The 54,247-nt window shown below is 67.1% G+C and carries 65 protein-coding genes and 2 tRNA genes (1 of these 67 cut by a window edge); 36 read left to right on the top strand and 31 right to left on the bottom strand.

What is annotated here, in order from left to right:
• On the bottom strand, nt 1-66 hold the 5' portion of the coding sequence (locus ACPW96_RS20340; RefSeq protein ID WP_425885302.1) for a helix-turn-helix domain-containing protein. Its footprint begins 252 nt before the window's first position; 66 of the gene's 318 nt are visible here — the first part of the coding sequence; the start codon lies at nt 64-66; the stop codon falls past the left edge of the window.
• Nucleotides 67-545: 479 nt separating this feature from the next.
• Here ACPW96_RS20340 and ACPW96_RS20335 point away from each other — a divergent pair, with 479 nt between their 5' ends.
• The 11 genes from ACPW96_RS20335 to ACPW96_RS20285 all read left to right on the top strand — a co-directional run bounded on the left by ACPW96_RS20335 (nt 546) and on the right by ACPW96_RS20285 (nt 10,962).
• Nucleotides 546-1,010, top strand: coding sequence for a hypothetical protein (locus ACPW96_RS20335; protein ID WP_425885301.1), 465 nt, complete (start codon nt 546-548; stop codon nt 1,008-1,010).
• 1 nt (nt 1,011) lies between these two features.
• Nucleotides 1,012-1,623 (top strand): M23 family metallopeptidase, encoded by a 612-nt coding sequence (locus tag ACPW96_RS20330; protein WP_425885299.1) that lies wholly within the window; start codon nt 1,012-1,014, stop codon nt 1,621-1,623.
• Between the two features lie 27 nt (nt 1,624-1,650).
• Complete coding sequence (locus ACPW96_RS20325) at nt 1,651-1,947, top strand: hypothetical protein (RefSeq protein ID WP_425885298.1); 297 nt, start codon at nt 1,651-1,653, stop codon at nt 1,945-1,947.
• Between the two features lie 176 nt (nt 1,948-2,123).
• Entirely contained in the window at nt 2,124-3,407 is a 1,284-nt protein-coding gene (locus ACPW96_RS20320; protein ID WP_425885297.1) for a hypothetical protein, read from the top strand.
• Nucleotides 3,404-4,894 carry an SCO6880 family protein gene (locus ACPW96_RS20315; RefSeq protein WP_425885295.1) on the top strand — a complete coding sequence of 497 codons (1,491 nt, stop codon included), beginning with the start codon at nt 3,404-3,406 and terminating at the stop codon, nt 4,892-4,894. The genes ACPW96_RS20320 and ACPW96_RS20315 overlap by 4 nt, the downstream gene beginning before the upstream one ends.
• On the top strand, nt 4,894-6,495 hold the full coding sequence (locus ACPW96_RS20310; protein ID WP_425885294.1) for a hypothetical protein: 1,602 nt from the start codon (nt 4,894-4,896) through the stop codon (nt 6,493-6,495). The genes ACPW96_RS20315 and ACPW96_RS20310 overlap by 1 nt, the downstream gene beginning before the upstream one ends.
• A complete protein-coding gene (locus ACPW96_RS20305) occupies nt 6,495-7,772 on the top strand; it encodes a ParA family protein (RefSeq protein ID WP_425885292.1) in 1,278 nt (425 codons plus the stop codon). The genes ACPW96_RS20310 and ACPW96_RS20305 overlap by 1 nt, the downstream gene beginning before the upstream one ends.
• A 10-nt stretch (nt 7,773-7,782) precedes the next feature.
• Nucleotides 7,783-9,615: a type IV secretory system conjugative DNA transfer family protein gene (locus tag ACPW96_RS20300; RefSeq protein WP_425885290.1), complete on the top strand. Its 1,833-nt coding sequence runs from the start codon at nt 7,783-7,785 to the stop codon at nt 9,613-9,615.
• Nucleotides 9,612-10,004: a hypothetical protein gene (locus ACPW96_RS20295; RefSeq protein ID WP_425885288.1), complete on the top strand. Its 393-nt coding sequence runs from the start codon at nt 9,612-9,614 to the stop codon at nt 10,002-10,004. The genes ACPW96_RS20300 and ACPW96_RS20295 overlap by 4 nt, the downstream gene beginning before the upstream one ends.
• The gene (locus tag ACPW96_RS20290; protein WP_425885287.1) at nt 10,001-10,477 is read left to right on the top strand and encodes a hypothetical protein; all 477 of its coding nucleotides are present in this window, start codon (nt 10,001-10,003) and stop codon (nt 10,475-10,477) included. Before ACPW96_RS20295 ends, ACPW96_RS20290 begins: the two co-directional genes overlap by 4 nt.
• A gap of 38 nt (nt 10,478-10,515) precedes the next feature.
• The gene (locus ACPW96_RS20285) at nt 10,516-10,962 is read left to right on the top strand and encodes a single-stranded DNA-binding protein (RefSeq protein WP_425885285.1); all 447 of its coding nucleotides are present in this window, start codon (nt 10,516-10,518) and stop codon (nt 10,960-10,962) included.
• A 66-nt stretch (nt 10,963-11,028) separates the two neighbouring features.
• Here ACPW96_RS20285 and ACPW96_RS20280 read toward each other — a convergent pair whose 3' ends face one another.
• The gene (locus tag ACPW96_RS20280) at nt 11,029-11,247 is read right to left on the bottom strand and encodes a hypothetical protein (protein WP_425885284.1); all 219 of its coding nucleotides are present in this window, start codon (nt 11,245-11,247) and stop codon (nt 11,029-11,031) included.
• A gap of 160 nt (nt 11,248-11,407) precedes the next feature.
• Here ACPW96_RS20280 and ACPW96_RS20275 point away from each other — a divergent pair, with 160 nt between their 5' ends.
• Complete coding sequence (locus ACPW96_RS20275) at nt 11,408-11,677, top strand: hypothetical protein (protein ID WP_425885282.1); 270 nt, start codon at nt 11,408-11,410, stop codon at nt 11,675-11,677.
• A gap of 101 nt (nt 11,678-11,778) precedes the next feature.
• Here the strand turns inward: ACPW96_RS20275 and ACPW96_RS20270 are convergent, their stop codons facing one another.
• Entirely contained in the window at nt 11,779-14,946 is a 3,168-nt protein-coding gene (locus ACPW96_RS20270) for an AAA family ATPase (RefSeq protein WP_425885280.1), read from the bottom strand.
• A gap of 854 nt (nt 14,947-15,800) precedes the next feature.
• Here ACPW96_RS20270 and ACPW96_RS20265 point away from each other — a divergent pair.
• Nucleotides 15,801-15,965 (top strand): hypothetical protein, encoded by a 165-nt coding sequence (locus ACPW96_RS20265; protein WP_425885278.1) that lies wholly within the window; start codon nt 15,801-15,803, stop codon nt 15,963-15,965.
• 50 nt (nt 15,966-16,015) lie between these two features.
• Here the strand turns inward: ACPW96_RS20265 and ACPW96_RS20260 are convergent, their stop codons facing one another.
• Nucleotides 16,016-16,162: a hypothetical protein gene (locus tag ACPW96_RS20260; RefSeq protein WP_425885277.1), complete on the bottom strand. Its 147-nt coding sequence runs from the start codon at nt 16,160-16,162 to the stop codon at nt 16,016-16,018.
• Between the two features lie 132 nt (nt 16,163-16,294).
• Nucleotides 16,295-16,810: a hypothetical protein gene (locus ACPW96_RS20255; RefSeq protein WP_425885275.1), complete on the bottom strand. Its 516-nt coding sequence runs from the start codon at nt 16,808-16,810 to the stop codon at nt 16,295-16,297.
• A 106-nt stretch (nt 16,811-16,916) separates the two neighbouring features.
• On the opposite strand from ACPW96_RS20255, the gene ACPW96_RS20250 reads away from it, so the two are divergent.
• From ACPW96_RS20250 to ACPW96_RS20210, 9 genes are all read left to right on the top strand, one after another.
• Nucleotides 16,917-17,249 carry a hypothetical protein gene (locus ACPW96_RS20250; RefSeq protein WP_425885274.1) on the top strand — a complete coding sequence of 111 codons (333 nt, stop codon included), beginning with the start codon at nt 16,917-16,919 and terminating at the stop codon, nt 17,247-17,249.
• Between the two features lie 126 nt (nt 17,250-17,375).
• Nucleotides 17,376-17,561, top strand: a complete 186-nt coding sequence (locus ACPW96_RS20245) for a hypothetical protein (RefSeq protein ID WP_425885273.1) — start codon at nt 17,376-17,378, stop codon at nt 17,559-17,561.
• The gene (locus ACPW96_RS20240) at nt 17,561-17,965 is read left to right on the top strand and encodes a hypothetical protein (RefSeq protein WP_425885271.1); all 405 of its coding nucleotides are present in this window, start codon (nt 17,561-17,563) and stop codon (nt 17,963-17,965) included. The genes ACPW96_RS20245 and ACPW96_RS20240 overlap by 1 nt, the downstream gene beginning before the upstream one ends.
• A 10-nt stretch (nt 17,966-17,975) precedes the next feature.
• Nucleotides 17,976-18,212, top strand: coding sequence for a hypothetical protein (locus tag ACPW96_RS20235; RefSeq protein ID WP_425885269.1), 237 nt, complete (start codon nt 17,976-17,978; stop codon nt 18,210-18,212).
• A gap of 377 nt (nt 18,213-18,589) precedes the next feature.
• Nucleotides 18,590-18,901, top strand: coding sequence for a hypothetical protein (locus ACPW96_RS20230; protein WP_425885267.1), 312 nt, complete (start codon nt 18,590-18,592; stop codon nt 18,899-18,901).
• 262 nt (nt 18,902-19,163) lie between these two features.
• Nucleotides 19,164-19,346: a hypothetical protein gene (locus ACPW96_RS20225; RefSeq protein WP_425885265.1), complete on the top strand. Its 183-nt coding sequence runs from the start codon at nt 19,164-19,166 to the stop codon at nt 19,344-19,346.
• Between the two features lie 405 nt (nt 19,347-19,751).
• The gene (locus ACPW96_RS20220) at nt 19,752-19,922 is read left to right on the top strand and encodes a hypothetical protein (RefSeq protein ID WP_425885263.1); all 171 of its coding nucleotides are present in this window, start codon (nt 19,752-19,754) and stop codon (nt 19,920-19,922) included.
• A 497-nt stretch (nt 19,923-20,419) separates the two neighbouring features.
• On the top strand, nt 20,420-20,608 hold the full coding sequence (locus tag ACPW96_RS20215; protein WP_425885262.1) for a hypothetical protein: 189 nt from the start codon (nt 20,420-20,422) through the stop codon (nt 20,606-20,608).
• Nucleotides 20,605-20,745, top strand: coding sequence for a hypothetical protein (locus ACPW96_RS20210; protein WP_425885260.1), 141 nt, complete (start codon nt 20,605-20,607; stop codon nt 20,743-20,745). Before ACPW96_RS20215 ends, ACPW96_RS20210 begins: the two co-directional genes overlap by 4 nt.
• Nucleotides 20,746-20,769: 24 nt before the next feature.
• Here the strand turns inward: ACPW96_RS20210 and ACPW96_RS20205 are convergent, their stop codons facing one another.
• Nucleotides 20,770-20,943 carry a hypothetical protein gene (locus ACPW96_RS20205; protein WP_425885259.1) on the bottom strand — a complete coding sequence of 58 codons (174 nt, stop codon included), beginning with the start codon at nt 20,941-20,943 and terminating at the stop codon, nt 20,770-20,772.
• 9 nt (nt 20,944-20,952) lie between these two features.
• On the bottom strand, nt 20,953-21,750 hold the full coding sequence (locus ACPW96_RS20200) for a hypothetical protein (RefSeq protein WP_425885257.1): 798 nt from the start codon (nt 21,748-21,750) through the stop codon (nt 20,953-20,955).
• A 121-nt stretch (nt 21,751-21,871) separates the two neighbouring features.
• Here ACPW96_RS20200 and ACPW96_RS20195 point away from each other — a divergent pair, with 121 nt between their 5' ends.
• The 9 genes from ACPW96_RS20195 (at nt 21,872) to ACPW96_RS20155 (ending at nt 30,575) form a co-directional block, all read left to right on the top strand.
• Entirely contained in the window at nt 21,872-22,150 is a 279-nt protein-coding gene (locus tag ACPW96_RS20195) for a hypothetical protein (RefSeq protein WP_425885255.1), read from the top strand.
• Between the two features lie 10 nt (nt 22,151-22,160).
• Entirely contained in the window at nt 22,161-22,328 is a 168-nt protein-coding gene (locus ACPW96_RS20190; RefSeq protein WP_425885253.1) for a hypothetical protein, read from the top strand.
• Between the two features lie 1,006 nt (nt 22,329-23,334).
• Nucleotides 23,335-24,222 (top strand): LysR family transcriptional regulator, encoded by an 888-nt coding sequence (locus tag ACPW96_RS20185; protein ID WP_425885251.1) that lies wholly within the window; start codon nt 23,335-23,337, stop codon nt 24,220-24,222.
• 399 nt (nt 24,223-24,621) lie between these two features.
• Entirely contained in the window at nt 24,622-25,656 is a 1,035-nt protein-coding gene (locus ACPW96_RS20180) for an ABC transporter substrate-binding protein (protein WP_425885249.1), read from the top strand.
• 2 nt (nt 25,657-25,658) lie between these two features.
• Nucleotides 25,659-26,570, top strand: a complete 912-nt coding sequence (locus tag ACPW96_RS20175; protein WP_425885247.1) for an ABC transporter permease — start codon at nt 25,659-25,661, stop codon at nt 26,568-26,570.
• Nucleotides 26,546-27,301 carry an ABC transporter ATP-binding protein gene (locus ACPW96_RS20170; RefSeq protein WP_425885246.1) on the top strand — a complete coding sequence of 252 codons (756 nt, stop codon included), beginning with the start codon at nt 26,546-26,548 and terminating at the stop codon, nt 27,299-27,301. The genes ACPW96_RS20175 and ACPW96_RS20170 overlap by 25 nt, the downstream gene beginning before the upstream one ends.
• Nucleotides 27,301-28,632, top strand: coding sequence for an LLM class flavin-dependent oxidoreductase (locus ACPW96_RS20165; protein WP_425885244.1), 1,332 nt, complete (start codon nt 27,301-27,303; stop codon nt 28,630-28,632). The genes ACPW96_RS20170 and ACPW96_RS20165 overlap by 1 nt, the downstream gene beginning before the upstream one ends.
• Nucleotides 28,633-29,307: 675 nt before the next feature.
• Entirely contained in the window at nt 29,308-29,562 is a 255-nt protein-coding gene (locus tag ACPW96_RS20160; protein WP_425885242.1) for a hypothetical protein, read from the top strand.
• An 11-nt stretch (nt 29,563-29,573) separates the two neighbouring features.
• On the top strand, nt 29,574-30,575 hold the full coding sequence (locus tag ACPW96_RS20155; RefSeq protein ID WP_425885241.1) for a zeta toxin family protein: 1,002 nt from the start codon (nt 29,574-29,576) through the stop codon (nt 30,573-30,575).
• Between the two features lie 13 nt (nt 30,576-30,588).
• On the opposite strand, the gene ACPW96_RS20150 is transcribed toward ACPW96_RS20155, so the two are convergent.
• The 6 genes from ACPW96_RS20150 to ACPW96_RS20125 form a co-directional block, all read right to left on the bottom strand.
• Nucleotides 30,589-30,807: a hypothetical protein gene (locus ACPW96_RS20150; RefSeq protein ID WP_425885239.1), complete on the bottom strand. Its 219-nt coding sequence runs from the start codon at nt 30,805-30,807 to the stop codon at nt 30,589-30,591.
• Nucleotides 30,808-30,895: 88 nt separating this feature from the next.
• On the bottom strand, nt 30,896-31,162 hold the full coding sequence (locus tag ACPW96_RS20145; protein ID WP_425885238.1) for a hypothetical protein: 267 nt from the start codon (nt 31,160-31,162) through the stop codon (nt 30,896-30,898).
• 214 nt (nt 31,163-31,376) lie between these two features.
• Nucleotides 31,377-31,661, bottom strand: a complete 285-nt coding sequence (locus ACPW96_RS20140) for a hypothetical protein (RefSeq protein WP_425885236.1) — start codon at nt 31,659-31,661, stop codon at nt 31,377-31,379.
• On the bottom strand, nt 31,658-32,545 hold the full coding sequence (locus ACPW96_RS20135; protein ID WP_425885234.1) for a hypothetical protein: 888 nt from the start codon (nt 32,543-32,545) through the stop codon (nt 31,658-31,660). The genes ACPW96_RS20140 and ACPW96_RS20135 overlap by 4 nt, the downstream gene beginning before the upstream one ends.
• An 11-nt stretch (nt 32,546-32,556) precedes the next feature.
• Nucleotides 32,557-33,027: a hypothetical protein gene (locus tag ACPW96_RS20130; RefSeq protein ID WP_425885232.1), complete on the bottom strand. Its 471-nt coding sequence runs from the start codon at nt 33,025-33,027 to the stop codon at nt 32,557-32,559.
• Nucleotides 33,024-33,278: a glutaredoxin domain-containing protein gene (locus ACPW96_RS20125; RefSeq protein WP_425885231.1), complete on the bottom strand. Its 255-nt coding sequence runs from the start codon at nt 33,276-33,278 to the stop codon at nt 33,024-33,026. The genes ACPW96_RS20130 and ACPW96_RS20125 overlap by 4 nt, the downstream gene beginning before the upstream one ends.
• A 109-nt stretch (nt 33,279-33,387) precedes the next feature.
• Here ACPW96_RS20125 and ACPW96_RS20120 point away from each other — a divergent pair, with 109 nt between their 5' ends.
• From ACPW96_RS20120 to ACPW96_RS20110, 3 genes are read left to right on the top strand one after another with little or no spacing between them, the layout of a single operon-like run.
• The gene (locus ACPW96_RS20120; protein ID WP_425885230.1) at nt 33,388-33,990 is read left to right on the top strand and encodes a hypothetical protein; all 603 of its coding nucleotides are present in this window, start codon (nt 33,388-33,390) and stop codon (nt 33,988-33,990) included.
• A gap of 12 nt (nt 33,991-34,002) precedes the next feature.
• Nucleotides 34,003-34,260, top strand: a complete 258-nt coding sequence (locus ACPW96_RS20115) for a hypothetical protein (protein WP_425885229.1) — start codon at nt 34,003-34,005, stop codon at nt 34,258-34,260.
• Nucleotides 34,257-35,411, top strand: coding sequence for a tyrosine-type recombinase/integrase (locus ACPW96_RS20110; protein WP_425885228.1), 1,155 nt, complete (start codon nt 34,257-34,259; stop codon nt 35,409-35,411). Before ACPW96_RS20115 ends, ACPW96_RS20110 begins: the two co-directional genes overlap by 4 nt.
• A 13-nt stretch (nt 35,412-35,424) precedes the next feature.
• On the opposite strand, the gene ACPW96_RS20105 is transcribed toward ACPW96_RS20110, so the two are convergent.
• The 5 genes from ACPW96_RS20105 to serS form a co-directional block, all read right to left on the bottom strand.
• A tRNA-Ser gene (locus ACPW96_RS20105) sits at nt 35,425-35,516 on the bottom strand.
• 104 nt (nt 35,517-35,620) lie between these two features.
• The gene (locus tag ACPW96_RS20100; RefSeq protein WP_425885227.1) at nt 35,621-36,898 is read right to left on the bottom strand and encodes an LCP family protein; all 1,278 of its coding nucleotides are present in this window, start codon (nt 36,896-36,898) and stop codon (nt 35,621-35,623) included.
• A 24-nt stretch (nt 36,899-36,922) separates the two neighbouring features.
• Nucleotides 36,923-37,007, bottom strand: a tRNA-Ser gene (locus ACPW96_RS20095).
• Nucleotides 37,008-37,105: 98 nt separating this feature from the next.
• Entirely contained in the window at nt 37,106-37,999 is an 894-nt protein-coding gene (locus ACPW96_RS20090) for an HAD family hydrolase (RefSeq protein WP_425821794.1), read from the bottom strand.
• On the bottom strand, nt 37,996-39,276 hold the full coding sequence (serS, locus tag ACPW96_RS20085) for a serine--tRNA ligase (RefSeq protein WP_425885226.1): 1,281 nt from the start codon (nt 39,274-39,276) through the stop codon (nt 37,996-37,998). The genes ACPW96_RS20090 and serS overlap by 4 nt, the downstream gene beginning before the upstream one ends.
• A gap of 53 nt (nt 39,277-39,329) precedes the next feature.
• Here serS and ACPW96_RS20080 point away from each other — a divergent pair, with 53 nt between their 5' ends.
• Nucleotides 39,330-40,499, top strand: coding sequence for a diacylglycerol kinase family protein (locus ACPW96_RS20080; protein ID WP_425885225.1), 1,170 nt, complete (start codon nt 39,330-39,332; stop codon nt 40,497-40,499).
• A gap of 42 nt (nt 40,500-40,541) precedes the next feature.
• On the opposite strand, the gene cls is transcribed toward ACPW96_RS20080, so the two are convergent.
• Both cls and ACPW96_RS20070 read right to left on the bottom strand, forming a co-directional pair.
• Nucleotides 40,542-42,008, bottom strand: coding sequence for a cardiolipin synthase (gene cls, locus ACPW96_RS20075; protein ID WP_425821800.1), 1,467 nt, complete (start codon nt 42,006-42,008; stop codon nt 40,542-40,544).
• Nucleotides 42,009-42,080: 72 nt separating this feature from the next.
• On the bottom strand, nt 42,081-42,269 hold the full coding sequence (locus ACPW96_RS20070; protein WP_425821802.1) for a hypothetical protein: 189 nt from the start codon (nt 42,267-42,269) through the stop codon (nt 42,081-42,083).
• 180 nt (nt 42,270-42,449) lie between these two features.
• Here ACPW96_RS20070 and ACPW96_RS20065 point away from each other — a divergent pair, with 180 nt between their 5' ends.
• On the top strand, nt 42,450-43,580 hold the full coding sequence (locus ACPW96_RS20065) for a DUF4192 family protein (protein WP_425885224.1): 1,131 nt from the start codon (nt 42,450-42,452) through the stop codon (nt 43,578-43,580).
• On the opposite strand, the gene lysS is transcribed toward ACPW96_RS20065, so the two are convergent.
• The 11 genes from lysS to ftsH all read right to left on the bottom strand — a co-directional run bounded on the left by lysS (nt 43,581) and on the right by ftsH (nt 54,024).
• A complete protein-coding gene (lysS, locus tag ACPW96_RS20060) occupies nt 43,581-45,143 on the bottom strand; it encodes a lysine--tRNA ligase (protein WP_425885223.1) in 1,563 nt (520 codons plus the stop codon). It abuts the gene before it with no gap.
• A gap of 93 nt (nt 45,144-45,236) precedes the next feature.
• Entirely contained in the window at nt 45,237-46,235 is a 999-nt protein-coding gene (gene panC, locus ACPW96_RS20055; protein ID WP_425885222.1) for a pantoate--beta-alanine ligase, read from the bottom strand.
• Nucleotides 46,232-46,954: a DUF2520 domain-containing protein gene (locus ACPW96_RS20050; protein ID WP_425885221.1), complete on the bottom strand. Its 723-nt coding sequence runs from the start codon at nt 46,952-46,954 to the stop codon at nt 46,232-46,234. The genes panC and ACPW96_RS20050 overlap by 4 nt, the downstream gene beginning before the upstream one ends.
• On the bottom strand, nt 46,951-48,570 hold the full coding sequence (locus ACPW96_RS20045) for a PH domain-containing protein (protein ID WP_425885220.1): 1,620 nt from the start codon (nt 48,568-48,570) through the stop codon (nt 46,951-46,953). The genes ACPW96_RS20050 and ACPW96_RS20045 overlap by 4 nt, the downstream gene beginning before the upstream one ends.
• Entirely contained in the window at nt 48,567-49,220 is a 654-nt protein-coding gene (locus tag ACPW96_RS20040; RefSeq protein WP_425885219.1) for a PH domain-containing protein, read from the bottom strand. The genes ACPW96_RS20045 and ACPW96_RS20040 overlap by 4 nt, the downstream gene beginning before the upstream one ends.
• Nucleotides 49,165-49,659, bottom strand: coding sequence for a DUF3180 domain-containing protein (locus ACPW96_RS20035; protein WP_425821816.1), 495 nt, complete (start codon nt 49,657-49,659; stop codon nt 49,165-49,167). The genes ACPW96_RS20040 and ACPW96_RS20035 overlap by 56 nt, the downstream gene beginning before the upstream one ends.
• Complete coding sequence (gene folK / locus ACPW96_RS20030; RefSeq protein WP_425885218.1) at nt 49,656-50,216, bottom strand: 2-amino-4-hydroxy-6-hydroxymethyldihydropteridine diphosphokinase; 561 nt, start codon at nt 50,214-50,216, stop codon at nt 49,656-49,658. Before folK ends, ACPW96_RS20035 begins: the two co-directional genes overlap by 4 nt.
• Nucleotides 50,213-50,581 (bottom strand): dihydroneopterin aldolase, encoded by a 369-nt coding sequence (folB, locus tag ACPW96_RS20025; protein ID WP_425885217.1) that lies wholly within the window; start codon nt 50,579-50,581, stop codon nt 50,213-50,215. The genes folK and folB overlap by 4 nt, the downstream gene beginning before the upstream one ends.
• Complete coding sequence (gene folP / locus ACPW96_RS20020) at nt 50,568-51,380, bottom strand: dihydropteroate synthase (RefSeq protein WP_425885215.1); 813 nt, start codon at nt 51,378-51,380, stop codon at nt 50,568-50,570. Before folP ends, folB begins: the two co-directional genes overlap by 14 nt.
• Before the next feature lie 26 nt (nt 51,381-51,406).
• Nucleotides 51,407-51,994 carry a GTP cyclohydrolase I gene (folE, locus tag ACPW96_RS20015; protein WP_425885214.1) on the bottom strand — a complete coding sequence of 196 codons (588 nt, stop codon included), beginning with the start codon at nt 51,992-51,994 and terminating at the stop codon, nt 51,407-51,409.
• 23 nt (nt 51,995-52,017) lie between these two features.
• A complete protein-coding gene (gene ftsH, locus ACPW96_RS20010) occupies nt 52,018-54,024 on the bottom strand; it encodes an ATP-dependent zinc metalloprotease FtsH (RefSeq protein WP_425885212.1) in 2,007 nt (668 codons plus the stop codon).
• Nucleotides 54,025-54,247: the final 223 nt, after the last annotated feature.

Genomic DNA, 54,247 nt, shown 5'->3' with positions numbered 1-54,247 from the left:
GTTCCCAAGAGCCCTGATGGGATCCTCCGCGTACTCACTGTTCGCGGGACTGGTGTAGCGGGGCACTCACCAAGTGTCCCGCATCGCCGATGCCCCGTCCATGGCAGAGAAGTAGAAAGTGCTTCACAACAGGAGTGTAGTGTTATACGCTTCCCTCATGTCAAGCTGCCGCGACCGAGCGCCTCGACTCCCGTGGGGGATCGAGGGCCGTGTCTGCTGTCGCCTCGGAAGAACGACCACCGTGTCGTTCCCAGTCCGGGATTGCGAGAGGAGTGAGCGTGCCGCGATCTAGAACGACCAGGCGAGGCCTCGTTTGGGCGATCGTCGGCGCCGTGGTGCTTGTTGCCGCCATCGTCGCGATCACCGTCGTTTCGATCACATCTCAACCCACACCGACCGATTCCGGAACCGGCTCCCCTAGCGGCTCACCGACATCCAGCCCCGCGCCCAGAGCGTCCAGCCACTTCGTCGATGAAACCGTGGCCGAAAGAGGTTGGGTCCCAGAGCCGATCACCACGGACGCCGACACATACGTCCGTGCGGCATTGGCGGCGGCATCCACATTCGACACTCAGAGAAGCACTCGCTCCGACTGGCTTGCGTTTCTCGACACCTGGTTCACGCCGGACACGCGCTACTCATCTGAGGAAGACCGCCAATCCGACATGCAGGCGTCGCAGCTCGAGATGAGGCAGGCCGTCGTGCTGCCAGAAGACGAATGGAACTCCCTCGCGAGGGAGGACGGTCGTGTGACGGCGGTAACCCGGGGCGACATCACTTACAGCGGTGTCCCTGATGACGCCTCCGGCGACATGAAGATCGGCACAGCGGACGTCGTGCTCACCTTTACGCGTTCCGACGGCAACGGTGGAGAGACTTCGTACGACGAGACCGCACGTGTGAGCGTGCAAGTGCTGTGCGGCGCTGGGTCCATCCCATCCGCGAACAGCGACCAGCATGCGGGCGATTGCAAGGTCGTGCGCTACTTCTCTGGATCTGTGGAGCCGTGAAATGGGCTTCCCGGTTGCTGTCGCAACCACCGTCGCGAAGACGAAGACCGGACGACGGCTCATACTCGCGGCCGCCGTCTGCTCTCTCCTGGTCGCCGCGTTTCTGCTGACCCCCATAATCGCTATCCCGTTCGCGGTGGCCGGCAGTTCGGTCGCGCCAGCGAGTGATGTTCGAAGCGCGCCGGTTTCGAACGGCGACTGGGCGTATCCGCTGAAGGGGGCGTATACGAAGGGTCGAGGCTTCGGATACAACCCGGTGCAGGGCTGCAGCTACTGCTCCACGGATCACAAGGGTTACGACATGGCGCAGGGGTGCGGCGCCACCATCTATGCGGCGGGCGCGGGACGCGTGATCACGGCAGGCAGCTTCCAGGGCTACGGGAACGCCGTTCGAATCGACCACGGCGATGCGCTCATCACTCTCTACGGACACATGCAGTGGAGCTCCTTGCGCATCTCGGCCGGCGACGAGGTGGCCGCGGGCGTGCCCCTAGGCGCCGAAGGCAACACCGGCCGCTCGTTCGGCTGCCACCTGCACTACGAGGTGCTGCGCGATGGCATCCCCATCGACCCGCAACCATTCATGGCCGCGCTCGGCCTGCCGCTCAAGTGACACCATGCCCAACCGAGGGAACAGATCATGAGATTCACCCACGTCGCGCCAATGGACGTCGAAGTGCCCGACATCCAACCCGACTTCTCCGCGCCGTTTTTTCAAGGATTCCAGGTCGTCGTCTCATACCTCCTCGCTGGGGCGATGCTCGTCGTTCTCGCGATGCTCATCGTCGCGGGGGCCGGCCTCGCCTTTCGAGGGATGTCGGAGCGCGTAAGAACCTGGGCGGGCGAAAGCATCCTCTGGATCTTCCTCGCGGCAGCGGTGCTCGGTGCCCTCAGCGGACTGTTCCAGTGGTTCGTGAACTTCGACTTCGGCTTCTGATGCGCTGGCCAGGTCCATTGCTCGTCGGGGCCGCCCTCGGTCTCGGCGTAGCCCTGAGTGCGCTCGCGCCGGCGCAGTCGGCCGAGCCGGGAGAGCGCCCGATCAGGGTCGCCGCTGGGGCCGCGACGCCAGTCACTGGCGAGCCGTGGACCTCACCAGCCTTTCCGGTTGACTGCTTGCAGAGTTCGGGGCAGGTCATCTGCACCCCCCAGAACACCGCAGACATCAAGCCGCAGCAATGCTTCATCAACGTAATCCTGTCCGGCAGCAAAGCGACCGTATGCACGACCTACGAAGCGCACGTATCGGCTATCAAGACCAGCGGTGGCAAACCCCTCCTGGTGGAGTACGGATGCTCGCTGGGCGACCTCGTCTGCCTGTCATTCGAGAACGCCGGTCGCGGCATGGCGCTGTCTGCCACGGCGATGATGTTCACGGTCGCAGAGAACATGCGATTCGACACCGCATCGCTGCTCTGGACCGCAGCCGCAGGCGAGTGGTCGTTCTGGCAGTGGGCGGTGCTCGCTGTGCTTTCCGGGGCGATGGTGTGGTCGGTCGCGGCGGCCACGGTCTCTGGCGAGAGAGCCGAGCTCGTTGGCGCACTGCTTCGAAGCTTCATCGCCTTTCCTGCCACCGCGATCACGCTATGGGCGACGGGGCACCTGCTCAACGCGGTGGACGACCTGACGTGGTACATCATGAACCGGGACGGCGCCCTCGGGCTGTTCTCGACTCTGCAGTCCGTCATGTGGGCGGGTGGTCAGGCGAACTACTTCTTCGCATTCGTCATCCACGGGGTGCTGACTCTCGGGATGCTGTTGCTGATGCTGGTGTTCGCCTTCCGGAACATCGTCCTGGCGGCGCTGATCGCGGTGGGACCGGTTGCGTGGATGCTGTACCCCGTCCGGGCGGTTGGTCCGCAATGGGTCGTGCGCTATGTCTCCGCACTGGTCGCCCTTCTCCTGACTGGCCCCTTGACCATCGGATTCGTCACGCTGATCATCAACGGCCTCTCCGACGTCCGGACGATCTGGAACCCGCAGTCGTGGCCTCTGCTGATCGGTCTCGTTCTGGTCGCCTTCGCGCCCTTCGCCGTCTTCGGGCTCTTCAGCTTCGTCGGCGCCGTCGCCGCGGACTCGGTGGGCTCACGTGTCGGCTCCGGCGCGGGCCGGGTCGCGTCGAACGCCGCTCGCTCGGCGTCGCGCATCCCCAGTCGCATGCGCGGCACTCCGGCGGGGGTGAAGCCCGACCCGGCCGGGCCCGGCCCGGAGAGCCCCTCGACTGCAGGCACATCGTCGACCGGAGGACCGAAGGGTCCATCCGGACCGGCAGGGTCCGCAGGAGAGGCAGGCAAGCCGGCGACGGCGAGCCCGGGATCTGCCGCACCCTCACGGCCGCAGACCCCTCAAACTGCCGCATCCACACCCCCTCCCCCGCGTAAGGAACGGACCGCGCGATGACGACTCAGGATCTGTCTCGACCCGTGAGGCTTCCGCGCCGATCCCGCCAGGGCGTGGTGATGGGAATGGATGCCTGGCAGCTCACCTGCCTCGTGACCGCGGCCATCGTCGTGCTGATCTCGGTGAACCGGTTCGGCCCGCCAGGACTCCTCTACGGCGCACCTGTCTACCTCCCTGTAGGCGTCTTCGCGTTCATCACCATCCACGGCGACTCCGCTCCTCGACAGTCAGGACTTTGGCTCATGAAGCAACTGCGTCACGCCTCAAAGGCGACCAAACACGTGTATCGCCCGGAACGCATCCAGCTGGCGGGAACCCTGAACCTCCCCGGTGCCCGTGCATCCATCCAGTTGTGGGATGTCGACGGCGTCGCATGTGTCTACAACCCGCACGATCGCGCCGTTACGGTGACTGCCGAGGTCGAAGTCGACGGATTCCTGATGAAGGACATCCCGGAGAGATACGACCTCGCACAGCAGTGGTCCTCGGTGCTCGCGTCCTTCACACAGCGCCCCGGAATCAAGCGCGCCGTGCTGCAGGAGCGCACGATCCCCACAACGATCCGAGCCGCGCGTGAGTACTACGAGACCGTCGCTCGCCGTCGAAGAGTTGACCCTGACTCTGCGGTCAGCCAGAACTACGAGAGGGTTATGGACCGCTCCGAGCCGTTCGCCGTCTCGCATCTCAACTACCTCATCTTCACGCTCGACCTGATCGCTCTGGGCCCGCAACTCAAATCACTTGGGGGCGGTGAGGACGCCGTGAAGGCGCTTGCCTACCTCGAAGCTCGCAACCTCTCCGATGCGCTGCGGTCGGCCAGGATTTCGGTACGCCGCTGGCTCTCGACGAGAGACGTGGCAGCGATGAGCCGTGTTGCGTTCGATCCCGAGTTCGCCGCCAATGTCCAGAACCGTGCAGACGAGCAGCGTGGAGTCGATCCCGTCGCTATCGGCCCCATGTACCTGGAAGAGCCGCGTGGCAAGAATGGCGTTGTTTACACCGATTCGGGCGTTCACACAACGATGTGGATCCATGAGTGGCCAAGGTCGGATGCCGCGATCGGCTTCGTCGAGCCAGTCGTGTTCGCCCGCATGCCATCCACCGGCGAGGCGATCACCCACATCTTGTCGGTGGTTCTCAGTCCCGTTTCGGTGAAGAAGGCGATGAGGCGGATCGAAGACGACAAGAAGATCTGGCGGGGGAACGAGAAGCTGCGCGCGAAGCGCGGCGTCGACGGATCAGCAGCGGACGCAGCCGACTGGGATGCTCTCGAGCGCCAGGAGGAAGAGATCGTCGCAGGACACGGCGAGTTCCGATACGGCGCGTATCTGACGGTGACGGCCCCAGACGAGGAGCGTCTCGACCAGTCGGTCGCCGGGATGCGCAACGCCCTTGCCCGTGCCGGCATGGAGCCTCAGATCCTCTATTGCCAGCAGGCCGAAGCGTTGATGGTGAATGCCCTCCCGATCGGCGTGGGGATGAAGTGATGACCCGTCGTATCGCCACCTTCGTTCCGGGCGACCTGAGCAAGCGCGAGCGCCGCGCATTCAAGCGGGAGGCTGCGCGAGCTGATCGGGTTGCCCAACCGGAGGCGACCAAGAGGAGTGAGCGCGGTCTACCGGAGGCGGCGGTACGTGGTCCCTTTGGCCCGGGAATCATCCAACGCGGATACTGGAACCTCGCCAGGCCGGCGATTCTCGCGCATCAGGCCACATCAAGGCAGATCGCCGGGATCTATCCGTTCGTCGCCGACGCCGGGCTCGGCCACCGAGGTCCCATCCTCGGCGTCGATCTGAACGCCGACGCCCTGTGGCACTTTTCCCCGTGGGAGGCGTACGCCGACGCCACCGAGCGGGGCACGTTCTCGACCAACCTGCTCGTGCTGGGCGCCTACCGCGCCGGCAAGAGCGGGACGGTGAAGGCGCTCGTCACGCGCTCCATCGCATTCGGACACCAAGCCGTTGTGCCCTCCGATCCCAAAGGAGAGTGGGCGCGAGTCGCCGTGGCGATGCCCGACGGGGTTGTGATCCGCATCGGCGGCGGAAGCGCCGCCCGCCTGAATCCCCTCGACCGTGGCCCCCGGCGGGCGGACATCGACGACGAGCAACATGAGAAGATGGTGCGCCAGCGGCGCATCACGACCCTCATCTCACTCGTCGAGATGGCGCTCGGCAGCACTCGCCTCACCGCCGTCGAGCACGCCGCCATTCACGACGCGCTGGAGCGATGCATCCGCGCCACCGGCGACCGCCCGACGCTACGCGGCGTGTACGAGCATCTCGGCACGATCGTCGAAGACGCCGGCACCGACTTCCGCCTGTCGGACGGTGCCGTACAGCCTCGGTTCGTACTCCGACGCTTCGTCGACGGAGACCTCTCCGGTCTCTTCGAGGACGAATCGACGGTCGCGTTCGACTCCGACGCCTCCATTGTCGTTGTCGACACGTCCGAGCTCTTCTCCCGCAGCGAGTTGGTGGCGCAGCTGACGCAGGTCTGCACGACCGCGTGGATTCAGGCGGTCATCTCGGATCGGTCATCGAAACGCAGCCGGTACCTGATCCGCGAGGAGGGCTGGCGCGACATGACGTCCCTCGCTTCGCTGCAGATGTTCCAGCAGTGGCTCAAGCTGTCCCGCCACTACGGGATCAGCAACATTGTGATCCTGCACAAGCTGGGCGACCTCGACGCGGTTGGCGAGGCGAACTCTAAGGAACGAAATCTCGCGTACTCGATCGTCGGCGACATCGAGAACAAGTTCATCTTTCGTGTCAATCACCAGGAGGTGGCGACGCTGCGCGAGCGACTCAACATCCCGGCGACACACGTGGAGGAGGCTCGCCGGCTTCGCATGGGTGTGTTCCTGGCCTACGTCGGTCAGCATTCGTACGTCGTCGACTGCTTCGCGACCTCGACCGAGTGGGAGTACGAGCTGTTCAAGACCGACGAGGCGGTGCAAGTCCCCGACCGCGACGACGCAGCCCTCCGCGTCTTCAACACTGACGACCTCGACCGGTTCTGGCCGGAGTCATCCCCCGACGACGCCAGCCTGGACGGCTGGATCAACGCCACCTGGAAGGAGGTCCCGTGATGAGCCTCGACACTCGGCCGCGCACCTACGCGACCATCAGCGGACCGATCGCCACCTTTACGACCCCGGATGGTCGCACCGAGCCCATCGCGGCCGCGCCGGATGAAGACATCCGGCAGATGGTCGTCGAGCGCGCAGCCGACGAGGCGCGGCGCTCCGGCATCCCGGTTGAACTCGTCACGACGGGCGACCGCGGAGACCACCACTTCGTCATCTCGGCGGACGCAACCATAACGGATGCCTCGGTCGAGGCCAACATCAGCGAGTCCACCGAGGCCACAGACCCATCGCAAGAGGGAAAGGAGGTGAGCGAACAGGCTCCGGGGCAGACTTCCGCGCAAAGCAGTTCCGTCCCGGAGCCTCGCGCTCGTGCCTCCTTCATCACTGCTCCAAGCGCGACGGAGCAGTCGCAGAGCGGGTGGCGAGGCATCCTGACACGCCTCGGCTTCCCGGTCGGTCCTTCGCGCGCCGTCATGGACCGCGCAGAGAACGAGCGCGTCGTCTCGCAGCAGTGGGCCGGGTGCCGCGCCATCGCGGTCGTCAACGGCAAGGGTGGCGTCGGCAAGACCATGACGACCGCGATGATATCGGCCGTCTTCGCCCGCTACGGCGGTGGCAATGTGCTCGCCTGGGACAACAACGACACGCGCGGCACGCTCGGTTGGCGCACAGAGCAAGGCTTGTATGACACCACGATCCGCGACCTTCTCCCCGTCGCCGCGGAACTCCTCGCGCCGAAAGCATCCGTGTCAGACATCACGCGATTCGTGCACCACCAGACCATCGACCGGTACGACGTGCTGCGCTCCAACCCCGAGCTGCTCGCGACGGATCAGCGCATCGCCCGAGCCGAGTTCGACCTGCTCATGCAGGTCGCCGCCCGGTACTACCGCGTCGTCATCTTCGACTCCGGCAACGACGAGTCCGCCGACCGCTGGCTCCGGATGATCGACTCGTCGCACCAGCTCATCATCCCCACGATCGCCGCACCCGAGTCGGCCGAGTCGGCCGCACTTCTGCTCGATGCGCTGCGCCAGCGCGACGAGCGATCTCGGCACCTCGCCGACAACGCGGTGATCGTGGTGACGCAGGCCGAATCGGGCGGCGCCGCCGCGGCGGCGGCGATCGCCGACGGATTTCCCGACCAGGTGCGAGCCGTCGAACGGATCCCCTTCGATCGGTCGCTCAAGTCGGGGGCGCTCCGCCTGGGGGATCTGCGCGCTGCGACGAAGGACGCGTGGGTGCGCGTTGCGGCCGCCGCCGCGCGGGGACTGTAGGGGGCGTGTCATGAACGAAGGGCTGCTCGGCAAGGCCATCGCTGTTGGCATCGCCATCGCGGTCGTGCTCAGTCTTGTGTTCACGTTCCTCGCCCATTTCGTCACGCACGTGCTGTGCGGCGCGCGACCGGCGGCCCGCGACCTCTTCTCCGGTCTTTGGCTTGCACTGAGCGGTGACTCGGCTGCCTTCTCCCCGCCCGCGGGATGCGAACTTCCTGTAACTGCGATCCGGGTCGTCGACCTCTTCGCCGTCGGGTTGCCCGCCGGTCTCACGGTGGCGGGGCTCATCGCTTACCGGCGCTACCGCCAGTCCGACACCGCGTTCATCGCCGAGCTTCGATCCCGCCCCGGCTTCGCCGAGGCATCCGAGATTCGCAAGTACATTTCCTCGAAGGCAGTGCTCGGGCGGGCGCGCCAGTTGCGGCCGGACATCGCGCACCCTCGTGCGACCGACGTCGGCTGGCAGGTCGGACGTTCACGGAACATGGATGTCTTCGTCTCGATCGAGGACTCGGTCGCTCTCGAAGGACCGCCTCGTTCCGGCAAGGGCTATCGCGTCCTCATCTCAGCGATCCTCGACTGGTCTGGCCCACTGATCACGACGTCGACCACGAACGACAACCTCACAGCGACGATGCGAATGCGCGAGCGCCGCGGTGACGTGCACGTGTTCGACCCACAGGGACTCTCCGGGGTGCGGCACCCGCTCCGCGTGTCCCCTATCGCCGGATGCGAAGATCCGTTGGTCGCGATGCAGCGAGGCACAGCGATCATCACCGGTACGGCCCTAGGGGCCTCCACCACGAACGGCGAATGGGCACAGGCATCCGGTGTCGTGCTCGGACGCCTGCTGCACGCCGCGGCCGTCGGCGACCGCACGATCGCCGACCTGTACAACTGGGGAACCAGCCCCATCGCCGCGCGAAAGGCCGTCGACGTCCTCCGCGCCGACGGAGTGCCGGGTTGGGGCGACAATCTCGAGGCGACGCTCGCCGGAGACGACAAGCTCGTCTCATCCATCTGGTTCGGAGTGCAGGGCGCCGTGGCCCCGCTTGCGGTGCCGAAGATTCGCGAAGCGCTCATGCCCCGCCCCGGCGATCCTGTGTTCGATCCGCGCGAGTTCCTGGACGCCGCGAACACGCTGTACCTCGTCGGCTCAGCGTCCGGCGCGTCAGCGATGGGAGGATTCCTCGGCGCGCTCCTTGACGACGTCGTCGAAGTGGCTCGCACGCGGGCACTCGCGTCCCCGGGCTCACGGCTCGCCCACCCTCTCGGGCTCATCCTTGACGAGATCGCGAACATGTTTCGATGGGGCAACCTTCCCCGCATCATGGCTGACGGCGGCGGGCGCGGAATCTGCACGTTCGTCGTTCTGCAGGCGCTCTCTCAAGCCGAAACATCATGGTCGAGGGCCGAGGCCGACACAATCTGGGCCGCAGCGACCGCGAAAGTGCTGCTCGGTGGCGCTTCGCACGTCGATCACCTCCGCGACATCGAGACGCTCCTCGGATCGCGGCAGACGCGGCGCACACAGCGGTCCTGGTCGACCCACGTAGCCGGCCATTCCACCAGCGAGCAGCATGAGCGACTGCCGCTCATGGCGGTGGACGAGATCCGCCGGATGCCGCAGACCCTCGGGCTCCTCGCCTACCGCAATCGCCGCGGGGTTCTCCTTGACCTTTCCGGTTGGGACGAGCGTCGCGATGCCCGCGACATCAAGACGGGCAAGCGGGAGACAGAGAGTGAGCAGCGCACGGTCTTCGGCGACGCGTCTCGCGGCGCCGCCACTCCTGCATCGGCGGCCACGGATGCCGTTGACCTCAAGGCGGTGACGGACGAGTGACGAATCGCCGAAAGCCCGCAGTCCGGAACTCCTACAGATCTGAGTTCCTCCACTCGCCGGCATGGTTCGCCCGCCGCGACCGATGGTTCCGCAAGCAGCAGCGGCTCGCGCCGGTGCTCACCTGCGCCGCGTGCGGACGGGTGCCAACCCAGGACCAGCTCGAGCTCCACCACCTGGACTACGCGGGCGTCCGCTTCGTCGACGGTACGTGGCGCGCGTTCGAGCGACACGATGACCTGGTGCCGCTGCATCCGTACTGTCATGACCTGCTGCATCGCCTCATCGACCGCGACGTCGTGCTGGCTCGCCACCGGTCGCGCAGGGAGGCATCGAGGTTCGCGCTCGAACGGCTGCGGCTGAAGCTCGTCGCGTTCGAGGAGTCGCTGTGAACGAATACGACCCCGAAGACATCGAGCGCCTGGTGGCTGCAGAGCTCAGCGGTTTCCGTCCAGATGCACGGGGCAGTTCATCGGAGCCCATCGGCCTGCACGCGGTCGAGTGGCGACGGATGCCGGATCAAGACGCCCGGCAGGAGTGGGTCGACCTGCGCGACTGGGTGGAATGGTTCACCGTTCGCTACGACGTCCCCGTCAGCGTCGTCCCGATCTGCTGGTGGAGGCACGGTGCGCTCGTCGAAGAACTCTCTGCACTTCACGTCGCTCACCTCGCCGCCTTCGACGCCAGCGACGCCGGGTTCGGCGCGATTGGCTGGCATGAACGACTCGCGCTCGCGACACCGCGACTCAGCCGCGCCGGCGCTGGGTGTGCGAGCGGGCACAGCGCTACAAGGCCGCGGTCGTGGAAGGGCGCGACGGACGAGCAGGAATGGGACGCGTGGACCAGCCAGGCTCACGCTCACTGAGACGCCAACCCGGTGTCTCTCGACAGGAAGGAAGAAGGATGACGACAAGAATCCCGGTCACCATCGAGGGCAACCTCACGGGTGACCCCGAGCACGGCGCCGGCGAGTCAGGCAACGAGTACGCCCGGTTCACCATCGCCGTCAACGACCGTCGCCTCAACGAAACGACGAACCGTTGGGAGGACGCAGGCACGGTCTTTCACCGCGTCGTCGTGTTCAACCAGCAGTCACGGCACATCGCCGACTCGCTCCGCAAGGGCGACTCGGTGATCGTCGCCGGCGACCTGCGGTTCGGCACCTACACCGACAAGGAGACCGGCCAGACCCGCGAGACCCGCGACATCGTCGCGGACAACGTCGGGGCTTCACTGAAGTTTGCCGGCGTCACGGTGGACCGCGCCCCAAAAGCTGAAAGGCCCGCAGCAGACGCTACGGGCCCGACAGCAGCACCGGCCTCGTACGCCGGCACCGGGGTTGTCCGCTGACCCATTGCAATAGGAGCGGTCGGGAGTCATCGTACTCCCGACCGCTCCGTCATGCGGGCCCCCGAATCAGCTGTAGGTACGGTGCACATGCCAGTCGTGTTCGCTGCGGTACACGTCGAAGACGAAGGAGGCGCCGCGCTCGTCGGTCGCCTGGAACCGCCACCCGTACAAGCCACGATGGTCCTGCAGCGGGGCGGTCCAGATCGACTCGCGGATGCGGGTTGGGGTGTCGGTGACACGCCAGCGGCGGCCTGCGTAGAACATGCGGGCAGGAATGTCGTTCACCAGCCATACCGTTAGATCATGTTCTACAGCTATGTCATTCATGAGCGACAAGTGTAGAACATAGTTTCTAGCACGCATAGAGTCTCTTGGAGGCCGGAGGAGGGAGGAGGGAGGACCGGTCATCGGGACGAGCAAACGCTACGCGCACCATGTCGACAAGATGGCGGACGACCGGATCCTGCAGCGCATCGCATCGGAGAGTCCCCTGCAGACGCTCACCCCTGATGAGCTCCAGATCGACATTCTGCCCGTCACTCGTGACCCGCAGCCCAAACCCTGCAAGGCGTGGGTGCGATTTGGCCCCCATGCCGTGCTGGTGGACGGGGTGGTCGTGGTGTGGAACGACGTCGCGTGCGGCATCCAGTTCCAGGTGGGCGCGAGGGAGCTGCGTTGCTGGGTATGGGCGAACGCTGTCATCCCTGTGGCGTGAGCCGGGTCGCGAGGCATGCTCCCTTATTCGAACGGCGCCCGCAGATGCCTATCAGGCATGAACTGCATGTCCTGTCAGATAGCGAATCGGACCCCGCCGGCCTACAGCCCGAGCGAGGGACCGGGTGGCGCGAGGCGGACCGCGGCTCCATCCGTGTACCCGGCTCGAGCAGCGTCCTCCCGAGCGTGCGAGAGCGCGGGCAGTGCCGAGCGCGTCGCCCGCTCGGCGACAGTTTCGTCGAGCGTTCGCAGGATCTGCGAGTAGTGTTCCACGCTCCGGCGGTACTCCTCCGTCCTGTCCGCAAGGAGCCCCCGCAGCACCTCGGGGCTGCTCTCCACGCCTCCGGTGGCGGACTCCGCACCCTCTCGACCGTGCTCTCGGGCGTCTTCGGTGGTCCGTCGCGCGTCGACGTCCTGCAATCCGCTGCGACTCCTGGTCATCCAGTCCCGCAACTGCTCCAGCGCTTCACGCAACGTGGCCTCGTCTCGACGATGCGACTCGATAGCGCGATCGATGTTCGCTGTGGCGCCGTGTGGTCGCCGTGACGGGTCGTTCCAAGCAGGCGCGTCCCGCTCGTCGTCGGGGCTCGGGTCGCGGGCGGCTCGACCGAGCTCGGTGCGTGCCGCACGAACGGAGTCGTCGATGCTGATCTCGGGTATGCCGCGCATCATGCTGTCCGCTACTTGGTCGCGGGCCGCGGCGGCGGTGTGTGCGATGGCGATGGCTTCGTTGCGGACCCGGCCTCTTGTCATACCGACATAGAGTCCGGACGCGTCGACGCCCGGTCCGACGATCGAGGCGTGGGTGGTCTCTCCTTGGATGCCGTGCACGGTCGATGCGTACGCCAGATGCACATGATTTCCGGCGTAGTCGAGGCTGACTCGGCGCAGGTCGGCGCTGTCACTGATGCTGGCCAGCTCGAGAGCGTCGGGGAGGATCCGTCGGATCGTCCAGAGCGCCCGGTTCTCGACGTCCGCCTGCCGATCATTCAGTCGAGTCTGGACAACGTCTCCCTCAAGGAGCCGTTGCTCATCTTGCCCGATCGCCAACCGCGTCGGCCTGATCTGACCTAGCTCGACTCGCCGCTGCTGGATCGCCTCGTTGATGGCGTCGGCTTCCTCGTTTGTGCTCGTCACCAGTGCGACGCGCTTGCGATCGTTCGCCCAGCGGAAGTACGCCTCGACCATCACGTCGCGGGCGTGCCCGGCATCTGTCACTCGATGGATCAGGTCGCGTTCGTCGAGTTCCGTGGTGACGGCGAGGGCGTGTTCTTTGGATGCCGGTTCCCGCATGCGCAGGGTCAGCGCGGCGTAGTCAGGGTCGCGGAAGCGGTGTACGGCGGTGAGTTCGACGACGGCGGTGGCGCGCCGCGTCATGCACGCCATCGCTCCGGCGTGGCCGACGGGCATCGCCTGCAGGTGGTCGCCGACCATCGCGATTCCCGCGCCGGTCTCTTCCGCGAGGGTGGCGAGCGCATTCGCCGTGTGGAGATCGACCATACCCGCCTCGTCCACGACCACGCGGTCGCCCGCAACGAGGGGGAACCGCCACGGTCCGTCGTAGACGCCGCCGGTGCGCGGGTCGATCTGTCCGCGGGCGAGACGTGTCCAGACTTCCGCACCGGCGTCATCCCTGCCCCATCTCCACCCGTGGTCCGCGAGTAGGGCGTGCAGGCTCGACGCGGTCGCCCCGATCTCGCGCCCCGCGACGGAGGCTGCCTTCTTCGTCGGTGCCACGACCACGAGGCTCCGTCCCTGGCGGGCGAGCGCGCAGCGGGCGACACGAAGCATCGTGGTCTTCCCCGCTCCGGCGGGGCCGGTCACCGACACGAGTCGGTCGGTGCCGGCGATCGCGGCTGCAGCGTCGGTCTGGCCTTCGTCGAGGGCCAAGTCGTCCGTCAGCACCTCCCCGGCGATCCGTGCGATGTCGGTGCGCTCGACGGGCTCGCCCCCATGTGTGAGAGCGGCGAACCGTGCCGCGAGCTCGACCTTCAGCGCAGCCGTCGATGCGGCCATGTACGACTTGACATGTCTTGGCCGATCCTCGCCCTCCAGGAGATCCACGGTCAGTGGGGAGGCGCGCGCCACGACCTCATCGATGACCTCCTGCAGTTCAGCTCGGTCGGCGACGACTCCGGATGCTGCGACCGCGCGCGTCGCGCCGGCCCTCACGTCAAAGACGCTGAACCGGCCGCCGCACGCGCTAGACCGGGCATCGGCATCTCCGATCGCCTTCGCCGCAAGCAACTCTCGGTCAAGATCATCCGGGCCCACCGCTCGCGCGAGCGTCGCGTGGCGTGGTCGCAGCAGGGCGGCATCCAGCGCGAGCAGCTCGTCGCGAATCAACTGCTCCCACTCCGCCTCGTTCACCGCGGTGGGCTTGTTGGGCCGATCCTTCGCCCACGCCAGCCGGTCGATCCGCTGTACAACGTCGTGGTCGGGGTCCTGTCCGGGGTGCGCTGCCCGCCACTCCACGAGCAGCTTCGCGCGGTTGGCCTCGATCTGATTGGATCGCCGCGACAACGGCTTGACAGCGTGCGCGAGCTCGGCGATCTCACCATCGGCGTTGAGGGTGTAACCGTGTCGGGCGAGCGCCTCAACCCACTCCGGATCGGTGCGCGCGGCCAGTTCCCCTTCGGCGTTGATCAGGGTGTGCAGCTTCATCGCGACCCGAGAGTCGACGTTCGACCACTTGCCGTCCTCGCCCTGCACCTTCACGTTCAGCCACAGATGACGGTGAATGTGCGGGTCCAGCGCCCGGGAGCGGCGGTGTCGAAGCTCCACGACCTCGACCTGGAGAAGCGACTCCCGGATGCGACCGCCGGCGCCGCGGCGTGCGTTCAACTCGCGCTGCCACGTCGTGATGACCCGGTCGCGCAGCCGGTCTTGGAGCGCGTCGAACTCGTCGGCCAACTCTTGGTGGATCAGCGCAGCGATGCTGTACGACTTAGGTGCGTTGATCGTCCCGTCCAAGATTAGATCCGCAGTGGGAGAGGTCAGCTCGCGACCGCGGCCCTCGTCGGTCAAGGGGTCGTGCCCGTCGACCCAACGTCGTAGCTGTTCAGCGTCGAGTGCGTCGGCGGAGATATCCCCGGCGACCGCCATGAAGCGGGTTACACATGCAGCGCCGCCGCTGTAGGCGGCGAGCGCCTCGACACCCGCTACTGTTCGCAGGTGCGAGTCACAGGTCCCCTTGAACGCGTAGGCCATCGCCTGCCGAACCCCCTGCGATTCGACACCCCGCTTCCAGCGCTCCAGGCCACCACGCACGGCACCAGAGTACGCCCCTTATGTCTAAGTTACGAGTGCTTACACACAAAGTGCCTGCGTGCATTGCTGTTGTTCTTTCTCTCTTCCTTCTCCTCAGGGTCGCGCAGCCGTCGTTCCGTGGTCACGAGGAGCTGGGTCATGGGGGGTCGTTGGGGAGTCGTGGGGAGTCGCGGGCGCGCGTACGAGGCGCGCTCATCGGGCATCCCCCCGCGCCGGTCTACTGCGACTCAGGCTCGTTGACTGAGGGACGTGAGCAGCTTGCGTACTAGAGGTTCCACAGGCGGAACGGTTGCCGACGGCCATCCGCCCGCTAGCCAAACGTCGATACTGACTCGCGCGACCGCGATCCCTGCTGGATCTTCCAGTCCCCCGCGATGAGCCGTTCTGCCGGCAAGAGCCGGAACACACACGTCGATTCCGCGCTCTGCTCGCCGCCCGGCTGAGAGGCGCTCGAGTCCCTCATCGTCCCATCAATTTCAGTGTGATCGCGGTGCTATAACTCAATCGCCGGCTCGGGGCTAAGCGCCGGGACCCCGCTGTCATCGCCGGTCAGTGAAACCAGTCACGTAATTTCCCGGGATGCCTCGAGTGTCCGGGACCAGCGACACCAGGTCCTTGTCGCTGATTATTCTGACCGATTCCACGTAGTAGTTGGGGGCAGGTGTATCCCGGAAGCCACGAGTTTCCGCGCTCAGATCGATTGGCGTGCCAACCTCGTCCGGCAGGGAGGCGACACCTTCTTCGCAGATCTGACTAACCCCGACTGCGTACGCGCGTTCGTAAGCAAGGGATGGACCGGTGGATACGTCCACAAGCTGGGCTTGCGGTGAAGAACCGGTGAGCATCGTCCATGCATGCACAACGACCTCGGTGTCGGCGCTAACCTCTCCGAGCGACACACAACATCCAAGAAGCCCGAACAGTCACCCACCTTCGAGGAGTGCCTCGCCGAGGCGTACGCGGAGTACGTCCGCTCATGGTTGGACGAGCGACTAGCCGCAGGCAGCCCGAAGCAGTGATCGCGGCTGAGCCCGGGCCCCCCGCCGAGGAAACCCGGGCTCACCCGACGCTACTTGAATAGGTCCTTCACCAGCGCGTCTGCGATGCGCTCGACTTCCTCGTCCACCGCCTTGTCGATCAACCGGTCCTGTTGCGCCTTCGACGCCCCCTCCGGGATCGTCACCTCGATCTCATACTCACGATCGCCAGTTGCCATAGTGCATCCTCCTCCGCTCGAGCCCTGTGCTCGGAAGCGCTTCACGGTACACCGACCCACCGACATCGGCCGCCTGACGCCCTCACAAGATCGCGCCCTACAGGCGGCATCCTGTGTGGCGGATCCCAGCACTCACAGCGTGATGACGAAACGGCTGATCTCCGGCTGATCCTCATGCGTGTAGACCACCGTCAGCTTCTCCGGATTCCCGCCGAACGCACGCGAGACCATGAACTGGAAGGAGTCGCCGTGCTCATAGCGCCCGTCAGGTCGGTTGCGTAGCCCGAGTCGATTCGCGGCGCCATCCGGGGTGACCTCGAATTCGGTTACCGTCAGAGTCCGCTCCGACGTATTCGTCACCCGGTATAACTGTCCGCTGACCAACGTCGGGCCGCTCCAGTCCGGTGGGGTCATCTCCGCCTTCCGCAGACGGTTCGCCTCCTCTTGGGCATCCGCCTGTCGAGTGAATGCCTCGTTCGCCTCGCCAGCCAGCCGCTCCGACTCATCACGAGCCTCACGTGACTCGTCGCGGGCCACCTGCGCGTCAAGCCTGCTATCGGTGGCTGATTTCGCCTGAACGAACGCGAACACAGCTGAAGCGATCGCCGCCAATGCGAGAACCAGATTCAACAAGACCATCGGTTCCAAAGGCCAGATCTCCCTACGCCAGCACCACAATGAGGCCCACCCTACGGGTCCGCACTGACGTACGCACACCCCGAGGAGACTCCGAGGTGCGCGCTACGATCCAGCCATGACACCATTCCCGGACCCGGGGCGCCAGACCGCCCACGTGCTCGTCGACGCCGCCTCAGTGGCCATGGAAGAAGAAGTCGACCCGGAGGCGGTGAGTCTGGCTAACCAGCGGCTGCAGGAGATCGAGGGCGCGATCGTCGTCAAGGTGGACGACCCAGGCCCCGAGGATGAGCTCGATGTCAACGTGGACCTCAGCAACCTGCTCGGCCCGAGCCTGCTCACCCTGCATTGGTTGATCAGGCGGCTGGCTGAAGCCGAGCATCGCTCAGAGGAGTCAGTGATCGGCGACCTTCGCGAGTACATCGACGGCGGAGAGGCTACATCCCTCTGAATCACCGACGTGCATACGCGCAATTTGCCAGATCAGCAGGACAATTGAGGTGTGAATAGCTCAAGCGACGCCGCACGCGACCGGCTCCCGGAGGGCATGATCGAGCGGGCACCATCATGCCTCGGGATGGACCTGTTCACCGCCGACTACATCGACCGTGAAGACGCGGAGATTCTGAGCAGCATCTGCGCCGGGTGCGACCTGATCATCCTTTGCCGCCGGTACGCCGAGCGAGAGAAGCCGCCGACGGGCTACTGGGCCGGGAAGCGCTACGGGGCGAATATCCGCCCCAAGAGCACCAAGGCAGCCTGATGCCCGCGCCGCTCGCCGCAGGACAGCGACAGGCGATCGCCGACGACATCCGCGCCGGCCTCGGCTGCAACGCCACCGCACGCGAGCACCACGTCTCCCCCAGCACCGTCTCCGGCATCGCCCGCGACGAGCAGCTGACGTTCTCGAATGACTGGATGACGATGACAGCCGTAGATTGCCTACGCGCGACGCCGAAGCCGCCCGCATGGAACGAGAAGACCAACTCCTTGAGGAACTCCTCGCCCGCGCCCAGACAGCCAGAGCACGAGACGGACGGGAAGCTAAGGCGTACCAACGCCTCAGCTACGCGCTGTACAACGTCAAGCGCCACCACGGCCGCCAACACCGCTGAACTCGAGAGCGCCGGCAAAGGTACGCGGAAAGGCCGCGAACCCCCGCCGTAGACTCCGCGTCATGGCAACCAGGTGCCCCCAGTTCCCCATCCCACACAACGAGACCGCCGAGATCAGCGGTCCCGCGTACCGCATACGTCGCGCAGCGGACGATCTATGGATCGTCGACGGGCTACCAGGAATCCAGAGCGAGGTACGCGCCCTCGGGTCGGGATACTTCCAGGTGATGCACACCAACGGCACGGCACACGAGACGATGTCCTTCCCCAGCTGGCGGGAAGCGATGCGCAACTTCTAGATGGACCGTTCGCACCTACGCGCGCATGCGTGACGCGTGAACGCGTGTAAGGCACAAGAGATCCGGGTCGACCGGGTGCCGTCTACCACCGTGTCGGGTCCGTGGCTCCGGCAGGGGCCGCTGAGCCTTCCGCCGGCCGTGCGTCGGCCCCTCGACGCGGCCCTTCACCGCGGCGCTCTCACCCTGCGGGGCTATGACCACGTTCTGCGAATGCAATGTATCGATTCAGGGCATGTACGGGCGGCGGCCTTGCGCCCCGCGGCTGTCCGGTAGCATTCTTGGAGGTAGTAAGCCCCGGATGTATCTACCGAGCCAGTAAATGACACTTAGAAGTGCGTGATGTGGCTATCTAGACTTCCCGACGATAGGGTGAACCGATGATCAGGTCAGTGAGCAACGGCGACGGCGACGTGATGGCAGAAGCGATTGGCGTTCTGTCCGAGTCCTACCTCGGCGGTGCTGAGGCCCTTCGCTCGCTACACGTGCACTTCTACGAGAGTCAGCTCCGGGCGGTCGTGTGGGTCGAGCTCCGGGAGCCCACTCTGGACGCCCAACTTGAGGCCGTGACCGCGTTCGCCGAGGTCCGCGAGTGCTATGCGGATGAGTTTGAGCTGGAGCTTCGCTTCGGCGCCCCTCAGGCCCTCGAAGCGGAGCTTGTTGCTGCCAGGGCCGTAATCGCGCACCGGTGAACGTTGCGTGAGCGCTCCGGTCGCGGCCGCCCACCTGGCGCAGTACGTAAAGCACTATCAAACGGCTGAGATGCTCCAGGCTGTAGGTGACGAGTGGGCGGCTGTCTGCTTCTTCTACGCGACGTATCGCGCAGCGCGGAGCGCGCTTTGCATGGACGACCGCCTGCAGTCGGACGCTAAGGCACGCGCGGCACATCCGAGGCTGACGGCCGGGTCTCGGCACGTCGAGTTCCACAACGGTCACCCGAGCCGCGGACCCGGAATGAACGACATCGTGCGGTATCTGTACCCCGCCATTGGTTTCAAGTACGAGTTGCTTCACACGAAGAGCAACGAAGTTCGATACGGTGACGGGCTGACCGCCGGAACGATAGCGGACACGCGCAGCCTCGCGGATGCGGTGCTCGACGAGTTCGCCCGAATGTCGCTCATCCCTCCGCGTTAGAGAAACGCCGCCCCGTTGGGTGATCGCGGGACGGCGTTTCGGCGCCGAGGACCTACGCCGTGTGGCCGATGCGGTTGCCGGTGGGTCCCGCAACCCAAGCCGTGACCCGATCCGAAGCCGAGACGGAGCGACGTGCCGCTCAGTGCGGGGACGTCGCCCTCCGGGAGGTACTGCTCCACCCAGGCCACCGTCGGCTCCGGTGTCGGCTCGGCCGTCGAGGCTCCGACCGAGCCACTGAAGGCGACGACGCCGCCGACCAGGAGGGCCACCGCGCCCGTGGCCAGTCCACCTGATGCAACGCGCTTCGTGCGAGTGTCCATCTTGTCCCCGTGATCGTATGTAACCAAGTTACATGGCGCGTGTCTGGATCGTAACCAAGTTACATAACTTAGTTACACTGGAGGCATGACACCCGACGAAGCCCGAACCGAATTGGCTGTCATCCGAGCGGCGATCGACCGCCGCGACGCCGTCGTACAGGATGCACGCGCCGCTGGCCTCACCTGGGCCGAGATCGGCACCATTCTCGGCATGACGCCTCACGGTCTCATCAAAGCCTCCCGACGACGCGAGTAAGTACCCGGGTCGTCGGATCAGCGTGCAGCTCGGTTTGAGCTGATTTGGGTCGTCAGATCCGCTACCGTCGGCCCACCTGGATGCCACGCGCGCGCGGCGGCTTCTCCAGGCGTCAGAAGCGACGACACGGCATCCGCGTCGGCGATGACGTGCCCGAGGTCCTGGAGTGCTTGCTCGCGTGTTTTCACCGCCCCGACTGTACTGGTGCGCGGGGAGGCGCTCAGCACCCTGTGGACAAGCCTGTGGACAAGCGGAAAGTGTAGGATCACAGGCGACTCCCCCCGAGAATGACCTCCTGGGGAATGAGGGTTCTCGGGGGGAACCTGAAACCACGGCCGCCCGCCGCTTCGAGTACGCGGGAGTGCTCAGCCTGGGGGTCTGGCACCGACGCGGCGGCGGGTCTGCGCTCAGGCTAGCGGTGCTCGCCCGCGCGCCACAGCCTCCGAACGGACGAACCTCGGCCCGCTGGCGGCGTACCCGCCGCCTATACTCCGCCCATGGACCCCATCAAGTACATCGCCACCTCGCTGATTGTCGGCGCACTCGGTTGCATCGTGCTCTACTTAGTAATCAAAGCCGCCGTGAAGAACGCCCTCATCGAGGACGGCGCTTTCCAGGCGAAGGTCAAGACGATGATGGCCACTCGGCGCGCCCAGCCGCGGCATCTCGATGCCGACGGCGCATGACCCCGGCGAACGGTGACCAGGTGGACGACGAGGACCTGCTAGCGCAGCCGCCTTGCCGCGAGTGCGGAACCGCGCTGCGGGACCACGCCGCCGGCTACGAGTGCCGGGAGTGCGGGCTGCTGTTCCTCCGCACCTAGGTGTGACGATGCGCGAACGGGCAATCAATCCTCGTTCGGTTGGAACCCCTTCACCCGGATGAAGCCACGGATGACGTTGTCGTGGCGCAGGTGCTCCTTTGCGTCAGCGATGTTGTCCCGAAGCTTTCCTTCAGGGTCGAGCATCTCGAGCGTTCGGAAGTACTCTTCCTGGCTCGGGGTCAGACCGTCCTTGCTCATGATCCCCTCCTACGCACCGTCAGCCTTTGGCTTCAAGATACCGCCCACCGTCGACGCTGAGGCGGCAGCGACCTCCAGTGTCGGCTTCTTATCGAGTTGAGTCCTAAACGTATGCTCTTCCGCTTTGTATGGCCTGTCAATGGCTAGAACGCCTACCATGACGCGATCCTTCCACCCATGCCAGATCGGCTCCGCAAGCACTTCAGAGTACTTTCCGACGATTGACACGAACTCCTCGTACGCGAATCCGTAGCGTGTGGCCTCGGGGATCTGGAGGAACTGATCCTCTGTGATGTCCTGCCCGGCGTAGCGGGCGGCGATCGCATGCCAATTTTTGTGTCGCGTCTTTCGACGACTCCAGGCCTCACCTACGACGCCCTTCCCGGGCGTCCACGAGACCCCAGACTGCGGAGGATATCCCGCTGGCCTGTACCGAACGATGCGCTTCAGCCGGACATGCATGTGTGGGCGACGGCGGAACCGATCCCTCCACCACGGCACGTAGACGCTTACACCGAGATCCTCGAATCGAAGCGATCTATTCTTCACGAGGCTGATCATCAAGCCCATGAGAGCCTTCTCGATTCGCTCGTTGCGTCGGCCCACCCTCGCACGTATGCCGCGGCTGATAAGGCTGCCGATGTTGTCCACGGCGATGATGGCAAGCGAGATGCTCCACACTATCGGCTCAAACGACGGCAGGAGGGTGATTACGCCGTAGTAGTCCAGCACCGCGAGCACGCCAACAGCGCCGGCAAAAAGGGCAGCACCGATCCGCAACCAGAAGACCGTCCGCGACCACCACATGGCTCCCGATCCTATTAGGGGGCGACACCGGTCCAGCTACGCATCACAGGGCGCGTCGAACGGATGTCGGTGACGTCGGCGTAGCCTTGTTCCTCTCGGCCGGAGGAAGGAACCCCGACCGATGGGATCGACGCTGGTCACCGACGAGAAGCTGCAGGTCGTCCTCGCCAACGTCGCACCGTGCACGCTGCCCAAGGACGACTATGGGCCCGAACCACTTCAGTGGCTCAAGAGCCGCGTCGCCGTATGCGCGTGGGTGTCATGGCCGCACCTCGCCGCCGAGCGCATCCCCGCCTGGGCGGTGGGGATGAACGACCGAGTATACGTCGTCGCGTGGGACATCGACCGGGGCGAGCGCAACACCGTCGTCTGGAGGAACGCGGTTACATGTCGGGGGTAGGGTGACGACCATGGCTGGCAAGTTCTCTGATCTGGACCCGAGCCTCAAACGCAGGTACGTCGTCGAAGTTGCAGATCAGTCGCGATTCGCGGTGATGGCTGCGGACGCCATCGATGCCGTTCTGAAGATCAGGCCGTTCCCTAAGAACCTCACCGCCGAGTGCCATGCCCAGGCTTAGGCGTTCCTCACTGCGGCCGCGCAACTGTCCAAGCTGTTCTGGCCGCCACGACCGCTCGGCCCGGACCCAGGTGGTGTGCGCCGGCAGTTCGGCCAGGATCGCAGCGCATGGCTGATTGACATCCTTGACCCGGACCCGATCCTCAAGGTTCGCGATGTTCGCAACGGCGTTGAGCACTTCGACTCGCGTGAATCCGCGGGCAACCTACTGTCGACTCCACTCGATTGCAATCCTCCTGCAGTTCAACCTTCACCGCTGGGTTTGAACTCTTGACCGAAGCGCCGCGCGGCGTGTTCGATTCACTTCTACAGCGGAACGATCAGATCAGCGATAGGTTCACAGCGACGTTTTACGATCCGCACGGGTCGATCGCATCATGGGAGATGCACCGGACCGCTCGTGAATACAGACCCTCGCGACCACCGTCACCTCTAGAGCAGCACCGGCCCCTCTCGCCACCCCAACACAAGCGCATTCTTGGCGATGCGCAAGCCCACCCCTGAGTCCCATCGAGCCTGCACCGATCCTGCACCGATCCTGCACATCAGATCGAATGGGTGTTCGCGCGTAATAGACCATCAAGGCCGAGCGCTAAGGGATCCCAAGCGACACGGATGCCGAAGACTTCGCCTGCGCCGTGATCAACGTGAATCCGCTGCATTAGGGGGTGCGCTTGCAGACGGCCTCTGAGTCTGCACACGACCCGGAGCGAACCACGCGCCGCGACTTCTGAAACTGCAAGCGCGACCGGGGATGCGCGATCCCTATGCCTGCCTGGTGCGAGCCGGTCCCTACAGCGCGGAACGGCGCAGATGCCCACGGGTGTAGCCGGGTCTGCTGAAAGAAACGGTCACCACTACCGTCCCGGAGGGCTGGCATTGCCGGCCTCCTTCCCAGACCCATATTGATGCATCGTTCTTGCGGCGGCTGAGGATGGCGATCGCGCCGGTGACGTCCAGTGACGACGGCGACGGCATCCGGGAATGCGAGTCACTACCATCGCTCCATGGCAGCGACCCTGGAGATCGCGCTGCTGCGCACCTTCGTCGCGATCGAAAACTTCGGCGGTTTCGGCCGCGCCGCCGAAGCGCTGCGCATCAGCCAGCCGACGGTGAGCCAGCACGTGCGGTCTCTGGAACAGCGGCTGGGCCAGCCGCTTGTGGAGAAGGACGGACGGAGGTCGCGGCTCACGGACGTGGGTGAGATGCTGCTCGTCGAGGCGCGCCGGATCATCGCCGTGCACGACGAGGCGCTCGCTCGGCTCCATGTCGTCGGACCGCAGTCGATCAACATCGGCTCGGTGGAGGCGGCGGCCGAGCAAGTGCTGCCCGACCTCCTGGCGGCAATGCGCGACGCCTACCCCGAGCGGACAGTACGGTTCACCATCGACCACTCCAGCAAGCTGGTCGGGGCGGTGGAGGACGGAGTCATGGACGTCGGCCTCGTCATCGATGCCAACCAGACGTCGGCATTCGCCGACCGCGGTGTGGACGTGGCCGTCGTGCCGCTTCACTGGTACGCGTGTCCGCGTTGGACACCCCCGCCGCCGCCCTCGCCGCTGCCGCTGATCACCTACGTCGCCCCGTCCGGAATGCGCGACCGCGCTCTGAACACCCTGAAGGCGCGGGGCATCCCCGTGCGGGTCGCCGCCGAGGCGGGCAGCATGGAGGCGGTGATCGCCGCAGCCCGTGCGGGAGTCGGCGTCGCCGTGCTACCGAGCATCGGGCCGCGACCCCGGGAAGTTACCATCCGCTCGGAACTGCCCGATCCCGGGCAGATCTTGCTCCGGCTCATCTGGCGCCGCGGGGTCGAGGACCACGTCGCTGAGACGGCTGCCAACGCACTGCGGTCCTTCTTCGACGACCGCGGACTCGCACCGCGCGTCGCGCGCTGACAACATCGCGCGTCGCCGTCGGACGTCGCCGCGGACCTGCGCTCCGTAGGAGGATCCGCGGCCCGAATTCCGTCGACGCCGCTCGACGTTCGGCTTTCCCGGCGTTCGTCGCACCCCGACGCCGGCGGTCACGGTTCTTCATACGCCGACATCGCGCTTCACCGGCGTGCCAGCGCGCCCACGCGCTGCAGGGAGCGATCACGGCGGCTCCTGGTGCGGAATACTGCGGATTCCGGCCCTCGTGCACACCGACCCATCGGAATTGCGGATGGGATGCCCGTGCGTATCCGATTGGACGGCGAAGCCGTCGGCTCCGCATCATCGCTCCTAACGCCGTTTCGCGTCGGACTTCGAAAGGACACAATGTCTTCACCATCGCGCGCCTCCTCGATTGCCAGGGTGATCTCCGTACTCCTGGCTGGCGCAATACTCGTGACGGCCACGGGATGCTCCACAGCGAGCGACGCTTCCGCCAACGCCGCTGAGCCGTTGGCCGGGCTGCCGACCGGCGCCCCCGACCAGGACACGACGCTGCGCATCGCCGGACGCACGACCCAGCTTCAGCTCGAGGCCGCCGGCGCCGCGATCGACCCGCTGGCATTCACCGTCGGCGAGTGGGTGAACGCTCAGGGCGGGCCTGACGTCATCCAGGCTTTCCGTGCCGACGCACTCGACATCGCCTCGAATGCGATCATCCCTCCCATCCAGGCGCACGAGATCGGTTTCGACGCCAAGATCGTCGCCGTGCTCGAGCGCCCCGAGCCGTCGTATGTCTTCGCCACAGCGCCGGGCACCGACATCTCCGCCGCCGCCGACTTCCGGGGCAAGAAGATCGCGTTCTCGCAGGGGCAGTCTCAGGGTGACACCGTGCTGCGCACGCTGCAGACCGCGGGCATCTCGTACGACGACGTGGAACTCGTCCCGTTGCCCAGCACTCAGTTCCTCACCGCGCTGCAGGGCGGCCAGGTCGATGTCGCCCCGCTCTCCGAGCCGGCCGTCACGAAGTACATCGACCAGTTCGCCCAGGACGGAGCCGTGGCGATTCCGTCCAAGGAGCCCGATCTTCTCAGCATCCTCTGGGTGCCGACTAAGGTGCTCGCCGATGAGGACAACGTGCGTGCCGTGCGCGACTACATCCGGGTGTGGGCGCAGGGTCAGGTCTGGGCGTGGGAGAACCCCGACGATTGGAAGCAGTTCTACTACGTCGATACCGAGGGCGTGACGGCCGAGGATGCCGATCGCATTTGGGCGACCGCCAACAAGCCGTCCTTCCCGCGCAGCTGGGACCGCGCGGAGGAGTGGGCGCAGTCGTCGCTCGATCTCTTGGTGGACGGCGGGTTCATCACCGGCGAATTCCAAGCGGGCGTGCTGTTCGACCGCCGATTCGAAGGGGACGCCGTCTCAGCGGTGCCCGCCGAGTACATCAAGGAGTGATGATGGCCGAGACACTGAGCGAACGCCCCGCCGGCGCGGCCGTACTCACCAGGCCCGTGAAGAGGGCGGCCGCCCCTGCTCCCGATGCCGCGACCGCACGTTCTGAGCAGGGGGTGGGGATCGTCCCGCAGTCGCGGCGGCGGCGGCTCGGACGCCGCCGCTCGCTACCCGGTTCTCGGCTTCTCGGCCCGCTCCTGGTCATCCTCGTGTGGCAGGCCGCGGCGTGGGTCGGTCTGCTGGACCCGAGACTCCTCACTGGACCAGACGCCGTCGCCGGCACGGCGTGGACTCTCATCGCAGACGGCACGCTCGGCGAACACGTGGGGGCATCTCTGGGACGCGCCGCCACCGGGCTCGTCCTGGGCACCGTCGCAGGCGTCGTCCTTGCGATTGTCGCAGGCCTCACCCGCCTGGGTGAGTCGCTGGTCGACGGCACCCTGCAGGTCAAGCGCGCCATCCCGACCCTCGCGCTCATTCCCCTGCTCATCCTCTGGCTGGGCATTGGCGAGGAGTTCAAGGTGACAATCGTCGCCCTGGGCGTGCTCGTCCCGATCTACATCAATACCTACAGCGCCCTGACCGGCATCGACAGCAAGCACATCGAGCTGGCTGAGTCCCTCAGCCTCACCCGCTGGCAATACGTGCGGTGGGTACTCGCGCCCGGTGCGCTACCGGGCTTCTTCGTCGGATTCCGCCTGGCGGTGGTCGGGTCGTGGATGGCGCTGATCGTCGTCGAGACCATCAACGCGACCTCCGGCATCGGCTACATGATGTCGCAGGCCCAGCTGTACGCGCAGTCCGACATCATTCTCGTCGGCCTCGTCGTCTACGGCGTATTCGGCTTCACCTCTGACGCGCTGGTTCGGCTGCTGGAGAGGAAGGTGCTGTCATGGCGGCGCACATTCGCGAGCTGACCTCGGCTCTGCGGGTTGAGAGCCTGCGGCGCTCTTTCGGAGATCGGGACGTGCTGGACGGCATCGATCTCGAGATCGCCCGCGGCGAATTCGTCGCCCTGATCGGGCGGAGCGGATCGGGCAAGAGCACGCTGCTGCGAGCGGTGGCCGGGCTCGATGACACCGTCGACGGCTCGGGTGAGGTGCTCGTTCCCCGGCGGGTGTCCCTGGTGTTCCAGGATTCACGCCTGCTGCCTTGGTTGCGCGTGCTCGACAACGTCGTGCTCGGGCAACGAGGTGCGGCGGCCCGCAGGCGGGGGCGGAACGCCCTCGCCGAGGTCGGCCTCGCCGGCCGCGAGCGCGCCTGGCCGCATGAGCTCTCGGGCGGAGAGCAGCAGCGCGCGGCGCTGGCTCGGTCGCTCGTGAGCGAGCCTCAGCTTCTGCTCGCCGACGAACCCTTCGGCGCCCTCGACGCGCTCACGCGCATCCGGATGCACGGGCTCCTGCGCACTCTGCTGCGAGTGCATGGCCCCGCGGTTCTGCTCGTCACGCACGACGTCGACGAGGCCGTGCTGCTCGCCGACCGTGTGCTGGTCATCGACCAGGGGCGGTTCTCCCTGGACCTGCGCATCGACCTCCCGGTCGGCCGCACGGCCAACCATCCCGTTTTCCCCCACTATCGCCAGCAGCTGCTTGCGGCCCTCGGCGTCGAGAATGACACCACCCCGACCCAGAACACGGAGGAGTCCTAATGACCACTCGAAAGCTGCACTTCAACCTTTTCCTGCACGACACCGGTCACCACGAGGCGTCCTGGCGCCTGCCCGAATCCGACCCCTACGCGCACCTCGACGTGGCCTACCACGAGCGCCTCGCGCGCATAGCGGAGGATGCGAAGTTCGACTCCCTCTTCCTTGCGGACGGGCCGTCGCTCTTCGGCGACGTCGGCCGCCGGCCATCCGGGAGGATCGAGCCGACCATCCTGCTCACCGCGCTGGCCGCAACCACCTCTCGGATCGGGCTGATCGCCACCGCATCGACCTCGTACAACGAGCCGTACAATCTCGCCCGCCGACTGTCTTCGGTGGACTGGGTGTCCGACGGGCGAGCGGGCTGGAACATCGTGACGACGGCCGGTGAGGCGGCTGCCCGCAATTTCGGGCTGGACGACCAGCCGCTGCATAGCGACCGGTACGCGCGGGCATCCGAGTTTCTCGAGGTCGCGACGAAGCTCTGGGACTCGTGGGAGGACGACGCGACCATCGCCGACAAAGCGGCAGGGGTGCACACCCTGCCCGAGAAGGTGCACGTCATCCGGCATGAGGGTGAACACTTCCGGGTGGCCGGTCCGCTCAACGTGCCCCGCAGCCCTCAGGCGTATCCCCTCCTGGTGCAGGCCGGGTCGAGCGAGAACGGCAAGGAGTTCGCCGCCCGCTGGGCGGAGGCCGTGTTCACCGCGCAGCCGACGATCGAAGAGGCGCGCGCGTTCTATGAGGACGTCAAGCGTCGCGTCGTCGAGCATGGCCGCGATCCCGAGCTGGTGAAGATCCTGCCCGGCATCGTGCCGGTGATCGGCGACACCGAGACCGAGGCGCGGCAACTGGATGCCGAACTCGATCGCCTCATCGCGCCGGAGTATGCGCGGATTCAGCTGGCGAAGACGCTGCACATCGACCCCGAGGCGCTTCCGCTCGACCGGCCCCTGCCCGATGATCTGCCCGACGAGGACGAGATCGAGGGCGCCAAGAGCCGCTACACGCTGATCGTGGAGCTGGCGCGGCGTGAGAACCTCACGGTACGCGAGCTGATCGGGCGGCTCGGCGGCGGGCGCGGCCACCGAACGTTCACGGGCACGCCGGTGCAGGTCGCCGACACCATCCAGGAGTGGTTTGAGACGGGAGCTGCCGACGGGTTCAACATCATGCCCGCGGTGCTGCCGTCAGGCCTGGAGGTGTTCACGGCGAAAGTCGTGCCGATCCTGCAGGACCGCGGCCTGTTCCGCACCGAGTACACCGGCCGCACCCTGCGCGAACACTACGGTCTACCGCGCCCCGTGAACAGCCACGCCCTCGCCGCCGTCTGAGCGCGGGTCTGGTGCCGCCGGGAAGTGTGTGTCGCCTGCAGGTGGTCCCAGGCGACACACTTCCCAGTGCGGGGGGAGGGGTGGACTTTGACAAGTGGCTCCAAGCGCCCGAACCCTCCCAAATAGCGACACGGATGACGCGTTCGTATTGCAAGATGCCGCTTGGAGCGACCTCCTGGCTGGTTCTTGCACCAGATACACATCCGGCCGAAGAGGACCGTGGAAAACTGGCCTTGGAACCGTTCGACGGCGTGTGGCTCTGCGAAAAAGCCGGCCCCCCAGCGCACCTAACGCAGGCTCGGGAAGCACTGTCCAAGGACGTAGGGGTGGCTCCAGTCCTCGCCGATCAGCAGCGCGCGCCTTGGGTTAGTCCTGGGTGGGCGGCGCCGGGATCCTACAATCGGCCGCAGAGTTAGCGTGTCACTGCCCTGGCGTGGGCCAGGAGCAGTCGGTCCCGAGTGCGAGTGCACGCTGGGGGATCCCTTGCGCGCAGATCTGGGCTAGCGGCACTCACGAGACTGGCCTAGCCGCCACTGACCCTGGCTGCTCGTTGCCCGGGGAGGAGGCCTCCTTACCAACCGCGGACGACTGAGTCGCCAGGGAGCGCCGTCAAACGACCCCTCCCGTCCCCAGTCTCCATTGTGACGCGCCAATAGACTTCACGAGGGAGGCTTGATGATCGAGCAGCGATCAGCATGGCGACCGAACGATGTCGTCGCGTACGAAGCGATGCGTGATGCTGCCAACACCGCGATCGCGCTGCTGTTGCGCCTATCAGGCGACGGCGCGATCTTGCCGAGTCAAGTTCACTCCGAAGCGGCCTCGATCCGCCGCCAGCTCTTCCAGGTAGATGGGTACGACCGCGACGGAGTCAACGCCGCTCGAGTCGCTTTCGAAGAGCGGATCGCGACACTCTCGGGGCCGCTGTGATGAGCGGATGGGTGCCGTCCGACGAGGAGCTGCGGCGCATCTTCGAGCAGCAGATCCTTCCAATCGTTTTTCCCGCGGCATCTTCGTCGGCGGCGCCGACGCTGGTGCTCCTTGCGGGGCAACCTGGCGCCGGCAGATCTCGAGCAACTGCCGGTGTGCTCGCGGAGTCACCCGCCGACATGGTCGTGCTGAGCGGAGACGACCTCCGGGTGTTCCACCCACACTTCCTCGCGCTCAACCGGTCTCGGTTGGCGGAAGCGCCGCAGATTCTGGCGGAGGCGAGTGCTGCCTGGGTGCGGAGCTGCCTCAGGCATGCACGTACCGCAGGGAGGTCGCTCCTAGTCGACGGTCCGTTCCACACGCCGAGGGTGGCTCTGGCGACAGCCGACCTATTCGCTCGCGACGGATTTACGACGCGCGTCGTCGTTGCGGCCACGCCGAGGGCGGAGAGCCTTCTGGCGACAGCATCCCGCTACCTCCTCGACGCACGGGCAGGTCGCGCATCGCGCTTCACAAGCGTGGAGGATCACGATGGCGACTGGAACAGCACCCGCGCACTTGTCGGCGAGCTGGAGACGACACCATCCGTGGACAGACTGACCGTCATCGGACGCGAGGGGGCGGCTCGATTCGATGCCGAGCGAACCGCACCCGAGCGATTCACCGGGGCAACCCGCGCGCTTGTTCGCGAACAGGCCACTTCGATGACCAGCGGGTTCGCCATGCGGTGGATGTCGGAGCTGCGGGCGATGACCGACTACGTGATGGCGTCCCCCCAAGCACCCCGGCCGCTCGGCGAGCTCTTGATCGAGCTGCACGAGGTCGCACTCAACGAGGTGCTCCCCCGGCTGTCGCTGCCTCTCGACTCGCTTGCCCGACCCGCGGCCGAGGCGAGCCTCGCGGAGCAACTCATTGAGCTGCGCAGAGCAGTCCCTGTCGAACCAGCGAACCGAGAAGACGTCGCCGCTCCGGTCAGCTCTCCCGCTCAACCCGACCGCGGCATATCACGATGACAAGAGCAATCGGTCAGGAAATACCCAAGTAGCCGCCGGCTTCCACCCCGACCACGGCGAACGCCGCGAGTGCGAGAACCGTGAGCACGATCGCGAGGCCCGTGGTCCGCAACATCCCTCGGATGTTCCCGCGAAGCGCGGCGCCGGCAATCACGGGCACCGTCAGCAGAACGCATCCGCTGCAGACCGCGGCCGCTGCAAGCGCCAGCACTACGATGACCTGCTCGTTCATGATCGACTCCCAGAGGCAAGTTTCCTTCTTCGTCCACTGTCCTCGCGGCATCCGACACGTGCCGGCTCTCACCCTCGTCGAACTTGCTTCAGGCTCCGAGATCGGTCATTAGCCACCGCCGGACGACATCGCCGTGCTCGTCGTCCCAGTCCGGCTCGGTCAGCGCCCAGCGATGCATGAGTCGCGCGGCCACATCGGGATGCAATCCCGCGTCGAGCACCTCGGCGAGCGCCTCAGCCTCGTCGAACTGCAGGCTGCAGATCAATTCCCCTGGACCGTCGAGCAGCCCCTCGAGGACGTGCGCGAGCCGGTCTACCGCGTCTTCCAGCTGATCCCATCCGGTGATGGTTTTCATGTTTCGACCTCCTTGTTCATCACTTCTGCCCTGACTGCTCTGGGTGCCTCCTGGCAAGTGGCATCGAGAGCGACAGAGGCGCGCGCAGGCAGGGACCGTGAAGTACCGGACTGAGCGAAGCGAGGGAGGATACGTCGCGAAAGCCCTGCCGGAGCCCGCCGGCGGAGCTACGATGGCCGGCCAGGAAGACACCCGCGAGGCGCATGGTCGCGTCTCAGCCGTCAGCCAGCTCACGCAGGCGCACGATGAAAGCCTGGCGATCGGCATCCGCATTTGTGATCAATTCGCGGATGCTTCGGCGCGAGCCGATCGTTGAGGCCATCGCTGCCCCGGCGAGCGGGGCGAGGCACCAGTCGACGTCTTCGTCGACGGAGTATCCGGGTTCGTCGGTTTCCTTCCCGGGATAGTAGGTGAAGGCGCAGACCGCAAGTCGGTAGAGGGTCGCCTCGCAGTCCGACCGATCGATCATGTTCGGTCCTTCGCTCGTCGTGGTGGTCATCGGTTCATTCCCGTCGTCTGATTCGGCTGCAGCATCGGATGCGGGGCTGCGGGGTCGAGGTGATGTGGTCGACGTGGCGGCTCTCGGTGTCGGAGGCGCTCGTTGACCTGGCGTCCGATTGCCTCCAGTCGTGCTTCCTCGATCTCCTCCTTTGTCGGTCCGGACTTCGGTTTCGGTCCGGTCCGCGCGCGGCCCAGTTCCTTGCGGAGCCGTGCGAGCTCTTCCTTCTGCTCGGCGAGGTGGTAGGCGGCGCGGGCTCTCAGGCAGTCGCGCTTCCACTCCGCCCAGAGTTGCCGTGACGTTTGGATCGACTTATGTGCTTGAACCAGTTCTCGCGCGGTCCACACTCGGTCGAAGAACGCATTTGCTGCCGCAGTGTTTGCGAGGCGCTCCTCGCGGCGCGTGGTGTGTAATCGGCGCGGAGGAAGTCCTGCTTCGCGGCGACGCTTCTCCCGGTCCCGCCAGATACGGTGCGCAGCGTTCTGCTTCTCGCGGTTCTTCGCGTAGTACTCCCGTCGGCGCGCCCGATTTTCCTCCGGGTTCGCGGCATACTCCTCTCGACGCCGCTGACGGTGCTTCTCGGGGTCGGCGTGATACTTCGCGCGGATCTTCGCATTGACCTCCTCCTTGTGACCGTCGCGCCAGCGCTGGTTGCGCTCCCTGCTCTTCCTGCGGTACGCGTCCGGATCCTTCTCGCGCTGCGCCGCACGACGCTGCCGCTGATAATCGGCGTGCTCCTCGCGGTGTTTCGCGTAGTACTCCCGCGCGTACTGCCGTCGAGCTTCGCGCTGCAGCTTCGCGCGGTCGTACAGGGCCGCGCGGGCGTGCGCGATCTGCAGGCGGATGTCTTCCGATTCGCGCGCGATTTCGTCGTCGTTCGCCATCTCGGGCCTCCTCAGCCGAGCCCCGCCTGACGAGATGCTGGCGGCGCCGACGAGCCCTCGAGGAGCGACTGCGTGGGTGCGAACTGGTCGCGGGCACGTCGCGGCGGTCCGAGCGGGAATCGGGTGTTCGCAGTCGCTGCCGAGCGCTTGCGCTTTGGGAAGTACTCATGGAACACCCGGCAATGCGGATCGGCGACAACCCAGTGGCAACGCTCGCCCCACCAGATGGTGAGGTCGAGTTCGGCCTCCTCCAGTGAGTTCGCAAAGACGCCGGCAATGTGCCCATCGTCAAGCTGTGCGGTGTGCCAGGCATGAACACCGGACTGCACGCCACGGGCCTGAAGGGTCTCGTCAATCAGGTCGCTGCGGTTGCGGCATTCGTCGTTGGTGGCGGTCGCGCCCTGGATGGGGCACGCCGCTCGGATGCGCTCCCCCGCCTCGGCAAGGGTCTCACCCGAGACCGGAGTCGACCGCGGGTTCACGACCTCGCCCCAATGCTCGCGGCGAGCCGATCAATGAGGTCTGGACGGAACCCGGACCAGTGGTCGTTCTCATCGACCACGACGACGGGCGCTTGCGAGTAGCCGAGGTCGTCCGTCACGTAGTCGCGGGCCAGAGCGTTGGCGGGGTCGGTGAGATTGATGTCGGCGAACTCGAGTCCCGCCGAGGTCAGGACCTGCTTGGTCATCCTGCATTGCACGCACTCGAAGCCGGTCGTATACACGGTAATCACTGGAACCTCCTTGTCTATCTCAAAATTGGTTCTACCTTAGCGAAGCACTAAATGATACGCTTGCCAAGAGCCAATGCGGAAGCGCGGTGCGGTTAGACAAACTAAGGAGGTGAAGGTCGACGTGAAGACACTCGATGGCAAGGATGTGACGTGGGAACGTGCCACTCAGTCGGTCGGGTCGGTGCTGCGTATTGCTCCCGCCTTCCGTGCGCGAAGTACAGACGAAGGCCTCGGAGTGGACACGTCGCTCGATGTTCGGTACGCGGCAGCGCAGGGTCGCTACGTGATCGATGCCGTTACCAATCGATCCGTTCGCGCGGAAGTCGAGATCAACTACCCGACGGTTGCGAAAGTGCGCATGCAGGGCATCGTTCAGGCCGCAGCGCCCAACTGCATCTTCCTCACGCTGGACGACGAATCGGATCCGTTCGCCACCTGGATCAGCCTCAATGCCCTAACCACGGCCAAAGGTCGAATTCTCCCTCCCGCGCTCGCCGAAGAAGTCGTCCGACGCGGGTCAAGCGATGCTCGCATGGAGGCCATCGAGCTTCTCTATGGCGCGGCCGCCTTGTCCAGCCTTCCTCCGGCACGCCTTATCCAGCGCGAACTCGGAATTCCCCACCGCACCGCTTCCGCATGGATCATCGAAGCGCGCAAGGCTGGTCGCCTGTCTGGCATGAACTTCAACGCTGGTCGACCGGCGGGCGCATAGAAGGGACGGGCCGTGACCAATACCCGGAGAACCGACTTTGGCAGCTCGACCCGTCAACCGCGACGCGCGCAGTCAGCTCCCGTAGCAGAACGACTCGAGTGCCTGTTCTACTCAGAGTCCGAGGCCGCCGCGCGCCTTGGTATTCATCGCACGACGCTCCGCGCTCTGGCCCTCGCTGGCCATGCTCCGGTCGAGCCGATCACGCTGACCGAACACCGCCGCCTCTATCGGCGCGCCGACATCCACCGGCTCGCGGGGCTGGAGCCATGAGCATCGAGCGCCGGCGCTCGAGTTCCGGCGCCTGGCGCTATGGCGTTCGAATCAAGCTGAACGGCCGGATTGTCGCGTACCAAACCTTCGGGCGAAAGCCGGACGCAGAGGCTTGGGAGCGAGAGCAGTATCGAGCGATTCAGTTTGGTGAGTTCGTTCCGCCCAACCAGGGGACGAAGCCATTCGGTGAGGTTGTCGATGAGTTCCTCGAGTCTCGACGCGGACAGGTCGTGCCGCACACCTGGCGCACCGACCGCGACAATCTTGCTAACACGCCCGCGACATGGGACAACCTCCCTATCAGCGCCATCTCCGAGCGCGACATCCTGAACCACCTCACCGCCCAATTGGGGACGAAGGCCCACTCCACGGTGTCCAGGGCCCGGACGACTCTGAGTGCCTTGTTCCAGTACGCAGTCCGGGAGCGGATGCGGGCACGTAATCCCGTCCGAGCAGTTCCCATGCCTTCGGGTGAGCAAGCGGACGACGGGCCGGATGAGGTCAACGCGTTCACTGACGCCGAACTCGCGCAGACGCTCGCCACCCAGACGGAAGTCAATCCTGGAATGGCCGAGGTCACGGAGTTTCTGAGTCTCACGGGGCTGCGCTGGTCGGAGTTGCGCGCGACTCGGATTCACCACGTTCAGGACGTGCCCTTCCCTGCACTTCGCGTTACACGCGCGCAGTCGGATGGATACGCCGAGAAGGGGACGAAGACGCGGAAGTCTCGTCGCGTTCCACTCACGGCCCGGGCTTACGAACTGGCGCGAAATCGGGCAGGTGAACGCGCTCCGACCGAGTACCTGTTCGTTTCGAAAACGGGTAGGCAGTTGCGCGGGGGTTTGTTTCGGCGCTACGTGAAATGGACCGAGACTTCCTTTGGACACACGATCCACGACCTGCGTCATTACGCCGCATCCAACTGGCTGCGCGCCGGCATCCCCGTGCACCAGGTCGCACAGTGGCTCGGGCACAACAACGCGTCCACGACGTTGCGGGTTTACGCGCACGTGTTGGGCGAAGGGCAGGAAATGGCGGCGATCAAGCACCTTGATTCCGACCCGGTACGCACTGAGTACGCACGGACGATCAGCGATGCCAATCTGCGAGCCGCAATCACCGAGATCAGCGCCGATGAAAAGTCGCTCTGATCACGACTTCTGTTGGCGGAGACGGAGGGATTTGAACCCTCGGACCCCTTAAGGGGTCTCCACCTTAGCAGGGTGGTGCACTAGGCCGAACTATGCGACGTCTCCAGGCATCCTGCCCGCGAACGAGCGGATGCGCCCTGCAATACTAACCGCTCGACGCGGCAGGAGCGAACGGCCGCGGTCCCCGGCACCGCAGCGAAAGCCGCCGGTCAGCGCACGTTGCCGTTCGAGCAGGTCTCCTGCGCGGCGGTCGAGCCGGAGATCTCCGGGGGCAGCGCGATCGCCGTCTCGGTGGGCGCCGGCGCGACCGTTGCGCCCGGGGTCGGCTCGGTGGTCGGCTGCGTCGGTTCGACCGGAGGCGCGGTGGGCTCGACGACGGTCACGCCGTCGTTCACGCCCGCCTCGCCCGTCAGCTGCAGCGGCTGGTTCGCCGCGAGCGCCGCCCAAAGCGCGTCCGCGGCCTCGTAGTTCGGCACGACGTGGTTTATGTTGTCCGGATCGGTGAGCGTCGGATACTGCACGAACACGATCTCCTCGAACGGCACGTTCTTGAGGGCGAGCGCGATCTGCACGAGCGTCAGCGGATTGGTCAGGCTCGTGCTCGGGTCGACGTTCTCGATCGCCGTTCGCGCCAGCTTGAGCAGCATCGTCGGGTTGGTGAGCACCTCTTCGCTGACGAGCTTGCGCGCGAGGCGCGACATGTACTGCTGCTGGTTGCTGATGCGACCGAGGTCGCTGCCGTCACCGACGCCCTTGCGCGTGCGCAGGAACTGCAGGGCCTCAATGCCTGCCACCGTGTGGATGCCGGGGTCGAGGTCCAGACCGGTGTTCGGGTCGTAGATGCCGTTGGCGACACACACATCGACGCCGCCGATGGCGTTGGTGATCTCGATCACACCGCCCCACGTGACGGACGCCGCGTATTGGATGTTCTGCCCGCTGAGCTCGGAGACCGCCTTTGCGGCGCACGACAGACCGCCGTAGTTGAACGTCGAGTTCAGCGGCTGCTTCGACATCGCGCCGGTCGTGCTGCCGTCCTCGGCTGTGCACGAGGGGATCGGCATCATCAGGTCGCGCGGGAAGCTGATGACCGTGACCCGCCGAGGCTCGTCCGAGATGTGCACGAGCATGTTGACGTCGTTGAGCTCGCTCTCGGCATCCGGACCCTCACACCGATCGCCGAAGAGGTAGGCGTAATCGGGCTCGCAGGCGTCGGTCCCCGCGACGAACAGGTTCACGCCGCCCTCGATCTCGCCGATGTTCGGCGGCGGCGCCTCCTGACCCTCGAGCTCCACGGCATCCGCCGAGAACGTCGCGGTGAGGTCGTACGCGAGGTAGGTGGCGACGCCGAGGCCGCTCACCAGCACCACCGAGAGGCAGATCGCAATGATCTTCGCGAGCTGGCCGAGCGGATGCGGTGACTTCAGCGCCCCGTGGCGCGCCACCGTCTGGCGGCCGCGGCGGGGTGCCTTGGACGTGTCACTCACTCGGATCTCCTCGGGGGCGCACTGCGGAGGGTGTGGGATTCGAACCCACGGGACATTGCTGCCCACTGGTTTTCAAGACCAGGTCCATCGGCCGCTCGGACAACCCTCCCGGCGGATGCTGTGCATCCGTCGAACAGGCGTCGAGTCTAGCCGACGCGGTCAGATGTCATTCTTGCAGGAACGGCTGGACAGGCGCTGAGTACCAGGTCAGCGCTGAGAAAGCGCACGCAGCGCCGCGGCCACGCCGCCCTCCTGCACAGACGCGGTGGTCTCGCTCGCGGCATCCAGAACCTCCTGCGGACCCTGCGCCATCGCGATCGCGCGCCCGCCGTTGCGCCGAGCCCACGCGAACATGCCGAGGTCGTTGCGGCCGTCGCCGATCACGAGCACGTCGGCGGGTGGCATGTCGAGCCACTCCCGCACGAGTTCCAGCGCGGTGCCCTTGTCGACTCCCTGCGGGGCGATGTCGAGCCAAGCGGTCCAGCCGATGGCGTACGACACGTGGTTCAGGCCGATGTCCTCCACCAGCCGCGAGAAGTCCTCTTCGTCGTGACCCGGAGAGACGACCACGACGCGGGAAACGGGCAGCCCGATCAGATCCTCGAACGGCACGCGATGCGCCGCCGACAGATTCCAGTCGTCGATGAAGTCGGTGTAAAGCCGCTCGCCGTCCTCCCGCTCGACCATGTACTTGGCGTTCGGCAGATGCTCGCGCAGCAGGTTGAGCACCTGAGTGGCATCGAAGGTCTCAGTATGCGCCCGCACGTATGCGTCGCCCTCGCGCTTCATCACGACGGCGCCGTTCGAGCACACGACGTACTCGGGCCGGATGTCGAGCGCCTGGAGCGTCTTCTCCGTGCCGGCCCAGCTGCGGCCGGTGGCGATCATGACCTCATGACCAGCGTCGCCGGCATCCTGCACCGCCTCGACGACACCGGGGCTGAGGGTCTCGTCCTCGAGCAGCACGGTCCCATCGATGTCGAGCACGATCAGCAGCCGGTCGCCGCCCTCCTCCGCGATCTCCTCGACGACCTCTTCGACGACTTCGGCGGCATCCGCCGGCGTGGTGACCTCGACCTCGCCCGTCTCGGGCAGGCTCACGCGGCCGGCTCCAGGACCTCGAGCCCGCCGAGATACGGGCGCAGCACCTCGGGCACGACGACGGAGCCGTCGGCGCGCTGGTGGGTCTCGAGGATCGCGACGATCCAGCGCGTGGTGGCGAGCGTTCCGTTCAGGGTCGCCACGGGGGTGGTCCTTCCGACGCCGCCTTCTTCGAGCGGGGGGCGGTGGCGGATGTCGAGCCGGCGTGACTGGAAGGTCGTGCAGTTCGACGTGGAGGTGAGCTCGCGGAAGGCCTGCTGCGTCGGCACCCATGCCTCGACGTCGTACTTGCGGGCCGCGCTGGATCCGAGGTCTCCGGCCGCGATGTCGATGACGCGGTACGCCAGGCCCAGCGACTGGAGCATGCCCTCCTGCAGCCCGAGCAGGCGCTCGTGCTCGGCCTCGGCGTCTTCGGGCGTCGTGTAGACGAACATCTCGAGCTTGTTGAACTGGTGCACCCGGATGATGCCACGGGTGTCCTTGCCGTGCGAGCCGGCCTCCCGGCGATAGCACGTCGACCAGCCGGCGTAGCGGAGCGGACCGTCGGCTAGGTCGAGGATCTCGTCCTTGTGGTACCCGGCGAGCGCCACCTCGCTCGTGCCGACGAGGTAGAGGTCGTCGGCGGGAAGGTGGTAGACCTCTTCTGCGTGCTCGCCGAGGAATCCGGTGCCCTGCATGATCTCGGGACGCACGAGCGTGGGGGTGATCATCGGCACGAACCCGGCCTCGAGCGCACGGTCGAGGGCGAGGTTCATCAGCGCGATCTCGAGCCGCGCCCCGATCCCCCGCAGGAAGTAGAACCGGGCACCGGACACCTTCGCGCCGCGCTCCATGTCGATCGCCTTGAGCTTCTCGCCGAGGGCCAGGTGGTCGAGGGGCTGGAAGTCGAACGACGGGATGTCGCCGACCCGGCGCAGCTCCACGAAGTCGTCCTCGCCGCCGGCCGGGACACCGTCGATCACGATGTTCTCGATGCGGACGAATGCCGCGCGTGCCGCCTCTTCCGCTTCGGATGCCGCCTGCTGGGCGGCCTTCACGCGCTCGGCGAGGCCCTTCACCGCGGCCACCAGGGCGGCCTTCTCCTCCTTGGGCGCGGCGGCGACCGTCTTGCCGAACGCGTTCTGCTCCGCACGCAGCTCTTCATAGGCCGAGATGGCAGATCGCCGCTCGCGATCCGCCGCGAGCGCGGCATCCACGGTCTCGGGCGAGTGTCCGCGCGCCACCTGGGAGCGCTTGACGAGCTCGGGGTCATCGCGGAGCACAACGGGGTCGATCACCCCCCAAGTCTAGTCAGCGGGTCAGCGCCCCAGAGGCGGCCTAGAGTGTGTGCATGACTGCCCCGGCATCCCCGTCCGATCCGCGCGAGGAGCAACCAGACCCGGCCGAGGCGGCGCATCCCGATGGGGTGATCCGGGAACCCGACGACATCGCACCCGACACCGCCGACGACGAAGACGGCCACGCGCGCCAGGTCGGGCCGGCCGGTGAGACCCGGCCGATGCAGCCGCCGGCGGACGACGCGCCACGCCGCGCGGCGATGATCTACAACCCCATCAAGGTGGATGCCGCCGCGCTGCGCGCGCTGGTGTCCCGGCTCTCCGCAGCAGCCGGCTGGGGGGAACCGGCCTTCTTCGAGACGACCGTGGATGACCTCGGAGACGATGTCACGCGCCAGGCGCTGAAGGAGGGTGCGGACGCGGTGCTCGTCGCCGGCGGCGACGGCACCGTGCGCGCGGTCTCCGAAGCGATGAACGGATCGGGCGTCCCCCTGACGATCGTCCCGAGCGGGACGGGCAACCTGCTCGCACGCAACCTGAACCTGCCGCTGGATGACGCAGCGGCCATGGTGCAGGCCACGTTCGACGGCGATGTGCACCCGGTGGATGTCGGCATCGCGCGCATCACCCGCACCAACGGGCAGACCGAGGAGCACGCGTTCGTCGTGATGTCCGGCATCGGACTCGACGCGGCGATGATCGCGAACACCAGTCCTCAGCTCAAGAAGACGGTCGGCTGGGTCGCCTACGTCGACGGCGCGGCGAGGTCGCTGCCCTTCGCCCAGCCCTTCCGGGTGATGTACCAGCTCGACGGGCACCGCCTGCACGCCACGAGGGCGCAGAGCGTGCTCTTCGCGAACTGCGGCTGGCTGCCGGCCGGCATCGCACTCGTGCCGGAGGCATCCATCTCGGACGGCGAGCTGGATGTCTGCATCATCAAGCCGGCCGGCTTCTTCGGCTGGGCGCGGGTCTGGCGGCGCATCTGGTGGGAGAACAGCGTGATGCGGCGCTCGAGGGCGGGTCAGCGGGTTCTCGCCCGGCGCCCCGAAGACGCCTCCGTGCGCTACCTCCGTGGCGTTTCCATCGAGACCGCCACCAGCCCCGCCCAGGCGGTCCAGCTCGACGGCGACGAGTTCGGCGAGGCGACCCGCGTGCGGTGCCGCATCGTCCCGGGCGGCCTTCAGACGGCCTTCCCCGCCGGGCACGATGTCTCGAGGCTCTGAGGGCGGGGCACTCAAGGCGGGGACTGACGCCGCGCAACGTATCTATTGCAGGGCGCTCGTCAGGCGGGCGATGTTGTCGAGCACCGTCGACCGCAGCGGCTGCTTCTCCCACTCCTCCAGGGTCAGTTCGCGGCTCAGCTCCCGGTACTTCGCCTCCACACTGCGCATCTCGCGCACGAACTCCTCGCCACGCACGAGCAGCGAGATCTCCATGTTGAGGCCGAACGAGCGCATGTCCATGTTGCTCGACCCGATCACCGCGACCTCGTCGTCGATGGTGAAGCACTTGCTGTGCAGGATGTACGGCTTCGGGTACATCCAGATCTTCACGCCCGCGCGCAGGAGGGTCTCGTAGTAGCTGCGCTGCGCATGGTAGACCATCGCCTGGTCGCCCTCTTCGGAGACGAACAGCTCGACCTGAAGCCCCCGCTGGCACGCGGTCGTGATGGCGAGCAGCAGCCCCTCGTCCGGCACGAAGTAGGGGCTGACCATGATGATCTTGCGCTGCGCGTAGTACAGGAGGCCGGCGAACAGGCGCAGGCTGTTCTCCATCTCGAACCCCGGTCCCGACGGCACCACCTGGCAGTCCAGGTCGCCCGGCCCCGTCGAGACGTCGAACAGATCGATCTCGTCGGTCAGCACCTCGTCGGTCTCGCTGTACCAGTCGGAGAGGAACACCGCGTTGATGCTGGCCACGATCGGACCCTCGAGCCGCACCATGAGATCGACCCAGTGCAGGCCGCGGCGGATGTTCTTCTTCAGGTTGTACGTCGAATCGGTGACGTTCTGTGAGCCCATGTACGCCACCGCGCCGTCGATGACCAGCAGCTTGCGGTGATTGCGCAGGTCGGGGCGCTGATACTTGCCCTTGAACGGCTGCACCGGCAGCATCAGATGCCACTGCGCACCCATCGCATTGAGGCGCTTGACGGTCTTCTTGTACATCGGCTTGCGCCGGTTCGCCCAGTGATCGAGCAGCACGCGCACCGTGATGCCCCGGGCGCACGCTTCCTCCATGGCGGAGAAGAAATTGTCGGTCGCGGCATCCGATTGCAGGATGTAGAACTCGATGTGCACGTATTCCTGTGCCTGCCGGATGCTCTCGGCCATCGCGTCCAGGCTCTGCTGGTAGTCGGGGATGAGGTGGGCCCCGTTGTCGCCGGCCAGCGGCATCGCGCCGAGCCGGCGATTCAGGGTGACCAGCGACGTGAACCACTGCGGGGCGTGCGGCCGGAGCGTTCCGAAGTCGAGGTGCTCGCTGGTGTCGTGGATGTACTCGTTGATGCGCTCCTGCTTGCGGCGGCGCTTGCGGGGCAGTCGGGGCGTTCCGATGAGCAGGAACAGGAACACGCCGATGATCGGGATGAAGTAGATCGCGAGCAGCCACGCCATCGCCGCCGTCGGGCGTCGGTTGCGCGGAACGATGATGATCGCGGCGATGCGGACGGCGACGTCGAAGACGAAGACGAGGATGAGCCACCAGGACGCATCGAAGGTGATCGCCACCATCAGCACTCCCCGGTCATCTGACCCAGCGTAACGGCACCCACGGACGGCGCCAGGCCGAGCACGGGGGTGCGCTCACGCCGCGGAGTCGTCTGCGATCGGCGCGGTGGCGCGCTTCGCCCGCTCTTCCGCCTCGATCTGCGAGTACACGCGGCGCTCGGTGCGGTCCATGCGAAGGATGCCGCGCAGCACGAAGAAGAACAGCGCGCTGACCACGAGGGTCGGCAGCAGCGACCACACGACCGCGCTCCAGTAGCTGTCCATCCCTCCATCGTACGCGGCGTTCTCCCCCTCCTCCCCAGAACTCCCGCGCTGCACGCGGCGGACCGGAATTGTGGATGACTCCGCTCGCTCAGCCCTCCCCAGGCCCCCTCCGCGCACCTCGCCGGCGGGCGCGCTGTGGAGGGCGGGCTCAGGCACCCGACGGCCAGCGAGGCTCGGGGGATGACAACGATCATCAAGGCCGCCACCGCCGCCGACTTCCTCGCCCTCGTCCCGCACCTCGCCGGCTACACGCCCACCAACAGCATCGCGCTCATCCCCTTCCGGGGCAGCCGCACGATCGGCGTCATGCGCTTCGACCTGCCTCCGGCCGATGCCGGGGACGAGCTCGACCGCATCGCCGCGACCTTCATCGGCATGGTCTGCAAGCTCGCGGATGCCGACGGCGTGACCCCCGTCGTGTTCACCGACGAGCGGTTCCGCGCCGAGGACGACATCGTGCATGGCGAGCTGGTGCGCGCGATCATCCGCCGCGCCGATGCCTGCGGCCTGCCCGTCGGCGACGCGCTCTGCCTCGCGGCCGACGGCTGGGGTTCGTACCTCGATCCGGAGTGCCCGCCCGAGGGGCGTTCACGCTCCGAGCTGCCGGCAGAACTCTCGATGCCCGAGCCGCGGGACGTGTCGGGCGACCAGGCGGCCGGGGTCGAACTGCCGCACGCCGATCTCGCCGAGAAGGAACGCGTCGGCGGGGCCCTCCTCGCCATCGACGCCGCCGTGCAGATCGTCTGCGGCGAGTCCGCGGGCAGCGCCGGCATGGCCGACCTCGACCCGCGCGCCATCGCCGCGGTCTGCTCGCTCGATGACATCCCGATGCTGTTCGAGGATGCGCTGCGGTGGGACGTCGAAGAACTCGCGCCATTCGACGCCGGGACGCTCATGTGGTGCCTCGCGCGACCCTCCCTGCGCGACGTCGCCCTCTCGCAGTGGGCGGGCGACATCGTTGCGGGCGATGATGCGCTGGAGGCGCAGCGCCGATGGGAGGACGGCGAGGACTACCCCGACGACCTGGCGCTGGTGATGTTCGGCGAGGGACCGCGACCCGAACCGGAGCGGCTGCAGAAGGCGCTCGCGCTCACCCGGCGCCTCGCGGCCGCGGCCCCCCGCGATGCGGCGGCGGCGATGCTGGCAACGGCCGCCTGGCTGGCCTGGGCGCTCGGGCGTTCGACGTATGCGCACTGGCACACGGCCCGCGCCCTGGAGATCGACCCGGACCACGGGCTGGCCGGCATCGTCGACTCGTTCATCGGCGCAGGGCATTTGCCCGAGTGGGCGTTCGAGCGACCGCTGCCCTGACTACTTGACGAGCGGAAAGAGGATCGTCTCCCGGATGCCGAGGCCGGTGATCGCCATCAGCAGGCGATCGATGCCCATCCCGAGACCGCCGGACGGCGGCATCCCGTACTCGAGCGCCCTCATGAACTCCTCGTCGATGCGCATCGCCTCGACGTCGCCGCGGGCGACCAGCTTCGCCTGCTCCGTGAAGCGCTCGCGCTGCACGACGGGGTCCACCAGCTCGGAGTATCCGGTGGCCAGCTCGAAGCCACGCACGTACAGGTCCCACTTCTCGACCACGCCCGGGATCGAACGGTGCTCCCGCACGAGCGGGCTGGTGTCGAGCGGGAAGTCCATCACGAACGTCGGGCGCACCAGGGATCCCTTGACGAAGTGCTCCCACAGCTCCTCGACGAGCTTGCCGTGCGTCGCGAGCGGCGGCTCCTCGATCCCCTCGCGGGCCGCGAGGGCGCGCAGTTCCTCGAGGGTCGTCTGCGGAGTGATCTGCGCGCCGGCCGCCTCGGACAGAGAGCCGTACATCGAGAGCCGGTCCCAGTTTCCGCCAAGGTCGTACTCGGTGCCGTCCGCCCAGGTCACCGTGGTCGAGCCGGTGACCGCGCGGGCCGCGTTCTGGACCAGGTCCTGCGTGAGGTCGGCGATGCCGTTGTAGTCCGAGTACGCCTCGTACGACTCGAGCATCGCGAACTCGGGGCTGTGCGTGGAGTCGGCGCCCTCATTGCGGAAGTTGCGGTTGATCTCGAACACCCGGTCGAGGCCGCCGACGACGGCGCGCTTGAGGAAGAGCTCCGGCGCGATGCGGAGGTACAGGTCGGCATCGAACGCGTTCGACCTCGTGACGAACGGACGGGCGGATGCGCCGCCGTGCTGCACCTGCAGCATCGGCGTCTCCACCTCGATGTAGCCCCGGTCCGCGAAGGTCTGGCGAAGCGCGGCGTTCACCTTGGCGCGGGCGCGCACCGTCTCCCGGGCCCGCTCCCTCACGATCAGGTCGAGGTAGCGGCTGCGCACCCGGCTCTCTTCGCTGAGCTCGGTGTACATGTTCGGCAGCGGCAGGATCGCCTTGGCGGCGATCCGCCACTCCTCGACCATGATCGAAAGCTCCCCCCGGCGGCTCGAGATCACCTGGCCTCGCACGAAGACGTGGTCTCCGAGGTCGACGAGCTCCTTCCAGTCCTGCAGGGACTCCTCGCCGGCGACCGCCAGCGACACCATGGCCTGGATGCGGCTTCCGTCTCCTGCCTGCAGCGTCGCGAAGCAGAGCTTGCCGGTGTTGCGGCTGAAGACGACGCGCCCGGCGACGGCCGCCGGAACTCCGGTCTCGGCGCCGGCCTCGAGGTCGGCGAAGCGCTCGCGAAGCGCGGGGATGGTGTCGGTGATGGGCACGCCGACGGGATAGGCGCCGCCCGCGGCATCCGCCCGCTCGGCCATCAAGCGCTCGCGCTTGGCGAGGCGGACCGTCTTCTGCTCCGAGACGTCCTCGAGCTCGGCAGTCTCGGCGGTGTCCGCGTTGCTGGTCTCGGTGCGGGGTGTCGGCGCGCCGGTCGCGGCGGTCACTTCGGTCATCGGTCGGGCTCCTCGAAAGTCGGGCCCAGTCTACCGGCGGCCTCCTGAACCCTCACCGAGGCCGCCCCGGGGCCGGAGCGCAATCCCCGAGCGCTATCCGATGTAGATCGTCGCGTTGTCGATGAAGCGGTGGCCGGCGACCGATGCGGCGATGAGCGCGAGCGCCGGGCCCTTGTGGTCGCTGTCGACGGGAAGGAAGGACGCGGGGTCCACGACCGACAGGTACTCGAGGTTGATGCGCGGCTCACCCATCAGCGAGGACTGCGCTGCAGCGATGCACGCATCGACCCCTCGATCGGCATTGGATGCCGCGGCATCGAGCGCCGCCGGCAGCTTCGACGCCGCAGCCAGGTCGCGCTCCTCCAGCATCCCGACCCGGGTCGAGATCGGCAGCCCGTCGTCGCCGCGCACCGTCTCGACCGTCTCGAGGGCGGCGTCGAAGTACAGGTCGCGGATCATCCGGCGCACGAGGAAGATCCGCTGGGGATCCCGCTCGCCGTAGATCACGATGTCGGGATTCACGAGGTTCATCAGCTTCGCCTCGACCGTGAGCAGCCCATCGAAGTACCCGGGACGCGAGCGCCCCTCGTACCGCAGACCGAGATCGCCGGCACCGATCTTCGTCGTCTGGTTCCCCTGAGGCAGGATCTCCGCGGCATCCGGAGCGAAGATCACATCCACGCCGAGCGAGTCGAGCAGCCGCTCGTCGTCCTCCGGGGTGCGCGGGTATGCCTGGAACTCAGCAGTGGTGCGGAACCGCAGCGGGTTCACGAAGATCGACACGACGACGATGTCGGCGCGCTCCTTCGCGAGGTGGATGAGGTCGAGGTGGCCCTCGTGGATGGCGCCCAGGGTGGAGACGAGGGCGACGGTCGGCGGGGGGCTGGCGTCGGAGATCTGGCGCGCATCCTCGATGGGGCTCCGCCCCAAACCCCCGGCTTGCTGGCGCGCATCCTCGATGGGGCTCCGCCCCAAACCCCCGGCTTGCTGGCGCGCGCCCTCGATGGGGCTCCGCCCCAAACCCCCGGCTTGCTGGCGCGCGCCCCGTGCCTCGGCCAGTCGGGTGCGCAGCCCCTCGATGGTGCTGATCATTGGTCGATCGTAGCGTTGCCCAGCGGCGGCACGTCGCCGGGCCGGGGCGGCGCGTCCACCAGCGCCTGGTCGACCGTCGAGCGCACGAGGGCCGACAGGTACCCGCCGGGGTTCTCCACACCGATGTCGCGCAGAAGCCCCGTCGCCTGCTGCACGATGGTGCGCGAGAATGCGGTGGCGATGCCGATCGCCTCGGCGTAGGCCGGGCGGTCCTCCTCGGCGATCACGATGGGCTCGCAGCCGAGCTCGACGGCGAGCGCCTGCGCGATGGGCAGCACGGCTGCGGGGGCCGTCACCGCGGCATAGCCGGCGGCGAGCTGTCGCAGGTCGATGCTGGTGCCGGTGAATGAGATCGCCGGATGCACGGCGAGGGGGATCGCGCCGCGCTCGGCGGCAGGGCGGAGAACCTCGATGCCGTACGCGGCATCCGTATGCATCACCAGCTGTCCCAGCTGCCAGGCACCGACGACGGCGAGCCCCGCCACGAGCGGGCCGAGCTCGTCGTGCGGCACCGCGAGCACCACGAGCTCGCTGCGCCGCACCACCTCGAGCGCGTCGAGTACCGGCACTCCGGGCAGCACGGCCGACGCCCTGTCATCGTCGGAGCCCGACGTGATGCCCGTGATCGCGTGCCCCGCTCCGCCGAGCGCGGCCCCCAGAACCGGACCGACCTTGCCCGCGCCGATGATGCCGACACCCAGGCGTCCGTCCCGGTTCATCGCTCCTCGCCCCATCTGTGGCTCCGGTCCACCGACGCGGCGGCCACGGCCCCGTGTGCGGCGTCCTCGAACAGGGCCAGCGCCGCGTCGCGGTCGATCGCGGCGAGTGTGCCCCACACCGGGCCGGAGACCGTCTGCACCCGGCCGGTGGCCACGCGCAGCATCCGATCGAGGGGACCCTGATTGAGCGAGAAGCTCTGCAGCCGCGCCAACGGGAAGATGCCGAGCTTGCGCCAGATGACGCCCCGGCGCAGCAGCAGGGCGTGCGCAGAGACGAGGTAGCCGTTGCGGCGCCACGACAGCGGTCGCAGGATGCGGGCGCGTCCAGGGGTGTTCGTGTACGGGTCGCCCCCACCGGGTCCGAGGATGCCGTGCTCGAAGACGAGGGGCCACTCCTCGTCGGGGATGCCCGGCATCAGCAGGCGCAGCACGCGTTCGACGTCGTCACGGGTGCCCACCGGCAGCACGGTCGTGAACTGGTCCGTCGTCGTGTCGGCCGAGCTCCGGCCCGTGAGCCGGTTGATGCGCACCGTCCACCACCCTGCCGGACGCCAGAGGATGTCCTGCGAGACCTCGACGGCGTGCACGCGACCGGGAGGCAGGGTCTCGGTGACCGTCGTGAAGAATCCGAACGTGATGCGGATGCCGTCCGGTGTCGGGGCGATCGAATAGCGCAGCGCCTTGATGATGCTCGAGATCCAGTACGCGCCGAGGCCGATCACCGCCGGCACGAGGCTGAACAGCGCCCACGTGGCACCGAGCGACGCCGCGACGACCACGCCGATCACGAGCAGTATGAGGAAGACGGTCCACCCGCTCAGCAGGTGCGAGAGCACGAGCCGCACAGGGGGGATGTTCACGACGCTCTCGGGCTCCTCCGAGGGCGACTCCGGCCCGGCGATGAGCCCATTGATGCCGTCGGTCACGGTGGCGGTGACGGCGTGCGTCCGACTGACGCTCGGCTGCGTCGTCCCCTCTGCCGGCGGGCCGGACCTCACGAGGCGCGCGCCGGAGGCGAGCCGCAGGATATCGGTTCGCACCTCCTCCGCGTTGGCCGTCGAGAGGTACTCGAGCTTCACGTTGGCATCGAGTCCGGCCCCGACCACCTCGAGCTTGGCCATCCCCACCAGGCGGGCGAAGAGCGGACGGGTGAGGTTGACGCCCTGCACGCGATCGAGCGGTGCCCGGCGCTGCGTGCGGAACAGGATGCCGCTGCGCACCTCGACGCGGTCCTCGGTGATGCGGAAGGTGTGCCAGCGCCACGACAGGTAGAACCAGCCGATCAGCAGCAGCACGACCCCGAGCACGATGAGAGCAGCGAGGAGGATGAGGTTCTGCTCGAAGATCCAGTCCAGCGGATCGCCGTAGCTCCACTGTTCGGTCGACGGCGCATCCGGGAGGAACCAGGGAAGGAACGTGCCGATCAGGCGGTCGCGCAGGTTGGCGATGACGATGCCGGCCACGACGACGAGGAAGAACCCGCCGCGGAACAGCGGCGTCAGGGGATGCAGCCGGTGCCACTCGCCGTCGCTCAGGGGGGAGCGGACGGATGCCTGGGGCGGCGCCTTGTCTGGGCGGGCACTGCCTGAATGGGCACTGTCCGGGACGGTGCTCACAGCCCCGTCCGGCGGGTCTCGGCGACCTCGATGAGCAGGTCGCGAAGGTCCTCCGCCGTCTGCTGAGGCAGCCCGGGGATGACGACGCCCGTCGCGGCCGCGGCGGTGACGAGCTTGAGCTGCGCGATGCCGAAGCCGCGATCGAGCGGACCGTGGGTGATGTCGACGAGCTGCATCCGCCCGTAGGGCACCGCCACCAGCCGCTGCCACAGGATGCCGCGGCGGAACACGAGGTCGTCTTCTCGGAGCTGGTACCCGTAGGCGCGCGCCTGTCGTGGAACGAGGGCGAGGGTCCACACGAGGATGGCGATGAAGATGCCGCCGGGGATCCAGGCCCACGTCCACTGCAGGACCTGGGTCAGGAAAAGCAGCACGGCAACGACCACCGCCAGGCCGATGCCCGAGGAGATGAGCTGCACCCACACGTACTTCGGCGAGATCTGGTGCCACTTCCCGTCCGCGAGGGCGAGCCGGGCCTCCGCCTTCGGCTCGCGCAGCTCGGTGAACGTGCCCTCGTCCAACCTGCGCCCGGCGACGGGTTCAGAGGCGCCGACGGGTTCGGTGGCGCCGACGGGTTCGGTGGCGCCGACGGGTTCAGTGGTGCTGCGGCTCGACTCCGGGGTCGGCGTCAGATCCGGAGTGTTCGTCATCATCGTCCTTCGGGAGGGTGCAGAAGTGCTCGGCGACCAAGGAGGCCCCCACCAGCACGGCGGCGCACACGGCGGTCGCGATGATCGTCGCCAACGAGCCTAGTGGCGGGTCGATCGGGCGGGTGAGCAGGTACCCGGCCAGACCCACGGCGAAGCCGGCGACACCCGCGCCGACGAGGCTAGACGCCTTGGCGAGGATCGCCACGCGCAGGGCGCGGAAGGGGTTGACCGGCGTCGCCGCGGTGCTGCGGGTCGCCTGCCGGATCGGCCACGCCAGCGCGAGCGTGATGCCGCCGAGCAGGATCAGCATGATGGGAAGGCTGAGCGCCGGCACGAAGGTCGGTCGCCCCGAGACGGTGAGCGCGTGATCGAGCAGGAACCCGGCGGCGACGCCGATCAGCGCCGCGATGCTCAGGATGCCGGCACCGGTGCGCTTCACCGGTTCGGGCTTTCTCGGAGGTTCTCGAGCAGCGCGTCCACCCTGCCGCCGCCGGGCAGCACGGCGTCGGGATCGACCGCCAGCCACGGTCCGAGCACGAAGTCCCGCTCCGCGGCCCGTGGGTGAGGCAGCGTGAGCTCCGGGGTGTCGGCGATCACGTCGCCGTAGGCGATGAGGTCGAGGTCGAGGGTGCGATCGGCCCACGTGGGCTGCTGCCCCCGTCGAAGCGCGGGGCGCTCTCGACCGTGCGCGGCCTCGATGCGGTGCAGCAGGGCCAGCAGCACGGTCGGCGCCAGGCGGGTCGTGACCAGGGCGACGGCGTTGAGGTACGGCGGGGCCTGGTCATCCGGGCCCTCCGGCGTGAGGGCGACCGACTCGATGCTCTTCGACACCGTGATGGCGTCGACGAGGGGCAGGCGTGCGATGTCGCGGACGGCCTCCTCCAGCGTGCGCTCACGGTCGCCGAGGTTGGCGCCGAGGGCCACGACGGCGACGGACGCCGGGTGCGGGCGGCGCTCGGGGCCTCCGCTGACGGGCTGCGTCAGGCCGCGGCTCATGGCCTCCCCCGCCGGATGGTGACCGCGACATCGGTGAAGGGCACCGCGATGGGCGCCGACGGCTTGTGCACGGTGACGACGGCCAGCAATACGCGCTCGTCCGTCAGGAGGTCGGCGGCGATCCGCTCCGCCAGCGTCTCGACGAGGTTCACGGGCTCGCCGCCCACGATGGCCGCGACACGCTCCGAGACCTCGCCGTAGTGGATCGTGTCGGCCACGTCATCCGTCTCGGCCGCCCGCCGGGTCGACACGTGCATCGTGACGTCGACGAGAAAGTCCTGCCCCTGCTGCCGCTCGAAATCGAACACGCCGTGCCGGCCGAAGGCGCGCAGCCCGGTCACGGTGATCTCGTCAAGGAAGTCCACGGGCCCCACTCTTCCATGCGCCCGCGACGCCGAGCGCATCCCTCGTCGAGGCCACGTCGTGCACCCGCACCGCCCACACTCCCGCCGCGTCGGCGAGCACGCTCGTCACCGCGGTGGCGAAGTCCCGGCGCTCGATGGATGCCTCGGGCCCGAGCACATCGCCAAGGAAGCGCTTGCGCGACGTGCCGAGCAGCACCCGGTGTCCGAGCGCGACGATGTCCCCGATGCTCTCGAGCAGGGCCCAGTTCTGTTCCGCGTTCTTCGCGAAGCCGATTCCGGGATCGACGACGATGCGCGACGGTGGGATGCCGGCGGCCTGCGCCGCCTGCACGCGTTCGAGCAGCTCGCCGGCGACCTCCCGGCCGATCTGAACGTACTCGGCCCGCGCGTACATGTCGGCGGACGGGCCGCGCCAGTGCCCCAGCACGATGTCGGCGCCGGTCTCGGCGACCGCACCCAGCAGTTCCGGATCCGCGAGTCCCCCTGAGACGTCGTTGACGATCGAAGCGCCGGCTTCCACCGCCGCGAGCGCCGTGCGGGCGTTCATCGTGTCGATGCTCACGGTCACTTCGTCGGCGGCGAGCGCCGAGACGATCGGCAGCACACGCTGCAGCTCGACCTCGACGGGAACGCGCTCCGCGCCCGGGCGGGTCGACTCGCCGCCGATGTCGATGATCGACGCGCCCTGTGACCGCAGCAGCCGCCCGTGGGCGATCGCGTCGGCGGGACCGTCGAAGGAACCGCCGTCACTGAAGGAGTCGGGCGTCGCGTTGACGATTCCCATGATGAGTGCCGTCATTTCTCAGAGACCGACGCGCACCGTCATCACCGGTGCGCCCCCAACAGGGCGATCAGCTCGGCGCGTGCCGCGGCATCCGCCAGCTCTCCGCGCGCCGCGATCGTGACGGTTGATGCCTCCGGCTGCCGGTTGCCGCGCATCGTCACGCACTCATGGGTGGCCTCCAGCACCACGAGCACACCGCGGGTGTCGAGCGAGTCGGCGATCGCGTCGGCGATCTGCTCGCCGAGGCGCTCCTGCACCTGCGGACGGGCGGCCAGCACGTCGACGACGCGGGGCAAGGCGCCGAGGCCCACCACCTGCTCGCCGGGGAGGTACGCGATGTGCGCCTTGCCGAGGAACGGCAGCAGGTGGTGCTCGCAGACCGATCGGAACGCGATATCACGCAGCATCACCGCACCCGACGGCAGCGTATCGGGGGCCGGGCCGCGCGAGACGCTGATCGTGCGCGCCAGCGGCGCCGCGGCATCCTGCCCGATGCCGGCGAAGAACTCCTCGTACGCGTCTGCGACGCGCTGGGGAGTGACCTTCAGCCCGGGCCTGTCCGGGTCCTCGCCGATGGCCACGAGCAGCTCGCGCACGAGCGCGGCGACGCGCTGCTTGTCGACTGTCACGGGGTATCGGAGGCCACGGGGTCTCAGGCGGTCGCGGGGCGCGCCTGCCCGGTGGGCCGGCGACGCGTCGCCTTCTCGGTCACACCGGACTCCGCCTCGACGTCCGCGGCGATACCCGCGGGCTCGGCACGGCGCGGCACGTCGACGGGGGGCAGCAGCGACACGGGGCGCTCATTGCTCGAGAGCCACTGCGGGCGCGGCGGCAGCTTGCGCACGTCCTTGAACAGCTCGGCGAGCTCGAGGTGGTCGAGCGTCTCTTTCTCGAGCAGCTCGAGGGCCAGCCGATCAAGCAGGTCGCGGTTCTCGTTGAGCACCTGGTACGCCTCGTTGTGCGCGAGCTCGATGAGCCCGCGCACCTGCGTGTCGATGCGCTCGGCGACCGCCTCGGAGAACTCGCGACCGTGGCCCATGTCGCGGCCCATGAAGACCTCGCCGCTGGCCGAGCCGAGCTTCACGGGACCGACGTCGTTCGTCATCCCGTACTCGGTGACCATCTTGCGGGCGATGCCCGTGGCCTTCTCGATGTCGTTGGAGGCACCGGTGGTGGGGTCGTGGAACACGATCTCCTCCGCGACGCGCCCGCCCATCGCGTAGGCGAGCTGGTCCTGCAGCTCGTTGCGCGTGACGGAGTACTTGTCATCCAACGGCAGCACCATGGTGTAGCCCAGCGCCTTGCCGCGAGGGAGGATCGTGATCTTCGTCACGGGATCGGTGTGATTCATCGCCGCCGCGGTGAGCGCGTGCCCACCCTCGTGGTAGGCGGTGATGAGCTTCTCCTTGTCCTTCATGACACGCGTTCGGCGCTGGGGACCGCCGATGACGCGGTCGATGGCCTCGTCGAGGGCGCGGTTGTCGATGAGCTGGGCGTTGGAGCGGGCCGTCAGAAGCGCGGCCTCGTTGAGCACGTTCGCCAGGTCGGCACCCGTGAAGCCCGGCGTCTTGCGGGCGACCACCTCGAGGTCGACGCCGTCCGCGAGGGGCTTGCCGCGTCCGTGCACCTCAAGGATGCGCTTGCGGCCCTTGAGGTCGGGAGCGTCCACCCCGATCTGGCGGTCGAAACGGCCGGGACGCAGCAGAGCCGGGTCGAGGATGTCGGGGCGGTTGGTCGCCGCGATGACGATGACGTTGACCTTGGGGTCGAAGCCGTCCATCTCGACGAGCATCTGGTTGAGCGTCTGCTCGCGCTCGTCGTGACCGCCGCCCATGCCGGCGCCGCGGTGGCGGCCGACGGCGTCGATCTCGTCGATGAAGATGATGGCCGGGCTGGATTCCTTGGCCTGGTTGAAGAGGTCGCGCACGCGGCTCGCGCCGACGCCGACGAACATCTCCACGAAGTCCGAGCCGGAGATCGAGTAGAACGGGACACCGGCCTCACCGGCGACCGCGCGGGCGAGGAGCGTCTTGCCGGTCCCGGGAGGGCCGTACAGCAGCACGCCCTTCGGGATGCGGGCCCCGACCGCCTGGAACTTGGTCGGGTCCTTGAGGAAGTCCTTGATCTCCTGCATCTCCTCGATCGCCTCGTCGGCGCCGGCGACATCCTGGAACGTCACGGTGGGAGTCTCTTTGCTGACGAGCTTCGCGCGCGACTTGCCGAACTGCATCACCTTGCTGCCGCCGCCCTGCGCGGAGGAGAGCAGGAACCAGAAGAGCACGCCGAGCAGCAGCAGCGGAAGCATCAGCGAGAGCAGGCCGTCGAACCAGTTCGGCTGCGGCACCGCGTCGTTGAAGCCCTCGGACGGGTCGGCCGCGTTGATCGCGTTCACGACCTCCGGCGCACGGGCCGTGACGTAGTAGAACTGCACGTCGGTGGCGCCCTCGTACGGCTCGGAGAGCTTCATGTCGACGCGCTGGTCGCCGTCGGTGTTCAGCACCTCGGTGACGGTGCTGCCGTCGAGCAGCTCGAGACCCTCCTGCGTGGAGATCTGCTTCGCTCCGCCGAGGCTGGAGATGAGCGAGAAACCGACGATGAGGAACACGCCGATCAGCAGCACGTAGATCAGTGGGTTGCGAGTGATCTTCTTCAGGTCCATGATGTGGGGCCGAGCCCCCGAGCCCTTCTTTCGGCATACCGGCGTACCGGCGTGAAATCAGGTTAGCGCGGCGAAGTTGTGCCCCGCCTGGGGATTCGCCCTCGGCGTACCCCTTGTCCCCTCTCGACGCCGGTCGCCGGCCTCCCGGCTAGACGGTATGTAGTGGCCCTCTTCGGGTGAGGGGGTCGCGGGACGGGGCCTCGCTCACAAAACTCGTGGGTTA

The organism is Micromonospora sp. DT81.3 (genome assembly GCF_049847225.1).
Classification (GTDB): domain Bacteria; phylum Actinomycetota; class Actinomycetes; order Actinomycetales; family Microbacteriaceae; genus Microbacterium.
The sequence above is the reverse complement of the archived record's forward strand: the minus strand, read 5'-3'. Positions and strand labels throughout refer to the sequence as shown.

What these genes read in the sequence shown, in the direction of transcription:
- ACPW96_RS20330 (WP_425885299.1), top strand. Translation starts at nt 1,012, where the DNA reads ATGGGCTTCCCGGTTGCTGTCGCAACCACCGTCGCGAAGACGAAGACC.
- ACPW96_RS20325 (WP_425885298.1), top strand. Translation starts at nt 1,651, where the DNA reads ATGAGATTCACCCACGTCGCGCCAATGGACGTCGAAGTGCCCGACATC.
- ACPW96_RS20315 (WP_425885295.1), top strand. Translation starts at nt 3,404, where the DNA reads ATGACGACTCAGGATCTGTCTCGACCCGTGAGGCTTCCGCGCCGATCC.
- ACPW96_RS20310 (WP_425885294.1), top strand. Translation starts at nt 4,894, where the DNA reads ATGACCCGTCGTATCGCCACCTTCGTTCCGGGCGACCTGAGCAAGCGC.
- ACPW96_RS20305 (WP_425885292.1), top strand. Translation starts at nt 6,495, where the DNA reads ATGAGCCTCGACACTCGGCCGCGCACCTACGCGACCATCAGCGGACCG.
- ACPW96_RS20300 (WP_425885290.1), top strand. Translation starts at nt 7,783, where the DNA reads ATGAACGAAGGGCTGCTCGGCAAGGCCATCGCTGTTGGCATCGCCATC.
- ACPW96_RS20285 (WP_425885285.1), top strand. Translation starts at nt 10,516, where the DNA reads ATGACGACAAGAATCCCGGTCACCATCGAGGGCAACCTCACGGGTGAC.
- ACPW96_RS20275 (WP_425885282.1), top strand. Translation starts at nt 11,408, where the DNA reads ATGGCGGACGACCGGATCCTGCAGCGCATCGCATCGGAGAGTCCCCTG.
- ACPW96_RS20265 (WP_425885278.1), top strand. Translation starts at nt 15,801, where the DNA reads ATGCACAACGACCTCGGTGTCGGCGCTAACCTCTCCGAGCGACACACA.
- ACPW96_RS20260 (WP_425885277.1), bottom strand. Translation starts at nt 16,162, where the DNA reads ATGGCAACTGGCGATCGTGAGTATGAGATCGAGGTGACGATCCCGGAG.
- ACPW96_RS20250 (WP_425885274.1), top strand. Translation starts at nt 16,917, where the DNA reads ATGACACCATTCCCGGACCCGGGGCGCCAGACCGCCCACGTGCTCGTC.
- ACPW96_RS20245 (WP_425885273.1), top strand. Translation starts at nt 17,376, where the DNA reads ATGGACCTGTTCACCGCCGACTACATCGACCGTGAAGACGCGGAGATT.
- ACPW96_RS20240 (WP_425885271.1), top strand. Translation starts at nt 17,561, where the DNA reads ATGCCCGCGCCGCTCGCCGCAGGACAGCGACAGGCGATCGCCGACGAC.
- ACPW96_RS20235 (WP_425885269.1), top strand. Translation starts at nt 17,976, where the DNA reads ATGGCAACCAGGTGCCCCCAGTTCCCCATCCCACACAACGAGACCGCC.
- ACPW96_RS20230 (WP_425885267.1), top strand. Translation starts at nt 18,590, where the DNA reads ATGATCAGGTCAGTGAGCAACGGCGACGGCGACGTGATGGCAGAAGCG.
- ACPW96_RS20225 (WP_425885265.1), top strand. Translation starts at nt 19,164, where the DNA reads ATGAACGACATCGTGCGGTATCTGTACCCCGCCATTGGTTTCAAGTAC.
- ACPW96_RS20220 (WP_425885263.1), top strand. Translation starts at nt 19,752, where the DNA reads ATGACACCCGACGAAGCCCGAACCGAATTGGCTGTCATCCGAGCGGCG.
- ACPW96_RS20215 (WP_425885262.1), top strand. Translation starts at nt 20,420, where the DNA reads ATGGACCCCATCAAGTACATCGCCACCTCGCTGATTGTCGGCGCACTC.
- ACPW96_RS20210 (WP_425885260.1), top strand. Translation starts at nt 20,605, where the DNA reads ATGACCCCGGCGAACGGTGACCAGGTGGACGACGAGGACCTGCTAGCG.
- ACPW96_RS20205 (WP_425885259.1), bottom strand. Translation starts at nt 20,943, where the DNA reads ATGAGCAAGGACGGTCTGACCCCGAGCCAGGAAGAGTACTTCCGAACG.
- ACPW96_RS20200 (WP_425885257.1), bottom strand. Translation starts at nt 21,750, where the DNA reads ATGTGGTGGTCGCGGACGGTCTTCTGGTTGCGGATCGGTGCTGCCCTT.
- ACPW96_RS20195 (WP_425885255.1), top strand. Translation starts at nt 21,872, where the DNA reads ATGGGATCGACGCTGGTCACCGACGAGAAGCTGCAGGTCGTCCTCGCC.
- ACPW96_RS20190 (WP_425885253.1), top strand. Translation starts at nt 22,161, where the DNA reads ATGGCTGGCAAGTTCTCTGATCTGGACCCGAGCCTCAAACGCAGGTAC.
- ACPW96_RS20185 (WP_425885251.1), top strand. Translation starts at nt 23,335, where the DNA reads ATGGCAGCGACCCTGGAGATCGCGCTGCTGCGCACCTTCGTCGCGATC.
- ACPW96_RS20175 (WP_425885247.1), top strand. Translation starts at nt 25,659, where the DNA reads ATGGCCGAGACACTGAGCGAACGCCCCGCCGGCGCGGCCGTACTCACC.
- ACPW96_RS20170 (WP_425885246.1), top strand. Translation starts at nt 26,546, where the DNA reads ATGGCGGCGCACATTCGCGAGCTGACCTCGGCTCTGCGGGTTGAGAGC.
- ACPW96_RS20165 (WP_425885244.1), top strand. Translation starts at nt 27,301, where the DNA reads ATGACCACTCGAAAGCTGCACTTCAACCTTTTCCTGCACGACACCGGT.
- ACPW96_RS20160 (WP_425885242.1), top strand. Translation starts at nt 29,308, where the DNA reads ATGATCGAGCAGCGATCAGCATGGCGACCGAACGATGTCGTCGCGTAC.
- ACPW96_RS20150 (WP_425885239.1), bottom strand. Translation starts at nt 30,807, where the DNA reads ATGAACGAGCAGGTCATCGTAGTGCTGGCGCTTGCAGCGGCCGCGGTC.
- ACPW96_RS20145 (WP_425885238.1), bottom strand. Translation starts at nt 31,162, where the DNA reads ATGAAAACCATCACCGGATGGGATCAGCTGGAAGACGCGGTAGACCGG.
- ACPW96_RS20140 (WP_425885236.1), bottom strand. Translation starts at nt 31,661, where the DNA reads ATGACCACCACGACGAGCGAAGGACCGAACATGATCGATCGGTCGGAC.
- ACPW96_RS20135 (WP_425885234.1), bottom strand. Translation starts at nt 32,545, where the DNA reads ATGGCGAACGACGACGAAATCGCGCGCGAATCGGAAGACATCCGCCTG.
- ACPW96_RS20110 (WP_425885228.1), top strand. Translation starts at nt 34,257, where the DNA reads ATGAGCATCGAGCGCCGGCGCTCGAGTTCCGGCGCCTGGCGCTATGGC.
- ACPW96_RS20080 (WP_425885225.1), top strand. Translation starts at nt 39,330, where the DNA reads ATGACTGCCCCGGCATCCCCGTCCGATCCGCGCGAGGAGCAACCAGAC.
- cls (WP_425821800.1), bottom strand. Translation starts at nt 42,008, where the DNA reads ATGGTGGCGATCACCTTCGATGCGTCCTGGTGGCTCATCCTCGTCTTC.
- ACPW96_RS20070 (WP_425821802.1), bottom strand. Translation starts at nt 42,269, where the DNA reads ATGGACAGCTACTGGAGCGCGGTCGTGTGGTCGCTGCTGCCGACCCTC.
- ACPW96_RS20065 (WP_425885224.1), top strand. Translation starts at nt 42,450, where the DNA reads ATGACAACGATCATCAAGGCCGCCACCGCCGCCGACTTCCTCGCCCTC.
- lysS (WP_425885223.1), bottom strand. Translation starts at nt 45,143, where the DNA reads ATGACCGAAGTGACCGCCGCGACCGGCGCGCCGACACCCCGCACCGAG.
- panC (WP_425885222.1), bottom strand. Translation starts at nt 46,235, where the DNA reads ATGATCAGCACCATCGAGGGGCTGCGCACCCGACTGGCCGAGGCACGG.
- ACPW96_RS20050 (WP_425885221.1), bottom strand. Translation starts at nt 46,954, where the DNA reads ATGAACCGGGACGGACGCCTGGGTGTCGGCATCATCGGCGCGGGCAAG.
- ACPW96_RS20040 (WP_425885219.1), bottom strand. Translation starts at nt 49,220, where the DNA reads ATGACGAACACTCCGGATCTGACGCCGACCCCGGAGTCGAGCCGCAGC.
- folK (WP_425885218.1), bottom strand. Translation starts at nt 50,216, where the DNA reads ATGAGCCGCGGCCTGACGCAGCCCGTCAGCGGAGGCCCCGAGCGCCGC.
- folP (WP_425885215.1), bottom strand. Translation starts at nt 51,380, where the DNA reads ATGACGGCACTCATCATGGGAATCGTCAACGCGACGCCCGACTCCTTC.
- ftsH (WP_425885212.1), bottom strand. Translation starts at nt 54,024, where the DNA reads ATGGACCTGAAGAAGATCACTCGCAACCCACTGATCTACGTGCTGCTG.